We start from the raw sequence: 53820 nt of genomic DNA, 5'->3' as shown, positions 1-53820 counted from the left end.
GGCGCTCAAAGGTGTTTCCGGCGGCGACCATGATCGCGCCGGTACTGAGCAGCGCGGTCTCTTGCTGCGAGGTCTGGGTGGCCATCGGTTGCAGTGGATGACGCTCGACGCCGCGTTGGGCCTTGGCCGGCATCAGCACAGCGGGGAACTCGGCGAACTTCTGACGGCACCGCTCGGCACGGGCCATGGTCGCCGGGGCCAGCGGTTTGGTCCGCTCGCCGATCCGGGTGCCCAGGTGGGTGAGGTCCAGGGCCGTCAACGAGGGTGTGGTGGTGGGGGAGACCTCGCCGAAGCAGCGCGGGCAGCGGTAGTTGTACTGCTTGCCGTAGCGCACCGATCCGCTGGCGGGCACGCCGGTCTTCCACGCCCACATCGCCTCGACGGCCTCATCGCAGAGGCCGCACCACGCCTGGGGGCGATGGTCGAGGTCGGGGGCGGGCAGTGTGCGGTCCCAGAACACGATGTAGAGCCGGTCCCGGCTCTGGGGGACGCCGAAGAACATCGAGTTGAGGTACAGCACCTTGTGCTCGTAGCCGAGCTTGGTGATCTCGCGCAGCCACCACCGATACGTCGACCCGTCGCCGACCTTGCGTCGGCCGGGGACCGCTGGACCCCAGGACTGCAACTCGGTGGTGCATTCGACCAGGATCAGCAGCGGGTGGTGCTGATCGGCGTAGTGCAGCACGCAGTTGGCCGTTGCCCGGTCCCGCTCGGACCGGGTGGCGCGTTCCTCGAACTCGGGGTCGTCGAGGTCGAACAACGTCAGACCCTGCTCGTAGGCACGCTGGGTGTTGGCCTGGGAGTGGTTGGTGCAGGTCACCCCCGCGACCAGCAGATCAGCCGCCGGGAGTTCGCGCACCGAGTGATAGGTGTCGGAGTCGGTGTTGATCAGATCAGCGATCCAGTGCTCGACGTGCGGGTGGTTGGCCTCGTGTACCTCAACCTTGTAGCGGTTGTGGTTGGCCCCGACGATGGTGTCGAAGCCCGCAGCCTCGATGCCCTGGGTGAATCCGCCGAAGCCCGAGAACAAGTCCAGCGCGGTCGGGTTGTCGTGGCGAAACCGTCTGCGACGCAACGCTGGTCGATGTTCCGCCGTCTTCGAGATGATGTGACCCATGGTCTTGACCCTTCCCTCAACGCTCCCCAATTGGTTGCCTATAAGCTACCACTAGCGGTAGCCTATAGGCAACCATTGGTCAGGGTTTCGAGAAGGAGAGAGTCATGGTCGTCACAATCGAAAGCGCCTCTGCCGCAACGGCGATGAGCGCGCACTCACGCGCGATCACGGCCTGTATCGAGCGGTGGCGTCGCGCCGCCGATAGTGCAGCGGGCGGCGATGCTGAACACGAGGCGGCTACTGCGCTGGTCGCGCTCGTGGAGCTGGCGATGCCTGAGCTGGCGCGCACCGAAGTGGTGGAACGGTCGTATCTGGTGCGCAGGGTGCAGCGCTACGTCGGGCCGCTCCCGCAGGGGTGGGACACGATGGACGAGGCCGACCGTGACCAGTTCGTCTGTGATCACTGGCTTGCAGTTGAGGAGTCCCACGAGCTCGTCGACGGAGACGACTTGACCCTGACCATCCTGGGCGGTCGCCAGTGACCGCGAGTCCAGCGACGCCGCCCGCTCCAGGGGACGGGATACCGGCGAGGCCGCCGGTAGGCTCAGCAGCACCAGGCGTGCCCACCGAGCGGGCGGACGACAGGAGAGGACCCCTCATGGCCGTCGACATCGACGAACCCGCATTGCTGCGCGCACTCGGAGAGGCGATCACGGCCCGGCGTGAGGAACTCGGACTCAGTCAGCGCGCCCTGGGCCTGGAAGCCGGTGTCGAGCGGAACATGCTGCGCGGGGTGGAAGACGGGTCGCGCCGCGCGACAATCATCACTCTGGCACGTATCGCCGAAGCGCTGAAAGTGTCGGTCTCCCAGCTACTGCACCAGATCGGGCACTGACTTTCCGCTGAGATCGATGCAGGAGCGTCGCGCCGTCATAACACCAGATCATCCGTGTGAAGCGGTGTGGTGATCGGCGCTATGGGGTGGACAGAGCTTGCGCTTGGTCAGCAATCGCGGCCAAGGTACGTGAATGGGCTTTCCCCCATGCGGTTTTCAGTCGGGATGACTCGCCAGGTGCGAGTGGCCCGGCCGATCAGGCCGGCGATAATCGTTGCGATGCCACGATGTCGTCGAGGTCAACGACGTGACGTTCGGGATCGTCGGTGACTCCAGGGGTTGCGACAGGGTCGTCGGTCGCGCCCACCAGGTCGTCGTCAGCGAGTAGCTGGGCCGCTGTGAGGCCGAGGTGGTCGCCCAACGCACAGTGTTTCGAGCGTGATGTTCTGGCCGCGTTCGCATGGTGCTGCAATGCGGAATCCCTTCCTCAACGCGGCGGCGCGAGCTAAGGGGTCCGGACCGGCTCATAGGTCATCGTGGCCCGTCATCGATCAAGCCCAGCAGCAACGGAGAGACATGAGTATGCTGAGTATTTATGCACTTGGGTTGCCTTGTGCCGCAGTCCAGAGCGTGAACTATTGATTACCGACATACGTGGGAGCCACACCGACTGGCAACACCCATTCAGAAAGTGATCGGAGACGGATGGGCAGGCTACTGGTCACCGGTGCTGCCGGCTTTATCGGGAGCGCGGTCGCCCGCCGTCTTCTTGCCGATGGCCACGATGTCGCAACGATCGACAATCTGAGCTCGGGTCACGGCGACAACATCCCTCCCGGCTGCACGGCAGTTATCGCTGATCTGCGGGAGCGAGCCACTCTGGCCGCGCTCGGCGGCCAACGGTTCGATGCCATCTACCACCTTGCAGGGCAGAGCGGCGGCGTCCCGAGCTTTGAAGATCCAGTCTACGACTTGCAGGCGAACGTGCAGTCGACGCTCCTGTTGCTCGACTATGCAAAGCGCACCGGCTGCCCGACCGTTGTGTATGCGAGTTCGATGGCCGTGTACGGAGACCCAAGCAGACTCCCAGCGGTAGAGGACGACCCGCTAGATCCCAAGACTTTCTACGCCGTTGGGAAGGTCGCGAGTGAGTCGTACCTTCGCCTCTACTCGGAACAAGGTCTCGCGTGCACGGCTCTGCGGCTAAACAACACCTACGGACCGGGCCAAGACCTGTCCAACTTGAACCAGGGTATGGCGAGCATCTTCTTAGGTCAGGCGCTTGGGTCAAGGCACATCGTCGTCAAAGGAAGCCTGAGACGGATCAGAGACCTCGTATTCGTCGGCGACGTCGTGGACGCCTTCGTTGCGGCGGCCGATGCCGCCCGTCCTGGGGACTTTCAGATCTACAACGTTTCAACCTGTGTGGGCACGAGCGTCGACGATTTGCTCACCATGATTACCTCGGCGCTTCCGTTCGATGTTCAGGTCGAAGTCGAGGGAAGCACTCCGGGCGATCAGCAGGGCATTTACTGCTCGTTCGAGCGCATCGCCCGAGACCTCAACTGGGCCCCACGTGTTGAGGTCTCTACTGGCATTCGCCAGATGGTCAGGTGGGCCCTCGGATCATTCGCCGGCGCAGGCGACGGGAGTATCTAAGGTGAAGGTTGCGGCACTGGTGGCAGCCCGGGGCGGGTCAGAACGTGTGATTGGGAAGAACACGAGGGCGTTCGCTGGCAGCACTCTCGTGGACATCAAGCTCGCGCAGTTGCTCCGACTGGGCAGTATTGATGAAGTCGTAGTGAGTTCGGACGACGACAGGATAATGGAGATCGCCTACGGCTACGGGTGCGCCGTTCGGCGTCGACCAGATCATCTAGCTTCGAGCACCGCACCAATGAGCGATGTCTATCGTTACATGGCAGATGAGATAGACGCCGACGTCATTGTGTACGCGAATTGCACGAGTCCCTTGGTGCGCGATGAAACTGTCGAGGCTCTCATCGGGTCGTTTCTCAACCTCGACCCTGATCACGACTCGATCAATACTGCATCTGTCGTTCGCGAGTTTCTGCTGCTAGATGGAGCGCCAATCAACTACGACCCACAAGACCAGCCTAGGTCGCAGGACCTTCCGAACATCGCAGCCTTGAACTTCGCAGTGAATGTGATCCGCCGAGAAACCATGATTGCTCGAAGCAACGTGCTCGGAAACGCGCCGTGCATACACGTCCTGGACCAGGTAGAAGGCATGGACATTGACACTCAGATCGATTTCGACGTGGCTGAGTTCCTCTATGATTCCAGGGGCGGTGAGGACTATCTCCGCCAATCTTGACCAGACCGGCGCTAACGAGGAGGGACTGCATGCACTCATCGTCTGGCCGGCAACATTCGCCGGATACAGGGCGGCGGCGGCGGACGAACTGATCACGGGCGCCCTAGACGTGAGAGCGCGCCTGCCGCTGCCGTCAATGCACTACTTCACCCTCAGGCAACTGGTAGTCAGGGTCTACGCCGGAGAAGCGTTTGTAGGATCGCAGGACGACGGATTCCGATTCTCGAGGGACAAGACAAACTGGGTGTGGCGCGAGTCCGACGTGACTCAGGTGATCGTTGTCGAGTCACCGCTGGAACGCCTTCTCGAACTGAAGGAGGACGTCAGAGCCCTCTGCGGCATTGGTCGACATGCGATCCACACCACCGACACTGATGAAGAGCTTTATTGCGTTTGGGACGCAGCCCGACTCCTGCATCGCACAGGCTTCCAACAGGCCGAGGTGTGGTTACGATGAGGAACCACTCGACTGTACTACAGCCGGTGCGGTCAGTTGCCTGGCGTGGACGCTGTGCCCGCTACCTATGGCAGAACCCAGCGGAGCGAGCGGCGATTGAGTCTAACGAAGACCTCAGCGACCTGCACAAAGGAAAGCGTTGCTTCATTCTTGGGAATGGCCCCTCGCTACGGGACGATGACTTGTCTTCGTTGGTCGGCCAGGTCGTGTTCACGGTGAACAATCTCCTAGCTTCAGAGATTGGGTCACCTGCGCCGTCCTACCATGTCATTTCCGACCGGCGCTTCTTCTCGATGGAATCTGAATCGCCGTCGGATCGCTGGATGATCGATCGGCTGACTGACATCGTTAGTGTCGATGGGACTGGCGACCCGCGTCCACCGACAACCTTTGTGCCCAGTTCCGAGATGGGGCGCCTCGAAGGTTTCGTATTGGGTCGTGGCCATGACATTCGTTACTTCTGCAATCCGTACTATTTCTCGGACTACTACCACCTCGCCACCGACCTCACTCGCGTGATTCCGAGATTCAGTTCGGTGATCCAGCATGCGGTCGTGATTGCCGTGTTTCTGGGGTTCGATGAGATCTATTTACTCGGCTGCGACACGACCAACATTGTTGCCAATGTTCAGACGGCTTTGGATGAGAGCGTCGACTCAAGCTACGCCTACGAGGTCTCTCCAGAGGTCGACAGGTGGCTTCGTGCTCAGTATCTCAAGCGCGATATGGAACGTTACGCCGAGTCATTCCTCGAGGTCCTTGTCGCGTTCCGTTTCATCGCCGACTTCTGCCATCGGCAAGGGGTCAGGTTGGTCAACTGTTCATCAAAGACCGTTGTCGACTCCATTGCCCGCGCCCGCCTGCGAGACGTGCTGTGATCCTTTCAGTCGTGATGCCGGCGTTCAATGCCAGCTCGCACATGGAGGACACACTCCGCAGCGTCGCGCCACTGCTTGGCACAGCCGCTGAGTTGATCTTCGTGGACGACGGATCTACGGACGATTCAGTTGTGCGGTTCAAACATCTCCAGGCAGAGGTACCTCTGGCGAACTCGCGCCTGATCCAGCAGGCTCACGCTGGCGTGAGCGTTGCGCGTAACACCGGACTATCGGTTGCGACGGGAGACTACGTCCTGTTCTTGGACAGCGATGACTGGGTTTCAGAGGAGTTACTGGACGCGATTGATGCTGCGGTGGGCAGTCGTACCCCCGACGTTTGCTGCTGGGGTTGGGACATCGTGACGGCGACGGGCGAGGTTCAACGGCACTACTTCGACGTACACCCTGTCGCTCCCTCGGAGATGACCGGCGTCGAGGCGCTGCGTCGCCGAACGGTAGACAGGTCGCTGCGACTATGGACGTCGAGTGCCGCGTACCGCCGGAGTTTCGTTGAGGAAGCTGCCCTCCGGTTCTCACCAGGCTGTGCTGTCGGTGAAGACCTCGAATTCGGCTACCGCGCGCTTCTCCACGCGCGCAGCGTCTCCTTTATTCCGCGGGTACTTGCGGTCTATCGCAAGCGGTCCACCTCCATGACGAGTTCGCCGTCGGTGGAGCGCTTCGGCAGTGTTTTGGCACTGCGAAGAGTCTTGCGGGAGTTGGAGGCAGACGGCCGTCCAGAACTTGAAGGAATCACCGAACACTTTCGGCGCAATAAGGAACTCGTCAACTACTTCTACACGCTCAAAGCTTGTCTGCACGCCAGGAAGGCACGAAGTCCAACGGTGTTCCTCCGCGAGATCGACGGGAGATTCCCGAGTCTGAACGCTGAGGTACGCAGCGCAGTGCGCGGGAGTCCCGGTGCAACCCTCTTCGAGTGGCGTCTCTTCGCGACCTCTCCCATGTGTTGGTGGACGTGGATTCGGATCCATCGCCGGATCGACCGTCTGCTTCCGCCGAGACTTAGGTCAAGCGGACCTACTGCAGAGAAGCGCCGCGCCTCGCTACTCGCAGGCTGATGACCCTGGGTTGAGCCTTGCGGTGATCAGTCGGAGTCTTCGAGTCTCTATTGGGGTCAGAGGGCCGAGTACCTGCGACTTGAACTCAAGCCACGCGAGCTCGAATCGCACGCCGGCCTCGATCGCCCGCGGGAGGTTCGAAACGTCCTCCATCGAGAGCACAACCTTCCGAGTCTCGACGCTGTCGATGAGGCCTGTGAGGGCAGTAATGAATCGGACTGAGTTCGACGTGACAGTTCCACCAAGCGTTGTTGCCAGGCCGGCCTCCTGCGCTAGGCCGAACGCGCGCCGCGCAATTGCCTCGACAGTAGCGCCGTCGACCTCCACGGGGCCCAGGTTGAGTGAATCGGTAAGGTCTGTGCGACCCAGCACCATTCGGTCAATCCGCTTCATCGCAGGCGCCTGCAGGATCTGCGGCAGTGCCGACATTCCGGCGACAGACTCGATGTTGATGGCGAGGTGCGGCAGTTGAAGACCGGAAGCGTTCACCTCGTCGGTGACCGCCCGCTCGAACTTGGTTGCGGCAAACGGGGACTCGATCATTGGCGCGACGATGCTCCGTGCCCGTAGATGCAGAGATTCCCTGATGTCGCGCACGGCCTCGCATCCACCGACTTTGACGGCCAGCCAGAGATCAGCGTCATTTGCGATGGCGGCGAGCGCCTCTGCATCGACGCTTGAGGCGCCTTCTGCCTCAAACTCGACCTTGAGGTGCGATGCACCTTGTTCCCGGACTGCATCTAGCGCGACATGTAGCTGATGTTCGAACAAGCCCGTCGATCTCCCTCGTTTCGATCCCACAGTGTATCGGCGGCCCAGCGCTCGATGTCTGAGGATCGCGCCTCGCGAGTCGGCACAACAGATGCAATGGGGGCGACGTGGATCGACGAAGAGCTGGCGTCGTCGCATCGGCCGCCCGGACTGCCGACTAGCCGTAGACGAGGGAGCCAAAAAGTGCCGCCTGAACGATGGCGTCTGCATCTCTCGCGTCGATGGTGTCGGCATCGTGGGTGCGGACAGCGGCGGCGATCCTACGACGCTGCACATCCGGGATCATCGCTGCGCCACTGACGATGGAGTTCACGCCCCGGGCGATCGTGTCCAGAGTGATCACGTGTGGATTGCCGGAGATTTCCTCGACAGTCGCTCGCGGATCACTGCTCCAGCGATAGTCGGTACAGGTTGACCAGTAGCCGATGCCGCCTTCAAGTGCGCAGGTGTAAACGTCGGCCAAGAACTCGGTGCGCACCGTGATCCGCGTTGCCATGATAGACCTCCTTGAACTTCCAGTTTGGGCTACATTACGTCACTGGTGACGAAATATACAGCAGCGCAACAGGTTTCGCCGATAATTTACCTTATGACGTTCTTTCGGGTTGAGCCATCGTGCTCGTCAGAAACCGCACGTAGGGCACGCCGTAAGCTGACTTGCCAGTTGGCGTCGTGAAGGTAGCGAGTGGGATCTTTCGACGGGCCCGCGCAACCGAACCCGTCCATTCGTGGTGCCGCCAATCCCGGGATCGTCCCGGGCGACCTCTTGGCCGGCGTGCGCGTCGTCTTCGGCCCGCATGCCGTCGGCCGATTTCAGCATCATCCCGACTCAGCGCTGTTGCTCGACAGCTGAGGTACGTGAGTCCGCGGCTCAGCCCTTTTCAAGGCCCGGCGGGTGTGGCGCTTCGCTCCCGAGCCATTGTCCGGTGGATATCCAATGTTCGTAGAAGTAGAGCCACTCACTGGCCCAGGGAACGATGGTGGTCGCGATGAAGTGCTTAGATCCGTCAAACTCGTTGCCGTAATACAGGCAGAGCTCATTGCCCGGGTATACGTGGGGTAGCGGTTCGTGGGGTCGTGTCTCGAGAGTCGGGGTCAACACGGTCACGTTGGGCCGCCGCCGGTGCACGTAGCGAATGCCCACCTTGTAGTGGACGCTCATCGGTGTTGGTTGCAGAGTGACAGACCAGATCAGTATGCCCGCCTTGACCAACGGCCTTCGCTCTTCGGGGAATCGTTGTTGGAGGCCGATGGCTTGCTGGATGACGGTTAGCTGCTTACCGCGTGGTCTGGCCACCGTAGAACCTGTGAGCAGCGACTGTGGTGGCGGTCGTAGAGGTCGTGAGGCGCCCGCCAGGTGTGAGGTGAACTCGTCCGCCCACCCGGGCGCGGTTGGTGGTTGCGCCGATCTGTTGCAGGGCTTTCTCGACCGGATCACTGCCGAAGGCATTCGCGACTCGCCGATGCAGTGCGGTTGTGCCGGAAGTTTCCAGGACGAAACTGGTGAGATCGTGCTCGACCGCTGCGCGCCACTGCTCGAACTTCAGTCGGCGGATCTCGTAGTCGTTCCACTTGTCCGCGAAGTTCTCGCCCTTGCACGCCGGATTTTCTACCCAGTAATTTCCACCGCGGTTTTCGATGTGATCGTGCATGCGCTGCACGGCGCTGACGGTCGCGTCGATGAGATCGGTCTCACCCTGGTACGCCAGGCCGGCGAGTGTCGTGATGAGGCTCGACGGCGGCCGGTCGTCGAGGTCGTTGGCGAAGAAGATGTCTCGGTGTCGCTTGAGGATCTGGACCACGCGATGAAGCGGCGTGCGAACTCGGTGCTTGGGCACGGCGTCGACTGAGCCGTAAGACTTGGCGAGCGCTGCCCGCTCCGAGTCGAACTGTGTGGCGCACTGGCTGCGGAACCATTCGACGTAGGCCAGTGGGTCGGACTTCTGCCAGTTCCGCAGGTTGAGGTCGGTGAGTTCAATTGCGGTCGCCGATGATGACTCGGCGTCGGGAATGGCCGGCAGCACGTCCATGTGAAAGTGCTCGTAGTGCAGACACCAGGAACGCCGGCCCTCGGACACGTGGTCGGGGCTTTCGCAGGCGGTGCTGTTGTGATTGCGGTCGTAGTCCGCGAGCAGTCGTCCAACTCGTTTCTTGAGCTCTTCCTGGGTGATGGACGTTTTCGCGATGTCAAGGAGGGACACCAGGTCGAGGTCGTATTCGCCGGCGCGATGATAAGGGCGTACGACTGTGCCGAGCATGAAGCTGCCTTGGACGTACACCTGCGCGCCAGCCTCTGAGAGGTGGTAACCAAGATCTTGGTAGCAAGATTCGGCGGCCCGGAAAGCCGCCTCGTTGATGTCGAGCTGGGCGATGGTGGCTCCGAGGAGCTGGGAGATCTGTTCTTCTTTGGTGTCGGCGAGAATTGTCATGCTTGGTTGCTTCCGGTGGTGGTGATAGTGGACGTGAGGGGGTCGTCAGCTTGTTACCAGCGCGAGGACGTAGGTGTTGTCTATGCGGTCGAACACGCGGAGCTGAGCGTGAGCTGCGGCCATGTGCGCGCGACCGATCTCGACCGCGGCGGCAGCGGGCACTGCGAGTACGAGACTGATCGGTTGATTGCGGTGGTCGGCCTCGATTTTCGCGAGGACCTCGCGCCAGGTGTCGATGAGCGCCTGTAGATCCTCGGGGCTTTGCAGGATCGTGGGACTCAACGGAACACCCTCTGCGCGAATGTTGTAGCGCGGTGCTCCGCGCAGGGCGTCGGGAAGCGCTTCGAGGTCGACCGGCCCGCTGACGCTGACCGTCACAACCGGATCTCCGGAACCCGCCACGGCGGTCACACGGAACTGCAAGTTGTCGCTACGGGAGTGGGAGTACCAGCCCCAGCCCTCGCTGGTGCCGCGTCGACGGTTGTGGACGGTCACGTTGGTGACGTCGTCGAGCAACACGCCGAGCTGCACAAGAATCGGAATCCGCGCGAGCGCGAAAACCGAGATGTGGTCGATCTGCTTGGTCTTGAGGTGGTTGCTCAGGGGCCGAAGACGTCGCTCGAGGGCGAGGGAAGTTGCCTTCCAGTAGGTGGGGTCGCTGTCGTCTTCCCCTTCGTAGGATCGAAGATCAACCTCGCAGTTTCGGCTGTCGTCATGCAGACTGAAGTCGGGGAATCGCTGTTCCTCCAGCAGAGCCCGGATCACGGCCTGCTTACTGAAATCGACTGCGCGCCCGCGTACATCGCCCGCCACGCGGATGACGGTGCTCTTGGGTTTGCGCAGCAGCCCGGTCAGCTCGCGGATGTCCCGCTCGTGCTGCTCTTTGAACGCACGTAGCTCATCCTCGCTGTAGGTGTGCCAGTGCTCGAATGTGTCGATGACCTTGTGCTCACCTGGACAGAGCAACATCAGGTTCTGCGGCAGGGCTCGCTGCGGCAGCGGCATCGCGCTCTCGCCCCGCGGCGATCCCTTCTCGGTGGTGGCGCCGACGATATGAGCCAGCTGTCCCGTGAAAACCGCCTGACCGGTAGTTTCATCCTCGGCCAAGAACTCCTTACAGAACGTGCACCGCCCACCAGCGGCGACCCACACCCTCCTGGCGTCGAGGTCATTGACGTTCACACGCTTACCCCGGCGGTCAAAAGCACCAATCAGTTCGGGTCGATCCACAGGGTCGGTCGAGCCTGGCTTGTGCGTCGCGCTCGTGGGCATCGAAAGGGTCCTAGAAGGCGTATGCGCGTACTGGGTGGGTTTGTGCGCCACGGGGTGGGCCGGACCTGGGGCCGACGGCCATGTGTCTTACACAGCTGTCATTATCATACCTGCGACCCCCGACAGGCCACGGGGCTCGACACCGAGGAGAACGACACGAACCGTCTTCTTCGTAGGTCTCGGCCGCCGACTAGGCACGGAGGACTTACTCGATGTAGCCCGTATCCGGGTCAACGTCTTCTAAGAACTCCCTGATCGAATGCAGATGCTCTTCGGTCGTTTTCGGTGTCGGTGAAGCACGTTCGGCGGCATCAGCGGCGGCGACTGCTTCTCTGTCATCGCCGGCGACGAACCGCCGGCTTACGCTGAACCCGTAGCCAGGGTTCGGCCCGGTGGTCCAGTCGTAGGCGTATCCACCGTCTGGTCTTGGTCGCACCACGAAAGTCTCGCCGGCGACGACGAGCGTCTCAGGCTTTCGTCCCCACGGATCGTCCGCGTCGTCAGTAACCACACCCCTACTGTCGCACCCCAGCACAACAGGATTGTCCTGCTCGTGCGGAAAACGACGTTCACCTCGGCGGGCCAAGGCACCGCGGCCCCGACTTGGTCCACCTCACATGGAGTATGCCGGGTTCAGAACGCAGTTTCGATGTCTTGTAGAACCCCGACGATCTGGTAGGTGCCCTCCGTGAACGTCTCGATCGAAGGGTTGGACGGTGTCACCGAGGACGCGGCGGTGTCGGTCTCGCGATGAGCGGGGCCACTAGACTCAAGGCGTGACCGGAGCCGACGACTCGACACGTGACCGCGACCGCGACGGTCTCCCGGATCCCGGTCCGACCGACGACGATGCGACATCCGCCGCGGACGACCCGGACGAAACCTCCGCAGCGAACGATAGGACCGGTGGGTCGACCCGTCGTCGGGGCGACCGGCTTCCCGTCCGACGCGACGATCCCGACCGTCCCGGACCCGGGCGCCGGATGGCCGACCTGCTGGCCCGCACCGACTCCAGCGCCGGGGTCGTAAAGGCGGCTCGCGCCGCACGAGATCTGATCCCGCACAACGAGAACCCGATCACCGGACCGCGTGCATCCGACCGCGTGGCACGCCTCATCGGCGAATCCCGGCCCGAGAAACCCAGTGCCATACGAGAGCTCGGCCTCGCATCGATCCAGGTGTGGCAGGCGTTGGTGACCACACGACGTCGTCGATCCGATCGCACCCCAGTCCCCGCCACCATCTTGTTCACCGATCTCGTCGGATTCTCGACGTGGGCCCTGCATGCCGGAGACGACCAGGTCCTCCAACTCCTGCGCGACGTCAACGACGTCACCGAGAACATCGTGCGCAGCCGCGGCGGACGCATCGTCAAACATCTCGGCGACGGGACGATGGCCGTGTTCATCGACGGTGTCGAGGCGATCGAGGCCGGTCACGAGGTGATCGTCGCCGTGAGTGCCCTGACGGTCGGGGACTACCGGCCACAGCTGCGAGCCGGTCTCCACACCGGCGAACCGCGGGCGGTCGGTGACGATTTCCTCGGTGTCGATGTGAACGTCGCCGCTCGGGTCGCGGCAGCCGCGGGAGCCGGTGAGCTGTTGGCCAGCGGAGCGACCGTCGAGGCCGCCGGCGCCGATCGGTACGCCACTCGTCGCCGGCGATTCCGCGCCAAGGGGGTACCGCGCGACATCGAGGTATTCGCCGTCGTGCCCCGCTACTCCGACTGATCGATCCCCGACCGCATGAAGGTCCGACAATCGAATCCTTGGATCGCGACCAACAAACCTTACGTCAGACAGCGCCGAGAACCGTTCTCCCCCAGCCTCATTGAGGTGCCGATAACTTATATTATGACATTTTCGCAGGTAGGGGCCGTGTGATAACCCGCCTCTGGCGGTTGTATGTTGTCGGATGACGACGCGGTTGAGACTTTGACACCCTAGATGAGACTCGGTGGCAACTACGTGAGACTCCGAATTAGCTGGGCTGCGCGAAATCCGGGCAGAACTCTTACTTCGACTGTCACTGGGATCTTTTGACGACGCACCAATCGCGAAGTCTCACGTTCGATAACAGCATCCGCTACGCGCCGACGCCCTCCGCTTATCGGCTGGGCTGCCATACGAGTTGGGCAGTCAGGAATTCTCGGATTGAGGACTCCGTCGGCCGGGTCGGCCACTCGGCCGGCCCTCTGCTCTTGTGAACTCCGTTCGTGAAGCTCCAGCGTCCGTCCTTGTATATGACAAGGAAGACGTGCTGCCCGCCACTCTCAAGGGCGCGTGTCCGCCACCCACGCTTGAAGTAGCCATTGGTCGTGTATGCAAGTCCAAGTTTTCGGGCTGCCGCCGCAAACTCGGGCGCGAGCAGGTTCAACAGCCGCACTAGCTCTTCCACATTGCTGCGGCTGCTGAGAGACATCGCGGCGGCCGTCTCTGCGGCCTTCCTACGAATCGCTGAGGCGTCGTCGGCCATGTTCATGCGGAGATAGTACTGGCGGCTCACACTGCGTACACCGTTCTGAGATCATCCACTACCGCGCTGACGTTGTCGCCAGCTAGAAGACTGTCCATTCCGCAGTCCGCGACGTCGCTCCTTTCGCGACCGGACGCCCGCACTAGATAGGCGCCCACGCGATCGCAGTCTCATCTGGTTGTCACTAGTCCCATTCGACCTGTCATCCGACATATGTCGGGTGACTGTCGGGTGACAACGTAGTCCGGTGGACGACATCGAGCCTCACCGCATTGCGTCGTTGACAGTTTCAGCGTCACACGTGCTCTATTTCTTGACAGTGATCGTTACTGTGGAGATCTGGCTGATCGCTCGATCACCCGCTAGTGGCCCCTCGGGTTGAGCGACACCTTTGGCCACCCACGCGCCGATGTGAAAGCCGTCAATCGTCGCTTCGCGGGGCGGCGAGCTCGTGCCGTGTGCGGCGACGTACCGGTGCAGATGAGCGATACCCTCATCGAATCGACTGGTCACGGTCCGAGCTACTCCTGCCTGAACATCACAGCTAGAGCGAGTCGACTATCTCGTTGACCTTCTGGCCGTCGCTGGAGGAAAGTCCCTCGTTGATCTGTACGAAGATGAGGGCGGACTCGGACGATCAGCGAGCTCCGCGTCCTCGACGTCCTGGCCTGGATGCAGGGCAAAGGGTAGCCGCGCCCCGCCAAACCAACGGCGCGTCGTCAAGTCTCAGATACCTGTCACTAGTGTCGCCACCAGAGGGGTTCGTCGATCACGTCGTCCGGCGTTCCTCTTGTCGTCTGATTTCTTCGCGCACTCGGGCGGTTACTGTCGTGAGCGCGTCGGTCGCGAGGCCGTTGTCGTTCAACTTGAAGGCGTGATGTGCCAGGTTGTGGCGCGGGCCGGTGCCATCCTCGTTTCGGTCGGGATCGGACTGAACCTCGATCAACCCGTACTTGTTCAACATCGAGTTCGTCTCGTATACACCGAGAGCGAGGTCGTAGACGGTGAGGCGCTGGTGGGCGTCAATCGTGAGGGGAAACTCGTCTATCGGTGTCGACGACTCCAGAAGGTCCATCTCGGATCGGAGCATCAACCACATGGCGATCTCGCGCTTATTGAGGGTGTGAAGCCATCCGTTGAGGAAGAACCCGACGGGGATGTCGACGGTCTTATCGTTCGTGCCCGGTTGCCTGTACTTCGCGGAATCTCCTACCCAGGTGCCGACCTCGTTCCGCAGACGCACATCGTTGAATCGGCCCGGACTGCCAGGCGCATTCGGAAGTTCGATCATTCCGATGCCCTTGGCAGTGAGGAGCTGCAACGCGGTCGCGATCTGCTCACGCCGATTGCTCTCGCGGGAGGACGCCTGTGGGGCGCCTTTGACTGGGGGCGAGTGCGTGGCCGGGATGGCGATGAGGTCCTTCAGCCCGTACGGCTCCTCCCTGAACGGCCCCACTCCCCGCTCGACTGGGATCTGCACACGGCCATCGGCTCCAAGGACGGGCTTCGAGCCTGTCTGGATGAGGAACAGCAGCGTGAGCGCCACACGTAGCCCCTCGCCACGCGGCCTCGCCACGAGGAGAGCCAACGGCGGCGGGGCGGGGAGCTTTGTTTTCGGCCGGTCGCGAAGGTCGATCTTTCTCAGCTGGGTCTTGGTGAGCGCCGGGACGCGCCTTAGAAACCCTGGACGAACACGTATGACCGCCGGTTGGGGACCTTCGGAGTACCAGTTGCTCAGGTTTTCACGTACTCGTTCGTCGACGGATCGATCGTCCCGCTCGATTTCTGCCAGACGCTCAAGTACGCCCAGGCGCTCCTCCCACGGCTTACGTGGACGCTTCTTCGGGGTTGATCCTGCCGCTTTGCTCGGCGCGTTTTGATCGGTCCTCTTAACCTTCACCGTCTTCCTTGTCTTTCTCTTTCCGTTCGTCTCCGAAAGGGTATTTTTCGTAGGACATTTCAAAACGCTCCGCCACCAGGGTACACGCGCCTCGACAGGTGAGGGGGTTTCGCTTTCTATGGACGTCACGGCCCCACCGGCGACGCTCGCCGAGTCAGGGGGTGGGAAGGAGGAAGCGATGACCACGCGACGAAAGAACCGGCGGAATGAGCCGCTCAAGCTGTTCACGATAATCGTGATGCTCGTGCGGTTGATCATCGACTTGATGTCGATGAACGACCTCTGACGAGGTGGTCACCCGTCCGCCGACCGGCGGGCGGATGACCACTACGACTTGGAATTCTCGAACAACCGAGGCGTCGTTGCAGCGACGACCTCCTTACCGGACGTTACCTGCGGGAGTCGGGCGTGTCTGCCCGGCTCCCGCAGGTCGTTCCACTCAAGTTGTCAGTTCAGGTCCCCGCAGGGAGTCCATCGACCTGCTTCCACCCGGTCTAGACTCCGGGGTCGTGTTACAGCCGAAGCCAGGACTCTCCCCTGCGAGGCGGAAGATCCGACCGCCGGGCGGTGACCTCTACCGATCCGAGCTACCTCGGACGTCAGAAGTCCTCCCACTCGGCCCTCGGTTCGCCGAGGACGTTGTGGTGGGTTTGAAAGGGGCACTGATCTGCGGCGTTTCTGGTGGTGCAATCGTGCGAGTCCACCCCTCCACCAGCGAGCTGGAAACCATCGCGGACACCGGTGGTCGGCCGCTGGGTCTGGAGGTGTGCGCCGACGGGCGGCTGATCGTGTGCGATGCGCACAAGGGGCTGCTGCGGGTGGATCAGTTCACGGGCGCGGTCGAAACGTTGGTCGACGAGGTCGATGGCGTTCGGCTGCGGTTCTGCTCGAACGCCACCGCCGGCCCGGACGGCACGGTGTGGTTCACCGAGTCGACTAATCGGTTCGACTTCGAGCACTACATGGGTGCGCTCCTGGAGCACCGGCCGTCGGGGCGGCTCTTCCGCCGCGACCCGGACGGGACCGTGACGACGGTCCTCGATGGCCTCTACTTCCCCAACGGGGTTGCCCTCGCACCAGACCGGCGTTCGTTGCTGTTCACCGAGACGGGTAACTACAGCCTGTCCCGGTTGTGGTTGGCCGGGCCCCGTCAGGGCGAGGTCGAGGTGCTGCTGTCGAACATGCACGGGTTCCCCGACAATATGTCGCGGTTCGCCGACGGCCGATCGTGGATCGCGATGACCAACCCCCGCAACGCTGTGCTCGACCGGTCAGCGACCTGGCCCGGTTTCATACGGTCGGCGATCTGGCAGCTGCCGGACATCATGCGCCCAAATCCGGAAACCATCGTGTGGGCGGTGTGCGTCGACCCCGACGGCCGGGTGGTTGATGAGGTCCGCGGTGTGCATCCGTCGTTCGACACCGCGACTGGCGCAGTCGAACACGACGGCAGGCTGTACCTGGCGAGCGTGTGGCAGGACTCGCTGTTGTCGATCGACCTCCGCGACAGAGACTCGTATGATCTGGCGAATTGCGCCGATCGTGCAAACGCTCTGTGGCGCAACGAAGCCGATATTCGGTGACGCAGATTCGGAGCGCTGATCGAGCAAGCTGGTGAGCTTCGATGAGTAGTTACGAGGAGCGGTTCGAGGCCGGGATCGCCCACCTGCACCGCTACGTCGCCGCACACGGTTCGAGCTCTCCCCCTCGCGGCGCGAGGATCGACGGGTTCCCGATCGACGTGTGGGTGGCCAGCAGGCGCACCGACTACCGCCGGGGTCGGTTGTCGGCCGAGCGGATCCGCCGCATCGAGAGCGAGTTCCCGGACTGGCAGTGGAGTGTGCGCGACGCACAGTTCGACGTCGGGTTGGCGCATCTTCGCCGCTACGTCGCCTCCCATGGGACGAGCCGCGTGGGCTTCGACGAGGTGGTCGACGGATTCCCGTTGGGGCAGTGGGCGCGGGATCGTCGCGCCGACTACCGCACGGGCCGGCTGTCGGCCGAACGGATTGAGCTGTTCGAGCGCGAGTTTCCCGATTGGCAGTGGACCCCACAGGCGACAAAGTTCGCCGCGGCGTTCGAGATCGGGCTCGAGCACCTGCACCGGTATGTCGCCGCGCACGGCACCGCCAACGCCCGCCGGCGCGATGTGATCGACGGATTCCCGATCGGCACCTGGGTGCAGAGCCGCCGTACCGACTACCGCACAGGCCGGTTGTCGGCCGAACGGATCCGCTGCATCGAGGCCGAGTTCCCGGACTGGCAGTGGACCATCCGAACCAGCTCGACTCAGGACACGATCGGTGAGCTGTGATGGGGGCTGTTGAGGACCGACGGTTCGAGGTCGGGATCGCCCACCTGCACCGCTACGTCGCCGCACACGGTTCGAGCTCTCCCCCTCGCGGCGCGAGGATCGACGGGTTCCCGATCGACGTGTGGGTGGCCAGCAGGCGCACCGACTACCGCAAGGGCCAGCTGTCGGCCGAGCGGATCGAACGGCTCGAGACCGAGTTCCCGGACTGGCGGTGGAGTGTGCGCGACGCGCAGTTCGACGTCGGGTTGGCGCATCTGCGCCGCTACGTCGCCACCCATGGGACGAGCCTCGTGGGTCAGCACGAGGTGGTCGACGGATTCGCTCTCGGGCAGTGGGTGACGAACCGTCGCGCCGACTACCGCAAAGGCCGGCTACGTGCGGACCGGATCGCGTTGTTCGAGCGCGAGTTTCCCGATTGGCAGTGGTCGCCGCAGGCCGCGTCGTCCGCGGCCGCGTTCGAGGCCGGCATCGCGCATCTGCACCGGTATGCCGCCGCGCACGGCACCAGCAACGCCCGCCACCGGGCGGTGATCGACGGGTTCGCGATCGGACAGTGGGTCGCCAACCGGCGCGCCGACTACCGTAAAGGTCAGCTCGCCACCGAGCGGATCCGCCGCATCGAGACAGAGTTTCCCGACTGGCAGTGGACAGTCCGAGACCCCACCTGATCGACGGCGTCGGAGGCAACGGATTCAAAACCCGTCCAGTGTCAGTTCGAGTCTGACCGAGGGCACCACGACCGAAACGGGACAGAAACGACAGAGAGCGGTAACGCTGTCCGAGTGGGTTGCTATAGGTAGCTGACGCTCACTGACGGTTCGGCGCTGCACTGCCCGGACATGTCGCCTCTCCGTGAAAGGCCCTACCGCCCGATGGCTCTGCCCCGCCCCCCTCATTCCCTCTCCCCTGCGCAGTCCGCTTCCCGCCGCACGATGTCGACGCGACTGCTGCTGGGTGGCAGCGCCTCGGCGTTGGCCCTGGCGTTGGGAGCGTGTGGGACCACCGACACCTCCGAGAAGATCGCTGCCACCTCTACCCTGCCGACGACCACCTCGACATCGCAGGTTGAGGTGACGCTGCCGACCGCAACACCGGTGGTCACGGTGTCCTCCGGGCCCGAAGCCACCGAGGCTCTGACGACCTTGAACACCCTCGCGGTGAAGGGCCGAGCCCCCAAGACCGGCTATGACCGGGCCCTGTTCGGTCAAGCCTGGACCGATGACGTGAATGTCGACAGCGGCCGCAACGGGTGCGACACCCGCAACGACATCCTGCGCCGCGACCTCACCAACATCGCCCTCAAACCCGGCTCGAACGGCTGCGCCGTGCAGTCCGGGACACTGGCCGACCCCTACACCGGCACCACCATTCCGTTCGTGCGTGGCCAGCAGACTTCCTCGGCGGTGCAGATCGACCACGTCGTCGCTCTCTCCGATGCGTGGCAGAAGGGCGCACAGCAGCTCTCCCCCGCTCAGCGGGCCGACTTCGCCAACGATCCGCGCAACCTGCAAGCCACCGACGGCCCCACCAACCAGCAGAAGGGCGACGGCGACGCCGCGACCTGGCTGCCACCGAACCGCTCCTACCGCTGCACCTACGTGGCCCGTCAGGTCGAGGTGAAAGCGGCGTACCAGCTGTGGGTGACCCAGGCCGAGAAAGACGCCATCACCCGCGTCCTCGGTGGCTGCGGTGCCGCGGTGCCGACATCGTCGACGCGGCAGGTCCCCAACACCCGGACCTCCACCGCGACACCGATCCCGGAACCGACCTACACCCCGCCGACGACGACCTACACCCCGCCACCGGCGGCCGAGGTGCCCTCGTCGGTCTACTACTCCAACTGTTCCGAAGTCCGCGCCGCGGGCGCAGATCCGATCTACGCCGGCCAGCCCGGTTACAGCAGCAAACTCGACCGCGACGGCGACGGCGTCGCCTGCGAATAGCGCTGACTGGCAGCGGCACCCGCCACATCCAAGAGGAGAATTCGTAAGTGAGCAATGCCCCGAAAAACAAGTCCCGCTACGTCTGGTGGGGTGCCCTGGTGGGTTTCGTGCTCGGCGGCACTCTGGCCGTCGTCTCGCTGCTGGCGGATGCGGGTCAGGTCTACGACGAGGCGGGAGATACCACGGTCGAGCAGAGCAGCTTCACCGTTGGCCTGGCCATCGGCTCGTTCCTGATTGCCCTCGTGGTCGCTGCGATCGGAGCCCTGATTGGCCTGCTCATCGGCCTCCTCAAGCGCCGCCGTTACGAGGCACAGGCAATGGTGGTCTCCCAGGACAACCACCGGCCCTCGCTGCGCAAGGAACCCTGATCTCATCGACCCCCGGGCGCGACACCATCGCGGCGGTGGTCTCTTGCAACGATCCTCAACGACGGTGGTGTCAACCCTTTCGGATCGTCGTGACGGCGGTCTAGGCTGCGGTCGCGGCACCCTCCCTGGGTGTCGCGACACCTGTCGTCGAGAGCTCTCAAGGAGTGGTCATGGCTGGAATCGCAGACAAGTTCGACAAGGCATACGAAGACAAGTCGCTGGCCGAGCTGGCCGATGCGCCTGTCGCGGCGCTGCAAGGCGTCAGCGACGGCGACGCCGAAAAGCTCCAGGCGGCGTTCAACATCAAGACCGTGCGGGACCTGGGCACCAACAAGTTCTTCCTCTGGGCTCAGGCGGTCGCCAAGCTCGCCGAGTAGACCCCTTGGCCGCGGAATACTGCGGCCGCGGCCGCAGTTGAACGGTGCGACGGTGACGGGCTCACTGCCCCGGGCCTCACCCCATTCGCCGCTGCGAGCGGCCACTCGCCGAGAGGCGCACTGACCGGCACCGTCCAGCTACACACTGAAGCCGTCAACCCCATCCACGGGTTGGCGGCTTCAGTCGTTCACCCACGGCGCTAGAGGAAGGTGCAGCCACCGTGCCTGGTATGTCACCGATGCTCGCGACGCCCGGTCCCCCTCCATCAGGTTCGGGCTGGTCGTGGGAGATGAAGTGGGATGGCCAGCGATGCCTCGCCCGGGTCGCTGACGACGCGGTCCAGCTGCTCAGCCGCAACCGCAGCCCGATCACCTCGACCTATCCCGAAATCGCGGCGGCATTGCCGATCGCGGCCGGCGGTCGTGACCTCGTGGTCGATGGCGAGATCGTGGCTCTCGACGCCGCGGGCAGGCCGTCGTTCTCGCGTCTGCAACGACGCATGCACACCCCGCGGCCGGGACGGCGACTACTCACCGAGGTCCCGGCAGCGTTCTACCTGTTCGACGTCCTGGAGCTCGACGGCGCCGATGTCGCACCACTGCCCTACCTCGAGCGTCGCGGACTGCTCGACAGCGCGCTCACCAACACCGGGGCGGTGCAGGTCACCCCGTACTGGCCTGACAGTTCGGCAGAACCGATGCTGGAGCTCGCAACGACGTTCGGCTTGGAGGGGGTGGTCGCCAAGCGAGCGACGTCGAGGTATCTGCGCGGGCAGCGATCCCCGTCGTGGGTGAAGGTTCCGTTGCGTCTGAGCGCGGAAGTGATCGTATGCGGGTGGACAGGCGGCCCGACGATGGTGCGATCGCTGCTACTGGGCGGCTATCGTCCCTCGGGCGAGCTGATCTACCTCGGCGAGGTAGGGACCGGATTCACCCAGCAGGACCGGGGCGAGATCGCCGACCAACTCGCCGCGGTGGCCCACCCGAACCATCCATTCACCGCGGCACACTCCCCCACAAGGATCAGGAACGTGCGGTGGGTGCGGCCGGTCCTGGTCGGCACCATCGAGTACCGAGAAATCACCCGCCGTCTGCGACATCCCTCGTGGAAGGGCTTTCGCTCCGACAAAACCCCGGATGAAGTGATCTGGCCCGAACTCGACGATCAATCCTGACTGCCCCCACCTCGCCCCTCCCCGGCGGGACGCGCAACCACGACGATTCCGTGGCAACCGACCCGTTGCGGGAGTGCGGCAGCCGCCGTAGCGGAGTCAGCTCGCCCGTTGGGCTACGAAAGTTGGTCGACATGTCCGCCGACCTCGGCGGCGTACGCCTGAGCTTCGGTGGCTTCGTCGTCGGTGTAGACCCGAACATCGGCGGGCCGCCCGGGCGGACGCACGATCAACGTCAGCTCCGCCATGACGACGCGGCCCCGTTTGGGCGCGACGCGATTCGTAGGGCCGACCCCGTCGTTGCTCTCGGTCATTGTTCTGCTGGGTCCTCTCGCGGTTGCAAGGCCTCTGGCGGCACCCACATTGTGATCGTGGCTGACGAGACGTGGTTGGCGCTCTCGACCGGCATCTGACAAATCCCGCGCCACAACCCATTCGAGGTTTGGAGCCACGCTAAAAGCAGCGCGGGCATGGTCGGCTCGATCCGGGCTCCCGGTGCGCGGACTCGCAGTGACACTCCCCCGCCGGCCGCATAGGAGCGGCCGCACGAGGGGTCCGCGATCGCCATGTCGACCACAACAGGCCTCGGCGTTCACTCAGGGTTCGTCGCGACAAGTAGCCCGGCCCAGGAGCCCGCGGCACCCCTGATATGGGTCTCGGTCGCGAAGACGTAGCGCCAGGTGCCGAACTGTCCGTCGTCGCGGACCGAGCGGGCCCACTGCTCAGCGGCCTCGCGCTTCCGTAATCGGTTCGCTTCTTCAGCCACCTCTCCTGCACCTAAAGCTAGGCGGGCTCGGAAGTGTTCGAGTGACGCTATACTCATGCCGCGATTCGTTCACGCACGGCTACTAATCGGGGGTAGGTATGGAACTATTCACCACGGGAACAGGTAGAGCACGGAGACTATTGGTGGGGTTGGCGCTGAGTATTCCCCTGCTGTTAGGTGGCGCTACTTTTGTTCCCTCGCCCGCCTCGGCGAGCACCCCCATGGATTGCAAACCTGTCGGTGTCACTAAAAAGGTCGACGGGTCGGTGTGGGCGGTGGAGAACTGCGGCGGTGGGATCATCTCGTACAGAATCGGGTGACCGGCTCATGGTTGAACGCGTTCGAATCGCCGCTGAAGTATCGGCTATCGACTACGCAGCCCGGTTTGGGTACGCCGGCCGCACGCTGGGGAATTACCTCGCCGAGTTTGGCGGGCACGATGGGTACGTTGAGGACCCATACGGCACCCGGCAGTGGGTGTCCCTGCGGGCGTTCGACGGTGCGGATCCTGACCTGTTCCTCAAGATCATGTTCATCGTTCCGGAAATCCCTGGCGACGACTTCCCAGCTCTCTATAGCGATGCGGTGATCTTGAAAGAGTATGTGCTGCCCGAGGGCACCGTCGTCCCACGGTAGTTCGTGCACAACGCCTAGTCGGGGTTCATTCTCGAGAGGCTCATCGATCCGCCCTACTAAACCCGGATGGCCGTTCCCGCGCCAAGCCGATGGAGACCGGATGTTCCTCACCACCAGCCCGCCGATGCGGCGGGCGGAAGGAACTGTGGTGCCACTTCTGCGATCCCGTTCAACGCGTCTTGGACTCGCTGATGCAGGGCGACGCCCTCGGCCCGCCAGTGCGCGGGGTCGACGCTCTCGCCTGCCCAGGCATCGTTCCATGTGCGAAGATCATCAGCCAATGCCTGTTCCAGGCCGAGATTCTCCGGCTCCGCGGGATAGTTGTCGGTGAAAGTTTCCCACAGGGGGCCGCCCACCCACTCGGGGAACATGCGAATCACGCGCAGTCCGTCGGGCAGAACGACCGGTTGCGAGTGCTGAGATCGGGCCGCCAGGTAGCGCAGCTGCATGTCGGTGCGTGCACGCCACTGCGTATAGGAGCTCGCAGCGATGCGGTAGTCATAACCGTGCAACCACGTCAGAGTCGCGCCCGCTGAGGCTGTGTCAACGGTGGCTAGCGACCACAGAGCGCCCTGATCGGTGAAGTAGTAGTCGGCATCGTCGATGATATCGGTGACATCGCAACCCCAGTAGTCGGTGATCTCCAGACGGTACTGCGATCCTTCAAAGACGAAGCCGAACAGCCGAAACCGCGCTTCGGCACCGTCCCAGTGCGCGCGGTACTCGTTAACCTCATCGTTCTTCATACGCGAACACGCTACTGAGTGCGCCCGCAGCGCCCGTCGACCGACCGAGCACCGGATCGGCGAATGTTCCACTGCCAGTCGGGGAACTCGGACTCGAGTTGCGCGATCCGCTCTGCGGGCAAGACACCGCGGCGGTAGTCGGAGCGGCGCGTGTTGACCCACCGCCCTTTCGGAAATCCGTCGATGACGTCTTGCTGGCGTGGATTGCTCGTGCCGTGCACGGCGACGTACCGATGTAGATGGGCGATACCCTCATCGAATCGGTTGGTCACGGTCACCTAGTGTGCCTGTCGCCGCGGACCGTCGGTCGACCATCCACCCGGCAATCTCACCCTCGACCATCGAGGGGGTCGCGGCGGCATTGCCTCCGGTAGCTAGCTGTCATCCAGAATGGGATCTATACTGGGATCGAGAGGTGATGACCATGACAGCAGCACATCCTCGGCCGGATTTGGCCGCCTACGCCGAAGCGGCACGTATGTCACAGCCCGAACTCGTGGCTGCGTTGCGCGATCTGCTCGGCGCGAAGCTCGTGGCCTACCTGGGTCGGGTGAGCGAGACCCGTGCGGTGCGGCAGTGGGCGGAGGGCACCCGCACCATCGCCAACCCCGACGACGTTGAACGGCTCCGGATTGCCTACCGCGCCGCCCGCCTGATCACCGAACGCGACACCCCCGCCGTCGCCCAAGCGTGGTTCCAGGGCCTCAACCCGGTCCTCGACGACCGGGCGCCGGCGTTGCTGCTGCGCGACGGCGAGCTCGCTGACGTCGGCCCCCAGGTACTCAACGCTGCCCGCCAGTTCGCCGCGGTGGGATGAACCAACCCCGCACGTCGACGATCGACACCCCGCACGGCCCGATCACCACCAGCATCCGGACCGCCACCCCCATCTATCGGGTCGGGTACGCGCCGAGTCCGTGGGAGTGGACGCCGTGGGAGTACGCCACCGACGGCCGCTTCGCCGGCCGCTGGGACGACCCCGACGGGGTGTGGCGCACCCTGTACTGCGCCGACACTCCCCTGGCCTGCTACCTCGAAGTCCTCGCGTTCGCCCGACCCAGCCCGCAACTGATCGCCGAGCTCGACGACATCGTCGTCAACGACGAAGACGAGCAGGACTATCCCACGCTGCCGCCCGGGCACGTCCCGCGATCGTGGTGCGAGGCACGGATGCTCGGCCACGCCACCCTGACTGGACGGTTCGCTGTGCCCGCCGACCCGGACAGCCTGGCCACCCTGCGGACGGTGTTTCGGCCGCTCGCGATCCGCTATGGGCTCGATGACCTCGACACCGCGGCGTTGCGGGACGGTCGGCCCCGGGGGCTCACCCAGGCCATCTCCCGCTGGATCTACGCCCTCACCGACCACGAACATGCAGCAGTCGACGGGATCGAGTTCGACTCCCGCCACGGCGACCGGTTGCGCATGTGGGCGCTCTACGAGCGCGCCGCCGACCCCGACATCAGCCCCCTCATCAACGTTGTAGACCACTGCCCCATTGACGCCGCGGATCCACAACTGGCCCGCGCCCTGACACTTCTCGGACTCGAGTGGACCCCCGCCTAGACCGGTCTGAAACAGACTGTGCCGCAATGTCAAGCGAGCATGAGTCTCGCTCGACCAGCCGTGATGGTGCCTACGATCGTCTCTTCGAGTCCGGGATAGCCCACCTGCACCGGTACGTCGCCGTGCATGGTTCCAGCTCGCCGCCCCGCGGCGCGACGATTGGCGGGTTTCTCATCGGGAGCTGGGTCGACAGTCGGCGCACCGAGTACCGGCGGGGCGTTATGCCGGCGGACCGGATCGCGCGCATCGAGACCGAGTTCCCCGACTGGGTGTGGAATGTGCGTGACGCGATGTTCGATGGTGGCGTGGCCCACCTGCACCGCTTCGTCGCCGTCCACGGCACCAGCAACGCCGGAGAGGGCGATGTGGTCGACGGGTTCGAGATCGGCACCTGGGTGGCGTCCCGTCGCGCTGACTACCGCCGCGGACGATTGGCGGCAGAGCGGATCGCGCGTCTCGAGTCCGAATTTCCAGACTGGCAGTGGCTGCCTCAGGACGCGGCCTTCGCGTCCGCGTTCGAGACCGGACTGTCCCATCTCCACCGCTACGTCGCCGCCCATGGCACCAGCAACGCCCGTCGGCGAGATGTGATCGACGGGTTCCCGCTCGGCACGTGGGTCCAAAGCCGTCGCGCCGACTACCGCAGAGGCCGGTTGTCGGCGGAGCGGATCCGCCGCATCGAAACCGAGTTCCCCGACTGGCGGTGGACGGTACGACCCGCCGCCACGAACAGGCGGCGGTGACACCGTGCCCAGCGAGCACAGCTCCACCGCTGGCCGCCGACGTGCGGACAATCGGCGGTTCGACGCCGGCATCGCACACCTGCACCGCTACGTCGCCGCGCATGGATCGAGTTCGCCGCCCCGCCACGCAACGATCGACGACTTCCCGATCGGCGCCTGGGTCGACAGCCGACGCACCGACTACCGGCTGGACCGGCTATCGCCCGAGCGGATCCGCCGCATCGAAACCGACTTCCCCGACTGGCAGTGGAACGTGCTCGACGCCGCCTTCGCGGACGGGATCGCACACCTGCACCGCTACGCCGCCACCCACGGCACCAGCAACCCACGCCAGCACGACGTCATCGACGGCTTCCCGATCGGCCAGTGGGCGGCGAACCGACGCGCCGACTACCGTCGGGGCCGACTACCCGCTGACCGAATCGCGCTCTTCGACAACGAATTCCCCGACTGGCAATGGAACCCCCAGGACACCGCATCCACCGCCGCCTTCGAGGCCGGCGTCACGCATTTGCACGCCTATCGTGCCGTCCACGGCACCAGCAAACCACGTCAACGCGATGTGATCGACGGCTTCGCCATCGGCCAGTGGGCCGCCAAACCGCCGCGCCGACTACCGTCGGGGCCGACTGTCGGCCGAGCGGATCCGCCGCATCGAAGCCGAGTTCCCCGACTGGCGGTGGACCGTGCGCACCGCACCCGACCACAGGAAGAACACAGGCGCCTGAGGCAACGGATTCAAAACCCGTGCAGTGTCAGTCCGAGTGCGGACCGAAGGCACCAATGCGAACGCGAGACAGGATTGTCCGATTTCGTAACGATGTCCGAGTGCGCTGCTATAGGTAGTTGACATTCGATCGGCCCAGCTGCGGGCCGGTCGCTCTTCTGTGAAAGGCTCTCCCGGTCAATGCCTACGCCCCCCGTCCCCCCTGCCGTGTCCTCGAAAGAGCCGACGGCCGCCACACCACCTCGCAGGACTCGATCCCGGGTTCTGATCAGCAGCTGCGCAGCTGCGCTGGCTCTGACGTTGGGGGCGTGCGGGACAACCGGGACGACTACCGAACGTGTCGCTGACACCTCGACCCTGCCGGAAGCAACGACGACGTCGGCCGCGGCGACATCGGAGGTGTCGCTGCCCACGGCGACACCGGTGGTCACGGTGTCGGCGGCACCGGCCGCAAACCGCGCCCTGGCAACGCTGGACACCCTCGCGGTGAAAGGTCGTGCACCCAAGACCGGGTATGACCGGGATCTGTTCGGGCAAGCCTGGACCGATGACGTGACCGTCGAGGGCGGCCGCAACGGCTGCGACACCCGCAACGACATCCTGCGCCGCGACCTCATCAACATCGCCCTCAAACCCGGCTCGAACGGTTGCGCTGTGCAGTCCGGAACGTTGGCCGACCCCTACGCCGGCACCACCATTCCGTTCGTGCGTGGACAGCAGACTTCCTCGGCGGTGCAGATCGACCACGTCGTCGCGTTGTCGGATGCGTGGCAGAAGGGCGCACAGCAGCTCTCCCCCGCTCAGCGGGCCGACTTCGCCAACGATCCGCGCAACCTGCAAGCCACCGACGGTCCCACCAACCAGCAGAAGGGCGACGGCGACGCCGCGACCTGGCTACCGCCGAACCGCTCCTACCGCTGCACCTACGTCGCCCGTCAGGTAGAGGTCAAAGCCGCCTACCAGCTGTGGGTGACCCAGGCCGAGAAGGACGCCATCACCCGCGTCCTGACCAGTTGCGGCGCCGCCGTGCCGACACCGACAACCCGCCAGATCCCCAACACCCGGACCTCGACCGCGACACCGATCCCGGAACCGACCTACACCCCGCCGACGGCCGAAGCACCGTCATCGGTCTACTACGCCAACTGCTCCGCAGTCCGCGCCGCGGGCGCAGACCCGATCTACGCCGGCCAACCCGGCTCCAGCAGCAAACTCGACCGCGACGGCGACGGCGTCGCCTGCGAATAGCGCAGCGATCTCTTGTACCGTCACCGAAGACCTGGCAGTCGCTGTCTCGTATTGCCAACGAACTGAGGAAATGACCGTGGACGATCATCACCGATCAGCACCGGGTACCGGAAATCCGCCGTACCGATCTGACGACACGTACGCATCGAACTCCGGGCGCTCACCAGCTCGGCACAACGCCATCGTCCTCAGTGCCGTCGGTGCCGTCACCGCAGCCCTCCTGCTGACCGTAATCCTTGCGATAGCAAACGACGGCAACACTTCGAGCACCACAAGTGCGAGCGAATCCGCGACTCTCGACCCACGTGACCAGTCGATCTACGACGACGGTTATCGAGTCGGATTGTTGGATGGGAAAGAGTACGCTGCCCTCCCCAGTGATTTGAAGGAGCAGTGGCCAGATCCGACCGAGTCATGCAACGGCATGACCCAGGCAACGCCCGGGATGAGGCCGTCGGCGGTCCAAGTCGACCTGTACGACTACGATGACCTGCAATTATGGATCACGGGCTGCGTCGACGGCTACGAGGCGGCACAGTGAGTACAACGCTGCAGATTGCGGGCATCTAGCCGCTGGCAACCCACCCGTTCAGGGAGGGCGGCAGCGCCGCGTAGCGCAGTTCGGGTTTCTGTCGTCGTTGGGCTACGAGAGGTGATCTACTCGTCCGCCAACCTCGTGGGCGTATGCCTGGGCTTCGGCCGCTTCGCCGTCGGTGTAAACCCGAAAGTCGGCGGGTCGGCCGGGCGGTCGCACGATCAACGTCAGCTCCGACATCGTGACGCGCCCCCGTTTGGGCGCGACGCGATTCGTGGGGACCACCCCGGCATCGTTGTTCTCGGTCACTGCTCTGCGTCCTCTCGCGGTTGCAGTGCCTCGGGCGGCACCCACAGGGTGATGACGGCCGACGAGACGTGGTTGGCGCTTTCGACCGGCATCTGACAAATACCGCGCCACAGACCATTTGAAGTTTGCAGCCAGGCCATAAGAAGCGCGGGCATAGTCGGCTCGATGCGTGCGCCGGACGCGCGGACTCGCAGTGACACTCCCCCGCCGGCGGCATACGAGCCTCCGCAGGACGGGTCGGCGATCGCCATGTCGATCAGCACGGGCCGAGGCGGGTCGAACACGCGGAGTGTTCGAGTGTCGGGCCAGTGGTCGAACATGCCCGTAGTCTAACCCGGACTCGAATGGATGTTCGACGGCGGTGTAGTCTGCTCGAGTGGCGGGGGTGTGACCGGATTGGGAAGTCCGGGACCGTACGCGCCCCCGCACACTCCTATCGCTCGCCTGGGCGTGGGCATCAACGATCCGACCGGCTGGTGCGTTCCGGTGACGCAATTCGAGTCGACGCCCGGCGGGGACGGATCAGCTCTCATAGAGACGTCACCTCACTGTCCGATCCTATGAAACTCACTATCTCGCAGAGTGTTTGAGATTGCGATCTGCTATAGGGTGAGTGGGTTCGCAACAGCGCGAACGCTGATCGGGGAGATTCGTTTATGAAGGTTGCAAATCGTCGTATCGGAGCAGTGCTCGGGACATTGGCCGGGGCGGTGTTGGTGTCAGGACTGGTGACAACGGAGGCGTCAGCGGCGTACCCGAAGGGTTGGAGCGATTCGACGCCGTGCTCGGCGAATGTTGCTGTGGGGTCGGTCGTTCCGATCACCGACCCCGGAAACCACACGACGTCGCCGTCGCCGTGGGTCAAGGCCAGCGCCCACCAGCTGGGGTATGCCACCGGGTACCAGTCGTTCGTCGTGTCGTTCACCACGGCGAAGGTCACGAAGGTGAGCCCGTGCCAGGGCGGTTACCAGACCGTCAGCAAGATCTACGACAGTGGCACCATGACCACCACGAACCGTGTCGACTGGTCACATAGCGGCGGAGTGTCGCCGAATGTCCTGAACAGCCGGACCGACCCAGTCACGTTCTCGCAGTTGACCTGCTACAACAACTGGTGCGCACCCACCGGCATGGTGCAGTAACCAACACATGACAACACTGCGCCCCGCTCACCGAACACGGTGGGCGGGGCGCAGTCTCTTTGTCGAGTAGTCAGCGGACGTAGTTCAGACTGAATTGCCAGCCGCCGGATGCCTTGGTGCATGCGGAAACCGACAGGTTGGCGCTGGGGTAGGGCGCGAGCTTGCCCTGGGCGCGCAGCGCGTCGGCCTGTCGCCTCTCGGCGGCCTTGCGGGACGCGTCCTGGTTGATCTTGGCTTGGCGCAGCTGTTCGCAGCTCGACTGGCTCGGCGTGCTGTAGATGTCGGCGTGTGCCGGGGCTGCGGCGATGCCGCCGGCCAGCGCGGATGCGCCGATCCCGAGAGCGATAGCTCCTGCCACTCCTGCTGCGCGGACTGTGGTCGTGATCGTCACGAGGATGCTCCTTTGATCGAAGTGCGTTGGTCAGCGTGCCGACAATTCCAGCGGCTCAGAGATGTGTCAGGGCAGGCTGAACGATCCGGCCTCGGGAACCTGGGGTACCGGTTCGCCGAGAACGAATGCGCCGCCGGGTAGCGGCGCCTGGTCGTCGCTGTCGCCGCCATCGGGCGACCCGGCCGGCGGACCGGCGGGCACCATCTCGGTGATGGTGGTGTTGTAGGTCGTGCTTCCCCCACCGTCGGCGGGCGGATCGGTCGGGTCAGTGGGATCGGTGGGGTCGGTCGGGTCGGTGGGCACCGTGGTGGTGGTGTCGACGGTGTTGCGGTCGACGACCACACTCGGTTGCGGTCCCGCGGGGGCGCCCATGCTGGCACCACCGGCGACGATCGCTGCGGCGATCACACCGGCACCCAGCACTGCGGGCACGCCGAAACGCAGCCAGGTCCGCACCGCTGAACTCGCCGCGGTGTCGTCCGGGAGTCGGTGACGCCCAGGCATTGTCGAGCTCTCAGTCATCGCCGCCTACACCTTCCAGGCGGGACCGTAGGTGACGATCTCGGACTGACCGGCGCTGGTACGGACGGTCATCTTGGTGTACTGGCGGATGGTGACCGGGCCGACGGCGGCTTTGACGATCATCTGAACACCGGCGAAGTCGGCGTAGGCCAGCGGCTGGTTCATCGCACCCTTGACCAGCGGCACGGTCTTGATGCCACCGTGTTCGACGGTGAACGCGAAAGTCTGGGCGGGGATGACCTGCACGGTGGTGTTGACGTTGCCGTCCAGCGGCACCGGGTCATCGACCTTGGGGGCGCGGATGTTGATCTGACCGCCGACCGACAGGCTCGGGGTGGTCATGGTGATGCTGACCCCGGAGGCGGCGAAGCTCACCGGGTAGCCCACCTGGTAGCCCGACTCGAAAGTGGCGCCCTGAATGAGCGTGCCACGCGGACCCTTGATGGTGGCCTTGGTCTTGCCGCCGAGGAACACATCTCGGCTCATCGGCGAGGAATCCAGCGGCTGATAGGTGCGCATATGCAATTGACGCTGCTCCGCGGCAAGGTAGATACCGTCCTGGGTCTTGTGGTAGCGCGAGCTACCGACCGCATTCGCGGTGCCCTGGGCACCTACCGAGAGTGCGAGGATGAGAGCTAATGCCCCCATCAGAATACGAATGGTCCGTCGCCGGATCATGAAAGGTCTCCCCTGGTCTTTTCGATGCTCACGCATGTTCGGGAGTCCGAAGAGACGGCTAAGAAAGACGGGCGCGTTAGACGCTGCCCGATTCCCCGCGCTGGTGACAGTGGATTCCCCGAAATACGCTGCACCGTGCTGATTTTGTGATGAAAGGTAGCACAGCTAGACGACACCGCAGGCGTCGCGTTACGAGTGAGGTGTAGGTCACGCTCTGGTGCATCGGAAGCGAGCCCCGGCGCATGTCGTCTGATCGGACGACATACGCCGGGGCCGTTGGTGATCGGTCAGAAGTACCAGTCGACGATCGTGCCGAGCACGCTGCCCTGGAACTTGATTTGCGGCGACGCCAGAGCGTTGCCCCAGGCCAGCGGCAGACTCGTTCCGCGTTTGCCAGCACCGAACTCCGACCAGCGCTGCGGACCGGGGTCCACACCCGAGGGGTTGGTGAAGTGCAGCGCCGAGGCGTGCACAGGCGTGGCGTCAGATCGTGCCTGGTAAGAGTAGGTCACGGTGTAGTTGTTCGGGTTACCTGCGCGCGAGCAGGAGCCCGTACTGACCGGTCCCCAGCTCCCGCCGGGTGGGGCATAACCGCTGCCGCCGCAGCCGGCGACCTGGTGCTTGTAGCCGTCGAACACAGGCAGGACCGGCGCCGCCGACGCCATGGCCACCCCTGGAACCGTAAGGGCGACACCGGCAACTGTAAGGGTCGTGATGCCGCGGGTGAGGTTTGTGCTGAGTTTGTCGAACACTGACATGCTTCCTCTCACAGAACAGCTGAAGGATGATGCACTGTTCAGGGGCGCACCGTGATCCCCCGATCGGTGCTGAAATACCCGCGCTCATCGGGTGCGGGTGGTGACCTCCTTTCATCCGTCGAGCCGGCACACTCGCGGATGGTCCTGGTAGAGCTTGACCAGCCCGGTTTGTGTTCCAGCTTCTGTCTTTCCGGCAGCCGTGACGGTGCCGGTGGCTTGTACGCGTACCTCGGTGCGGGTGCGCTCGGACAGGTCCACTGCGGTGATGGCGACCGGATTGGCGCGCATCACTGTGAGCGTCGCGGCTCGCTCGCCGGGTGGGCTCTGTTGCAGTCGTAGTGTCGCGGAGTAGATGTCGTCGCAGGACAATGCGAGCATTGCGTCGATGTCACCGGCGTTGCGGGCCTGGTAGTAGGAGCGCACCGTGTCGCGTACAGCGTCGTCATCAACGATCGACGGCGTAGTGGCACACGCCGTGGTGGTGCTGACGACGACGGCGGCTGCAAGCACGAGCGTGGCCGCCGAGCGTCGGAGCAATCGAGCCGAGGGTTGCTGGTGGGTGTGCTGCACTGTGAAAGGTCCTCTCGCACCGCACTACTTGGGTGTTACGCGGAGGATTCGGCTCACCTCGGGCCATCGGTCCGGCACTTCATGCCCGCGCCGGACAATGGGTGTCCCTCGGGTTGGAAGAGGCCCCCGCACCTTCCTGCGGGACTCAGTACCGCGGTCCCGCCGCAAAGCTACTAAATCCATTCACGCTGACGCACCTGCTGTCGACCGATCGGTGGAAGGGCACAGAGTCATCTCATCGTGTCGTAGTGGTGCCGGTGAAGTGCCGGATCGGACAGGGGTCCCACACTTTGTGCCATGGTGCGGATGTGGCTGTCTGGCTCGTCTTTTCGGTGACGGTCCGGTGTTAGAGTCGGCGGGCTCTGGTCGTTTGCGGTATCGGTCATCGCGTGTCGATGGCCGTCGACCGGCCACAGATGCCTGCCAAGCTTGTTAACTTGGCGGTGTCACTACTCGGGGATACTGACACGGAGGATCACAAGTGAAGAAGACAACAGCACGAGTTCTGTTGTGCGCGGCCGCGACCGGCGTTCTGTTCGCCACCGCGCCGGTGGCGGAGGCAGCCACCTACCCAGACCAGAAGCAGTGCCTGGACGCGGCCAAGCGTGAAGGGCAAGCCCGCCACAATGCGGGCGACATGCTCGTGCCGACCTACGGCTGCAAGGCATGGCCGGACGGCAGCGGCTGGTACACCACCCCAGTCAAACCGGCTCTCTGATCACCTGGCCGCCCCCGGACGGTCACAAGCATCGTCATCGTCCTGGCGTCCACTCTCTCTGCTACCGGATCGAGTCCTAGTGGTCGACTCACAGGATTCAGATGATGCATTTTGTTCAGTTTGTTTCCTCAGCCGCGTGCACTTGCTTCACCATGAGGTGACAAGGGTTCGGGCGGTTCTGACACGAAGGATCTGTTTCATGACGCGTGTGAAGGTTGCAATGATCGGAGTTCTCGCCGGCCTCGGTATGACGGTGGGACTGCCTGTGCTGGCTGTCGGTGCACCCACCTCGGCGAGCCCGACGACCATCAACTGCCAACCGATCTCGAGTGGCAGCTACAACCCGAAGCCGGGTGTCTACACTCACCGCTGCACGGTGATCTCTCAGCGCGGCATGCTCGTCGAGACGTTCTACGGCTAAGGAGCACCCAGTGGATGAGCGGCCGCGGTTGCATGTGACGCAACGCGCGATTATCACCGAAGACGCCGACGGCGTGTGGACAGGCCGGTACGGCGGTGAGGACTGGTGTGTCACTGCCGAGTCCCAGGAAGGTGCGCTCGAGCGCCTACGGGAGAAGCTAGAGACCCTGCTCGACGACGAAGGTCGCCATGCCCGCATCATCTCTCTTGGAGAGCAGACGGCCGCAGGTGATCACACGGAAGAGGGCTTCGACGCCCGATTCATCGGCGAGCAAGCGTATGACGATCGGATGATCGAGACGATGCAGACCCACTTCGACGACTGACGAATACCGTGCCTGCTTCTGACCTACCCCGTCTCAACCCGCAGTTGACATTGCGATGGATCGACACCGCAGACCTTCGCACCGCGCAGTGGGGTTTGATCACCAGCGGCCAGGGCGCTCGATTCGAGATGACGGCGACTGATCTGAAGAGACTGCGGCAGAACAGGTATCTGGTCCCGGTGGCGCATGCCGTGATGTGTGAACCCGACCGTGTGGGCGATGGTGTCCTCGAGTCAGCCCGGCTGGCGTGGGTCGCTGCGGGCAAGGAGCTGTTTCCCGGTGAACGGTTGGCGGCCGCGTGGCCCGACTACGTCGTCACCGGAACGACCGCATTGGCTCTCCACGAGCTCGCTGACCCGATCGGCCCGCAGCCCCAGCTCGCCGTGATCAGGACCAATTCCGCCCGCCGCTACAGCTCGAGCACCGCAGAGCTGCTGGCGGTCGATGTTCCACCCTCGTGGGACGAGGTGACTCTGCTCGACGGACTGCCCGTCGCTACCCCCGCGGCCGCGATCGCGGCTCTCGCCGCCACGGAACCGACCCTGGTTGACGATCTCACCGAGTACCTCAGCGACGTCGCCGCTGCGTCTGCGGATCGCCCGGACCACGACCTGATCGTTCGCGCGATCGCGCGGGCGACCAGTTGAACAACCGCGGCCGCAGAGTCCAGTCCGGTCTGGTGCTGTCGCTCATCCGCTGGTTTCCCGCCGGGTTCGCTGCGCACCCGGCGCTCAGATTGCGCGGCTGTTGGCGGCGAACACCGCGACGTAGAGGACTGCTACGGTCCGCGAGGCTTGGTGGCGGACAGCGCGGTCGGGATCGTAGAGATAGTGCTCGACGGTGCTGATGAGCTCGGTTGGGGTCGGCCGGAAGTGTCGAAGGCACGCGATCGCTGTCGCGCGCACACTGGGGTCGTCGATCTGGGCGGCGATAAGGTGCAGGTTCTCTGTCTGGCCGTGCTCGGCCAGCCATACGAGGATTCCTGAGCGGCAGGCGCCCAGTGAGCGGTCTGCCGCGAGCTCTGACAGTTCATCGTGGTGGTAGCGGGTTGCTAAGTGCCGCAGCGCTTGTGCCGCTTTGGTCAGGACAGCGTTGCTGGCCGGTGGTTGGAGGTGAAACTGGTCGATCAACACCTCGACAGCGGCAGTGTCGTGCGTGCCGGTGGTGGCCAGTGATCGGCAGAGGTCAAGTCGGAGTTGGTCGACCTCGCGATCGTTGGTGAATCCTGACCGGTCTTGGACGTGGCGCAACCAGTCCACCAGAACGCCCGTGAGTGAGGACATACGCCGCGTGTCAGAGACGTCGGGGTGCCCCTGATCGCGGGCGAGGGTGAGGTCGGCGGCGAGGCGTTGATAGACGCGCTCGCGCCTCGACGAGGCTGTCACGACCAGCCCGCCTGTCGTCGGTCGACAGTTGCCGCTGTGAGTAGCTTGTCGTAACCCGGCATAGCGATCCCCTCCCATTCCGAGCCACCGTCAATCGGCGGGCTGTTCGGAGGGTCTGATGCACCCGGACCGCAGGGATGTTCCGCCCACGACCGGGCGAGGCCGGGCAGTTAGTCCGGTGTCACTAAAACGCGTTCTGGCGGGTTGCGGAGATCCGGGCTAGCCGGACAGGATGATCATTCGACCGGGATAGCGGCGGATCGTTGGGAGCGGTACTTCCATTCCGCCGAGGACGCGCGCGCACGCTGCTACTGCGACCGCCCGCAGCGCTCGTCGGCAATTCGAGCACCGGTTGCGCGGATGTTCCACTGCCAGTCGGGAAACTCGGTCTCGAGCTGAGTAATTCGTTCGGGCGAGAGGCGCCGTCGCCGGTACTCGGTGCGGCGTTTGGCCACCCACTGGCCTATCGGGAATCCGTCGATCGTCGCGTCGCGGGGTGGCGAGCTGGAGCCGTGTGCGGCGACGTACCGGTGCACGTGGTCCAGGCCGACGTGGAACGGTGCTCGTGCCCGGAGAGTCCACTGCCAGTCGGGGAACTCTGACTCGATCTGTTGGACGTGGTCGGGGCGCATATGTCCGGCCCGGTACTCGGCTCTGCGGCTGGCGACCCAGGTGCCGATGGGGAATCCGTCAATCACGTCGTGCTGGCGGGCGTTGCTGGTGCCGTGGGCGGCGACGTAGCTGCGCAGATGGGCAAGGCCGGCGCTGAAGGACGTCCGGGCGTTCATCTTCCATCGCCAGTCCGGGAACTCTGTCTCGATGCGGCGGATACGTTCTGCCGGCAGGGCGCCACGGCGGTAGTCGGTGCGGCGTGCGCTCACCCACTGACCGATCTTGAACCCGTCGATCATGTCGCGTTGGCGTGGGTTGCTGGTGCCGTGCACGGCACGATACCGATGCAGGTGAGCGATACCCTCATCGAATCGGCTGGTCACGGTCATCTAGTGTGCCCGCCGGGGTGCACGGCCGACCACTCCCCCGGCGGGCCCTGAGGCGGCGCCCCGGAGTCGATCGCTGCTGGCGACCGCGGGGATTAACACAACCGTCCTGTGTCAGTTGCAGGTCGCTGAGACCTCGAATTGCTTGGTGAGTGGTTGTGCGAGGTCGTAGCTTTCCGCGGTCCCGCGAACCGTGATCCGTGAACCGTCTTGGTCAACGTCTTCGATTGAGCCTTTGCCGAACTTGGCGGTGTAGAGGACACCATCGAGTCCGAACGAGACGTGCTCAACTTTCGGTGGATAGCCGGGTTGAAGTTCTACAGCGAGTCCAGGCTGACCGTCAGTGGGGTCTTGTCCGTGGATGCTGATCGAATCGCTCAGTCGGTAGCACTGAAACTCAGCCAGGTCGACCTCCGGGAGCCGTTGACCCTCCACGGTGGCACTGAGTTCGGCATCCGGGATCTCGATCTTGGACAACTCCGGGCGAGTCTGCGCAGCTTCAGAGGTATCGGACTCCGAACATCCCGCTGCCACGAGGCCCACACACGATGCCGCCATGAGCGACACAACGAAACGCTGACGGCTAGCCATAACTCTCTCCCCCTGGGCCGGTCGTGACGCTCACGATCTGCTTTGTTTCCCGCGGACTGTACCGGTCGCGGACGCGAGGGAAACGCACTGGACCGCTGCTGCGCTGTCTGCGCAACACGGGTCCGGGCCCAGTCCCAGCGAGCCGCCGAACCCGCGATACGGAACCAGGTGGGGTAGTTGCTGCAACACATCTTCATGCAGCCATTGATCTGCGCTTCGCCTGGCAGTGAGTTCCCTGCTGCCGCATGCCCCAGAGCGGTCCACTCTGCGCACACCCACGTGGCCGTGGCAGCGCCCAGCGGAACGGTCCGAGTGCGAGACCCGCTGGGGTACAGGGGCAATACGCCACAGGCGATGTCGTCAGCGGCGAGGGAGGCACACCGTTTTTCGATTGCCGTCATGCAGCTGGTTGTCGAGGTGATCGGACGCCACCGAGGAACGTCTCGTCTTGGCGAGGCGGTAAATCCGGCGATCGCGGACCAGATTGCGGTGCTGGTCCGTCACGACGCTTTTCGCATCGCGAAGACGGTTGCCGCGTCGGCCAATAGGACCCATGGGACCTCGACCGGGCCAGCTGTGCAACGACTTCATGTCCAGCTGTGTGACCCGTGTAACGCCGAGGTCTTTGGTTCCTTCACCACTGGCGGCCGCGTGCGCCCGTTCGCCGCCCGTGTAGAGCGCAAGCCACGTCGGATACGTCCTGGCGCCTTCTCGGGCGGTCGACCCGCCCTCGGCCGTGTCGAGTATCGGTGGCAGCTGGTTACCCTCGAGTTCTGCTGAGCCACGGGTGGCGGTGCGCTGTCACCTGTTCATCGGCCCGGAATGACCTAACCTTCTCCGACTGCGGCGGTGTCGCGCAGAAGGTCGGCGAGTTGGGTGCGGGCTCGGTTGAGTCGGGATTTGACGGTCTGAACACCGACGCCCTGGTGGGCGGCGATGTCGGCGTAGGTGAGATCGCCGAATTCGCGCAGCACCACGGCTTCTCGGAAGTCCTCGGGCAGCTGGGCCAATGCGTCGCGTACCGCGTCGCGCAGCGCGATCTGGTCGTCGAACGCGGACTGGCGGGCGTCGTCGACAAGTTGGACTGACTGGTCGGGGTCGGTGAAGTCGGTGATGGTGGTGTTGGCTTTGCGCCGCCGCACGACCATCAGGGCGTTGTTGGCGGCCACCCGGTGTAGCCAGGTGCTGAACTTCGACTCGCCCCGGAACTTGTGCAGGTTCTGCCATGCCGCGACGAGGGTGTTCTGCAGCGCGTCCTCGGCGTCGTGGGGGTTGGAGCAGATGTTGAGGCACACCGCCCACACGTGCGTGCGGTGAGCGCCGACGAGTTCGGCGAAGGCGTGCTGGTCGCCGTTACGTGCTTGCAGCAGCAGACGTGCTTCGTCCATCTCCCCCAACCCTGCCTTCAGATGTCGTCGTGCGTGTCGTGGGCACCGAAGTGCGGGTCCTCGACACCACCGTCGGCGAGGTCGACACTCGCACTGCCGTCCTCGGCGGGCGGGAGCTGTCCCTCCTCAGAGGCGTCTTGGGCGGCGCCGGCGATCGCCGGGTCAGCCGGGGCCTCACCCGGGTCGTGGGCGTCGTCACCCAGGTCGATGTCCTCGTCGGGGTCGGCCGGTGGGGTGTCGTCCATATCGGGGACGGTGTCGGGGTCGGCGACGGCGTCGGGGTTGAAGGCGGCCTGCAGCGCGGTGTCCCACACTCCCGGGGGCAGGTCGGCGGCGAGGGTGGCGGGGTCGATGCCGAGTGACGCGAGAACCGGCGACGGTTCGTCCTCCTGCATGTGTTGACCTCCGTTTCTGGGTGAGGTGGTCGCCGCCATGGTCTGCGGCGGCCCGGTCACCAGGTGAGATGTTACGGCCCACCCTTGGTGTTCCCGGACGGGTCCCGGTGGCTGTGATGTAATCCTCCTCGCCAGATAGGCGCGGATTCGGGGTCGCGGCGATCGTGGGCGGGAACATTCCTCATTCCTGGTGGCATCAGATTCCCGACACGCTCACAGAACCGAGTTCGAAAGGCCTCACCATGTCCGGTACCCCTAGCAGCGACGCCCCGATCATCAGCCCTGATGAGCCCTACAACCCGGACGCCACCCCTGCCGATGCGCCCGCACCCGACTCGGAGGCCGCTGGCCCGGCGGGCGAGGTGGTGCACACCACCGACAGCAATGGCAATGCCGTCGACGTGCACTACGACGAGGCCGGCGAGGTGGTGCTGGTGGAGGCAGATACCGATGGTGACGGCCTGGTCGACACTGCGGCGGCACCGACCGCCGAGGGCGGCGCCGTGATCGCCAGCGACTTCGACAGCGACGGTGTGGTCGATGAGGTCGCCCACCTCAACGCTGCCGGGGACCTCACCCAGGTCGATTCCTACGAAGACGGGCAGCTGGTGACCCAGACCGCCGACACCGACGGCGACGGCGCACCGGACACCGTGCTGACCGACACCGACCGCGACGGTGCCCCCGACACGCTGCTCGTCGACACCAACGCCGACGGAGCGATCGACGCGGTCGCCGTCGACACTGACGGCGACGGGCAGTTTGACGCCGTGGCGCTCGACACCGACTTCGACGGCCACGCCGACGTCTACGGCCAAGACACCGACGGTGACGGCGAGCTCGACGTGTACAGCGACGACACCGGCACCGACAGCGACACCCCGGACGCACCCGAAGACACCACCCGCGGCTACGACAGCGACACCCTCGTCTGACCCTCGTCTGGTCTCACGTCACCACCGTCGATGCCCGACCCCTTGCGCGGGGTCGGGCATCGTTGTGTCTTGGGTTCGCGATCTCCGGTCGGCGTCAGAATCCGCGGAAGATGCCGTCGGTGTCGGCGGCGCCGACGAAGTCGGCGAAGTCCATGTTGGCCAGGGAGAGGTTGTTCTCGATCGACCACATCGCAGCGGGCACAACCCGCACGCTCCGATGTGTGGTGTCCTCGGCGTGGAGATCGATGGCCAGGATTGGGTGGTCGGGGTGGGACAGGGTCTGGGTGTCGCATAGGAACACGTAGAACGGTGGCGGTTCCCCGATCGCGTGTGCGAGCTCGTCGGCGGTGATGTTGTCGTAGGTGGGGTCATCGACGAGGGTGAGATCGGCGGTGAACCCGTCGACGGGATCGGGGGCCAGCGCAGCGTTCGCCACCGTCGTCCACGCCTCAGGGTCGCTGAAATCGCCGCGGATCAGCAGTGACAGGTTTGCAAGATGGTCGGCGTCGAGCGGCCCAGACACCGACGGTGCATCCTCGATCGTCACGGCGGATTCGATGCGCTCGCGCACCTCGGCGTCCTCGGACGGGCCGCGAGACCCGGGCGGCGTGTAGCGGATGACTTCGAGGCCGGCCGACTCGGGGATCGGCCAGATGTCGACACGCACCTGCAGGACGGGATCTTCGGGTCTCCGGTCCCGGCAGGACATGCGGACCATGTTCCACCCGTGGGGTATTGAGGCCAACACATCGCCAACGATGCTGTCATGTTCGTCCCCCCACACCAGCGGCTGCATCGTCACAGGTAGGTAGCCGAATTCGGCGCCGCCTTGCTCGACGTTGGCCCAGCCCTCGGCGGCAGGCATGAGCGGCGGCTCTGCGTCGTGGGTTTCGAGATCGACGACCATCGGGGCCGGCCCATCAGGGATCAGGAACGTCAACTCGGGAAGTCTCGGTGGACCGAATCCCGGCGTACCGGGTTCGTAGCTGAGCGTGTAGTCCTTGGTGTCCTGAATGCCGATACCCAACCGATGTGGGCCAGCATTCCAGGTCTGATACTGCTCGGGCTCGAAAGATGCGAATCCGCCCGTGATGGCGATGAATCCAGTTCCTTGGTGTTCGTACTGTGCGTGCGCCACAAACCGCTCCTCGTTGCTGTTGACCCCCACGCAGCACACTCTTCTAGCGGCTGCCCCAGCCGCCACCCTAGGGCCGAACGGGACGCGACCGCGCCGACGACACACCCGCCAAGCTGGCCGACGTCAACATGCATCGTGCAGCCGGGAACATTCTCGGTGCCACAGGGCAACCAATCCTCAGTTGCTCACGCAGAGCACATTTCTCGCCCCGATGAACGGGGCGGGACTGCCAGCACAAGGGCGCGGCGACTCGCTGCGACAGGACCAGAGGACACTCCGATGAACAAGACCGTCATGACCATTGCCGTTGCCGCCGTGTCGATGGGCGCCCTGGCCAGCGGTTTCGCCGCCGGCACCGCTGAGGCCCAGCCGGGGCATCAGCGCAGCTGGGTCACCGACGACGGCTGGAAGGCCTCGATCGCCTCCACCCACGAGAAGGTGCAGAAGGTCGCGCCGCTGTCCTCGGTGCCGACGTCGCGGGAAGCGTTCATGTCGATGCGGGCGGTGTCGAACTTGACGCCGCCGTCCGGGCAGGCCGGCGTATCGATCACAGGCGAACTCGAGGCCGGTTACATGATCGGGTGCGCGGTACAGCTGGAATCGGTGACCGGCAGTGTCGGGGCAAGCCTGGGCATCGGTGGGAGCGGAGGCGGCGGGATCAGCGCCACCGGGCCCAGCGGCAACCTCTCGATCAGCCCGCAGGCCCTCCTGCAGCCGAGTCTGTCGGTGACGATGTCACCCGGCAAGATCACCACCGTCACCTTCGACAAGAAGGCCGTTGGCGCCGGACGTGCGTCGACCACGACCCGCGAAGGCCACATCAGCATCGACGGATGCGCTGGCCCGGTCGCGGTCCGCTCCTACGCCATCCTCAAAACCAGCACCCCGAAAGCCAACGACGGCAACGCCGTCTACGGCCGCGTCGTCTACCTGTAAGCGACGAACGATCCGTAAATGTCCTTCCATGCCGGAACTTCCACCACCCGGACGGCAACCCATCTGTGGACGCACCACCTGTGCGCCGCGCACAGTCCGTGACCGCAGACGTGCGGAAACATCGAAGTCCAGTCGAGTGGCTGGGCATGACGAAAGGAACATTCAGATGCGCGTAACCAAGACGATCGGATCCGCAGTGGCGGCCGTCGCGGTGGCCGGTGCGCTGTCGCTACTGGGCGGCGGGTTGGCCTCGGCCGCCCCGATCGAGCTGCAGCACGGCGACGACGGGCTGACGACCTACGACTTCGGAATCGACGGCCAAGACGTCATCGTCGGCGGCACAGGCAACTTCACCTGGCCCTGACCGCGGAGCTCGGATTGAGCTGAACCGGATGACCTGCGGATGGGCGCGCCCAGCACCCATCCGCAGGTTCATCCGATGGTCATGGTTGACCACTGCCGTAGGTAGCGACTCGTAGTTGGTTCCTCTACGTTGGGTCTTGTTGGAGTTGTTCGCAAATGGAAGGTCGGGGACCTGATGATGAATCGCGTGTTTGCTCGTAGGCTCGCCAGTGGACTGATGATCGCCGGATTGATCGCTGTGGGCGGCAGTGTAACTGCGGGCACAGCCGCAGCCGGCGCCGCCGACGATGGCGCCGCACTGGCCGTGCCCAACAAGCTCGAACAGCAATTGTCAAAGAAGTTGCCGCCTCACTACGGGCAGGCCAACCCGGGCTCTAGCGGAGACGTTGCCGACGGGGCACAGGCACCCAGTCACGGCGGCTGAGAAGTTCGTCTGCCCGGGCTCTCTGCTGGTCAGCAGAGGGCCCGGGCTTTTGGCATGTTGACCGCGCGAGGACCCGTGTCGCCTCATTCAGATAGGTGACCCAGATACATTCAGCCCCTTGGCCGTTGGCCGCACGGGCAACTTCGCCAGCCTCCCAATGAGGCTCAACTAACTGAACTGATGACTGCGGGTGGACGCCGCGTGGTCCACCCGCGAGACTCGTTCAGTCGGTCGTTTCCGATCTGCGGACCGAAAAGCGCAGTTCGGGTTGCAAACTGAGCTGTACGGTGCCTGCATGCGCACCTATCCTCCCGCCTGGCACAAAGACCCGAATGAGCCCGGGCTCCTTCGGTGGTGGGACGGCCAGAAGTGGACCGCGCATACCCACCCGTACGACGAGCAACTCTGGAGTTCTCGTACTTTTGGCTCAACTCCTGGAGCAACCAATTCGAAAGCTGAGCGGCGAGCCATGGTCGTCCTCGGGATGCTGGGCGTCGCTGCACTGATAGCGGTGGCCGCGGTAGTCATTGTGGGATCACAACGACTCGAGACGCTGGACACTACCCAAGCGACGGCAACGCCGACAGCACCCTCGTTGTCCCCCAAAACTAATGCGTCAGCGTCGCAATCTACTTCACCCTCTCCATCGAACTCACCGTCGCCTCCCCCTCCACCGCCGCTGCCACCGAATGAACCTCCCTCACCAGATGACGAGGAGTTCATCTCGGAGACCGCCTTCGTCATGACAGCTACGGCGGGCGGGGTTCGCATGGACCGAGACACGTTGATCGCCCTCGGACGTGACATCTGCACGTACCTACGCGACGGGCACTCCGCCGAGGAAACCATCTGGTACATCCTGACCAATGGGCCCAGCTGGAGACCCGACCAAGCGGCCGTAGTGGTGGGAGCCGCGACAGGAACCCTCTGTGAAGACCAGCGATACAAAACACCCGGCTGATCGCTGATCATCACGACTGCCCTGATTGCTCGACCGAAGCTGGGTGAGCGGAAACAGACCGCCTGGGACAACCGACGAGGCCCCCGGCCAGAGCTAGCTGACTACGACTTCGGTGTCGACGGCCAAGACGTCGTCGTCGGAGGCACGGGCAACTTCAACCCTGACAACCGGCTCGGCTGAGCCGAACCCATGACTGCGGGTGGGCGTTCTGCGTCCACCCGCAGGTCGCTCTCGCCCCTGCCGCCGACTGCCGACTGGGCGTGCCCACGTGAGTGTGCTTGGAGACTCGACCTGCCACGACCCCACTAGTCCGACCACTCGGCGATTGAGAGGCCCGGGCGGTCGTAGCGTCGCAACATGATCTCTGGACTTTGCGGCGACAGCTATAGTCCATGGCCTATGGGCAGCAGAATGAGTCGAACAGATCAGTTCGACGGTCCTTATGACGTTGTCTATCGAGCACTGCTTACTGGTCTAACTGCGGCGGGTTTCACCTACGAGGGCCGCGATAACCCCATCACCGCGCATTCGCCACGTGCCATTCTCAAGAATCGGTGGGCCGCCACGTTGACAGCAGGAGTCCGCCCTGCGACCGACACCATCACCCTGGTCGACTGGAGTATCGACACCCAGGGCCGTCAGCATCACCTCGTCCTAGACGAGGTTGTGGCTGGTATGCCGATTCAGCCCCCTGTTGGTCCCGAAGAACCGAACCCAGCGGAGGCGTCGTCGCCCAAGCCCGCCGTCTCGCCTTCGACTCGAGCGCTCAGAGCAGACGTTGAAGCCGCCGTCACTCTCGCGAACGTCCGCGAGAGTGACCCCGTCCTGGGGCGGGCAGTTCACCGCCTCAACGTGCTCCTCACACCCGATGAACGGGTGCGCATCGTTCTCCACGGGAGTTACGAGCTGAAGTTGGGATTGCTGTGCCTTACCACCGAGCGTCTGCTGTACGTGGGTGAGTACCTCGGACCACGTGTCGAGGTGTTCCCTTTCGACGCGATTGAATCATTGGGCTTCCGAAGAGGTCTCATCACCTCGGATATCGCCATCAACATGGCATCACACGTCGCGCTCTTCAGCGAGCCTCGCCCGACGCAGCTCGTCGAGGAACTAGTCGTCGAGACCACAGCCGCCCGAGAGGGCGCACGCAGACAGAACACCCAAATTGGCCGGACCGGCACTGGTCCACGTGTCGACATTGCTTCTACACTCCGTCATCTCGCCGATCTCCACGCAGAGGGCTTGATCTCCGACGAGGAATACGGTCGCAAGAAGGCCGAGCTGCTCGACCGAATGTAAGGCTGTCGCGTCTTCTGCGGGCTTCGCGGTTCCTCGTCATGCAGGGCAGCGGGCAGGTACTCAGCTGATAAGTCCTGAGCGGGTGAGGAATGTGCGGGCGTTCTCTGCCGACGACAGTTCGGAGACCGAAAGGACCACTCCGGTACCGGTGTTGGCGTAGCTGATGTCGTACTCGTTGTCGCTGAGGCTCGGCGCGATCTCGGCGGCTGCTTGGCGGTTGGTGTCTTCGACGACGGTGCCCTTTCCGCCGCTGTAGACCCCGTTTCGCAGGTTACGAACCTCGCGGGCTGCTTCGTTGTCGTCGACGTTGATGTGGATCCGCAACGAGGGCGAGAGGCCGCCCGCAACCTTGAGGCCACTGAGGGTCCCGTTCTCGTTGAGGGTGCAGTCCAGCTTGAGCGCGCCGTTGTCGGTGAAGCTGCCGTTGGTGCAGTCGGTGATCTGTGATTGCAGGGCGCCGGGGAGTTGCTGGCGGATCTGGTCGGGGTCGGTGAGGATCGGTCCGCCGTCTTCGCCGGTGGGCCCGGCGGCGGTGGTGTCGGTGCCCAGGGTTTGGGTGGCTTGGGGTGTTTCGGTGGGGTTGTCGTCGCTGCCGCTGGCGGTGGTGACGATGGTGGTCACGATCGCGGCGGCTGCGATGACGCCGACCGCTGCGGCGCCGATGCGGAGCCAGCGTCGGCGCGTGGAGGTGGGCTGGTCGGGGTGTGCTGGGGAGCGCAGCGTGCGGGGTTGGGTGTTCCAGGTCGGCATGAGGTCGGCGGCTTCGGGGATGCCGCGCGGCTGGGTGGGCGCCGAGTCTGCCAACACGGTGAGCAGCGCTCCTTGGGCGACAACGGTTTTGGGGTCGTCGAGGGTGGCGACGGGGCCGAGTTCACCGAGGCGTTGCTGGATGAGGGGGATGCGGGAGGAGCCGCCGGTGAGGTAGAGGGCGGTGAGTTGGTCGGGGTGGGTGAGTCCGGCGGCGGCGAGGGTGGTTCGGGTGAGCTGGACGGCGGCGTCGACGGCGGGGGTGATGAGTTCGTCGAACTCGTCGCGGGTGATCTGCAGGGTGGTGCGTTCGCCGGGGCCGGGCACGGTGATGGTGGCCGACGGCGTTTCGGACAGCAGCTCTTTGGCCTGCTGGATGGAGTCCTGCAGGGACTGGATGGCGTCGATGGGGGCGGTGCGGCGCAGCCAGGCGGCGTGGTCGGGGTCGCGGTCGGCGAGGCGGTCCTCGACCCAGCGTTGCAGCAGGGCGTCGAAGTTCTTGCCGCCCAGGCCGTTGTCGCCGCGGGCGGCGATGACCTGGAAGGTGTTGGTGGGGGTGACCTCGAGGACGGCGATGTCGAGGGTGCCGCCGCCGAAGTCGAACACCGCGATCCTGGTGCCGTGTTGCAGGGCATGCGAACGGGAGTAGTGCCCGGCCGCGGCGCGGGGTTCGGAGATCGTGGTGATCCGCTCGGCCGGGATGCCGGCGGCCATCGCGGCGTCGGTGAGGACCTGGATCTGTTGAGGTGCCCACGCTTCGGGGTGGGTGAGCACGACCCGGTCGGGCATGGTGCCGGCGTGTGCGGCGACGCCGCGGCCGATGATGGTGCGCATCACGGCGGCGACGAGGGCGTAGACCGGCAGGGTGTGCCGGTTGGCTGAGACGGCTGGTTGCGCGCCGATGAGGCGTTTGGGTGAGGCGATGAACCCGGCCGGGTTCTGCGCGGCGGAGTTGAGGGCGGCGCCCCCGACGAGGACGGTGCCTGCGGTGTCGACGAACACCGCCGAGGGCATCAGGTTGCTGGTGTGGGTCAGCGAGAGCGCTTCGATGCTGCGGCTGGTGGCGCCCGAATGCGCGGCCGCGGAGTTGCTGGTGCCGAAGTCGATGGCCAGAGACCAGGCGTGGGTGGCAGATGTCATGGTGTCGGATGTCCTGTGCGCGAGTGGGTGTCAGTGGCCGGCGGCCAGAGCGGTGTAGGTGCGGATGAGGGTGACCAGGGCGGCGTCCTCGGCGGCGGACCGGGTGGCGAGGGTGCGTTGCTGGGCGGCGGCCAGGCGTCGGTGGGCTTCGTCGGCGACGACGGCCGGTGGTGGGTGGCCGTCGAGGCCGACGCGGCCGGCGGGGGTGGTGGCGGTGAGGATGGTGCGCAGTTCGTCGGTGACCGCGGCGTCGGGGTCGATGTCGAGCATGCGCTGGTAGTCCTCGAGCACGGTCACCGCGGCCAGGGCCGGGTCGGTGCGCAGACCGGCGGTCAGGGTGCGGATGTGGTCGCGGGCGGGGTGGGTGAAGGCCAGTTGATCGAGGCGGGCCAGGATGCGGTGGGCGCGGTGCAGCACGGCGAACCGTCCGGTGGCTGCGGTCAGGGCGTGGCGCAGGGCGGCGATCCCGGATCGTTCGGCCAGCCAGGCGTTGAGGGCTGCGGCGCCGTCGGCGGCGACCCGGCGGCCATTGAGGACGCCGTACTCGCCGAGCAGGGCGAGCAGTTCACGCCGGTCGGCCGGCGGCACTCCCCCGCTGGTGGGGTCCTCGGAGTCGAAGATCCGCAGCACCTCCAGCGGCGGGACGTCGCGGAGCTGGGCGAGCAGCGCGGCGTGGCGTTCGGTCAGCATGCCGGTGTGGCTGGTCTGGGCCATCAGCCCCGACACCGGGACCACGGTGTGGACGATCCCGGCCAGCGGGCCGGCCATGGCGGTGGCGTGGGTGCGGGCGTGCTCGAGCGGGTCGCAGCGGCCGAAGGCGCCCTCGCCGAAGGAGTCGGCGCGCGAGAGCACCCCGAGCATGGTCAACGGGGTGAACGGCAACCGGTGCAGGAACTCGATCTCATCAACTCGGGGTGCGGCATCGAAGAGGAACACCGCGGCATCGGCATCGACGGAGGCGGTGCGGGTCTGTTCGAAGCCGTCGATCATCACCCGGCGGGTGGCGGCGTCGTTGCCTGCGGTCAGCGTCGACAGGCCGGGGGTGTCGATGAGGGTGAGTTCGCGCAGCGCCGCTGAGGGTAGCCATCGGTCGACGTAGGCGACCTCGGCCGACGGGATCGGCAACTCGATCCCGGCACCTGGGCGGAGCGCGGCGCGGTGGCGGGTGCCGTCGAGGGCGAGGACTTCGGCCCGGGACGGGGACCCGTCGCGGTAGACGGTGACGACGTTGGTGGCCTCCAGGGCGGCGGTCTCGGCGACCGGGGCACCGATCAGAGCGTTGACCAGCGTGGATTTGCCCGCTTTGAGTCGGCCGACGACCACCACGCGCGGCGGTGACCACAAGATGGCGCCGATCGCGTTGGCGTGGTCGATGCAGTCCCCGCCGAGCGCGGCCAGCTGGTGCAGGCCGCGGTCGAGCGTGGTGTGCACCGAATCCGTTGCGGCGCTACTCATATCGAGTCTCCGTCGAGGAGCGCGTGGGCGGCGAGGATGCGTTTGTCGACGATGGCCAGATTCGAGGTCAGGCGTTGAGTGGACTTCTCCCGGGTGGCGGCGTCGGCGGCCGCAGTCTCCTGGACGTGGGTGATGGTGGTTTGCAACTGTTCGATGCTGGCCCGCAGGTGATCTCGGTAGCGGATGACGATGTCGGGGCGGGCTTGGGCGACGGCGCTGTCGAGGAGTCGGCCGGTAGCGGTCTTGGTGGCGGCCAGGGTTTCCCGGAGCCAGGCCAGTAGGTTGGTCTTGCCTGCGCGGATCGCCCGGAAGCTCAAGTTCACTCCGACCCACACCGCGCCGACGACGGCGCCGACACCCATCAGCGCCGAGAGGCCGACAAGCCCACCGAGGGTGGAGGACCCGACCACGCCCATGGTCAGCAGAGTGGGATCGAGCAGTCCTTGGCGTTTGCTGGTGACCTGGTGGGTTTCGATCTTCTTGTCCTGCATCGAGGCGACGATGCGGTCGCTGATCTGTTCCCACACGGCCGGGTCGTCGGCGAAGCGTGGGGTGATGATCGTGTCGTGCAGCTCGTGCAGGAACCCGGCGAGAGTTTCGGCCATCGCCATCTGCAGATCGACCTGCATGTCGGCGGTGAACTTCTGTTCGCTGCGCCGCAGCACCTGCATACCGTTGCTGTTGATGTAGGTGGTCCACTTCTCGCGCACCCCATCGAGGCGGCGTTCGAGGTCATCGACCGCCGATTGCCGCAGCAGGGTCAGGTCCCGGGCGAGGTACTGCTCCCACTGTCGGGACTGGGCCTGCAGGTCGGTGAGCCGGTCACGTTCGGCGGTCAGGTCCGGCAACGCTTTCGCCCCGGCGGTCAGCGCGGCGAGCTCGTCGGCGATGGTCGTGCGCACGGTGCGCAACCCCTCCAGACAGGTACGGACCGCATCCAGGTGCGGGGCCGCCGCGGCGGCGTCGAGACGGTCGGTGATCGCCGCGCGCAGGGCGGCGATACCGGAGTCGACCTCGAGGCGGTGACGCGCCTGTGGGTCGGTGGTGTCGGCCGCGAGGACGGCGAGCAGGCTCGACACCCCGATCACCGGCACCGTGCGCCCAAGGTGCTCGGTGATCAGGCGCTGGTTCTCGGCGACGATCGCCCGCCAGCGCCCCAGGTGTTTGTCGGTCTTGGTCACGGCCACGACGACGGCGTCGACTCCGGCGGTGGCCTCGCGGACGAAGGTCATCTCCGGGGCGGTGATCGGGGCGGAGGCATCGCAGACGAGGACCAGCACGCACGCCTGCTGGGTGGAGTGCGCAGCCAGTTTCGCCAAGCCGGTGTCCAGGCCGCCGACCCCGGGGGTGTCGATCAGGGTCATATCGGTGACAGCGGCCTCGCGCAGCGCGATCGCCGCCGCGGTGGGGAGCTCATCGACGCTGCGATCGCAGACCATGCGGCCGCCGGTGGTCACCCAGTCGGCCAGCTCTCCGATCTCGGCCGGGCGCGGGCCGGAGGGGAAGAACAGCTCGGCGGTGTGCGCGGCGGGTAGATCACCGGTGGTGGTGACCGACACGGCGACCGAGGAGGTGACATCGACGCCGACCGGGCACAGGTCGCGGTAGCCGATCAGGGCGTTGACCAGGGAACTTTTGCCGCGCTGCACCTCGCCGGCCACCACCACGGTGCGCTGCGGTGCGCGACGCAATTTCTGTTCAGCCAGGTCGGCGACGGCCTCGTGCTTGTAGGCACGCAGCACTTTTCCCGCCTCAGTCACGACCGCCACGGCGGCCGCGTCGACCCCCTCTTGGGGTGCTGCGGGCGTGTTCACGCCGACCATCGTCTCGTAGCGGTGCCGCCGTTCCCCCGACCGGTCATGGAAGCATGCTGGTCGAAGGGGCAGGGCAACGCAAAATGGCGGTGTCAGGCGCCGGCAGTGCAGGCCCAGAGGATCGTGCGTGACCCGGACCCGGAGTGATGGGCCGCGGTCACCTCAGCCGACCGTCGGGTCGGACCGTAAGCCCACCCCCACCGCAGTGTGCGGGGCTGCTGGGTGACCGCACCGCAGTTGCGGTCCATCTGCACCACCCACTGGCAATCAGACGCCCGGCATTTCGCTTCGGCGGCACGTTTGGCCGCCGTTGCGGTGGCGTAGTTGATCGCGGAGGCGGTGTTGCCGGTGCGCTGGGAGATCGCGATCGCCCCGTAGACATGCTCGGCCGCCTGGGCAGGTGTCGGCGCCACCAACAGGCCAGCACCGGCCGCCAGCACGCTCAGACCGGTCAACGCTGCGCGCACACCACGTGTCGAGGTAAACATCAAACGGGCTCCTCATCCGGGCTCGGGAACGTCTCGACCCTAGATCGAGCCCCGTGCAGACCTAGGGGTCGAGACGGGTGGTTTCGACCGTTCGAATGGCTCACCGCCCACGGGAGAGCAGACCCGACTGTGCAGGCACAAAAGTGGGCGCACTATTCTGCAGCCGAACAAGAGGATCGTGCAGATTCGGGTTTCGGGGGAACCGTTCGGGGTTCGCGCAGCAACTCACTGATCACCACAGTGTGCAGCGCTGGCCCGGGTGAGGTCGTTGGTCCTCCGCGGCAGGGGCTGCAGGAGAGAAACGAGACCTGATGAAGCGTTGGTACCCACTTGCGGCCGCAGCCGCGGTCACCGCGAGCATGCTGGCCGCATGCTCCACCGGCGGCGAACCCGCACCCGAATCCTCGGCGGCTTCCAGTGCCGGTAGCGCCGAGCCGACGGTCGATCTGGCCGCTCTCGATCCGGGCGCCTACCCCACCGAACCACGCGCACCGTTCGGTGTTGCCGACGATTCGCAACTGGTGCAGGTCGAAAGCCAGCGGATGGCGCAGTTCATCGTGGTGCCCTTCGAGGTCGACCCGGACCTGACCTTCCCGGACAAGACCAACGCACCGATCACCAGCCGCAGCAACCTGGTGCCACACATCAGCGCCGATGCCGCGACCATCCCGGCCAATGACGCACTGCTCGGCGGTTTCTCATCCTTGTTCACCACCGCACCAACCGAGCGCGACAACCCGCGTGGCCTGCACAACATGGTGCTGCGCTACGAAACCGCCGCTGACGCCCGCGCCGCCGCGCAGCAACTCGCCCAGGTCAGCGCCCGCCAGCAGAACAGCCCGGTCACCGGCCTGCCGGGGGTGGAGGGCACCTACGCCATCGAGACCACCCGCAACGACAAGAGCTACCTCACGACCTACACCCCGCACGGGGTGTACGTGATCTACGAGTTCGCCTCCTCCCTGGCGGCCCACTCCGACCAGCTCGAGCCAATGGCCCGCAAAGCAATCACGTTGCAGTCGGCGTTGATCGACCAATTCCCGCGCACCCCCACCGCTGCGGAGAACGCCGCCCGCGGCAACGGCGAAGGTTTTCAGCCGCCGAAGATGGACGAGAACAGCATCCTCATCTACGCCCTGCCCTACACCGACACCGAGATGGAAAACGGCATCACCGGCCGACCGCAGCAGAGCATGCGCGCGGTCTACGGGCCACGCGGCTTGTCGCACTTCTCCACCGACCCGGCCGGTACCTTCAACGACCTTCGTGCGGCCGGATCGACAGCGAACGCCATCGAGCGTTCCATCGTCTACCGCGCCGACACCGAGGAGCAGGCCGCCACGCTCGCCGCCACCAGCGACGCCGCCGATCAGAAGATCGACGCACCGCCCGGGCTGCCGGCCGCCAACTGCTCTGCCCAATCCAGCGCCGACGGCAAGTACACGATCTATCACTGCAAGGTGCAGGTCGGCCGCTACGTCGGAGAAGTGCAGTCGCCCAACAAAACTGACGCCTACCAGCAGGCCGCGGCGCAGTATCTGATCCTCACCAAGGCCGACCAGAACGCCAAGTAGACGATAGAGGGGTGACGATGACGCGCAGCTACCTCGGTCGCTCGATCGCAGCCGCCGCGGCGGTGACCGCAGTGCTGGCCGGCTGCTCTGTCGACGGCCAGCCCAGCTCGGCAACACTGACCGACCCTGCCGTGCAGGTCGATGCCCTCGACACCGGCAACTACCCCACCCGGGCGCGAGCCCCGTTCGGCCGCGCGGTCACCGACCCCGCACGGGTCGAGGCAACCCGAATGGCGCAGTTCGTGCTGGCGCCGTTCGAGGTCAACCCTGATCTCACACACGGGCAATGGCCGATCGGCGAGCTCGACGACGCCGCTGGAATCAGTCGTGCGGTCACCCCGGGCGCGGCCAACGTGCCAGCCAACACCGCATTCGTCACCGGGTATGTCACCACTGCTGACAACGGTGAAGCCAACGTCGGCGCTACTCGGCATCTGCTTCGACACGCGGTCCTCAAATATCGCAGCCCTGCCGACGCCGCGACGGCTGCCGAACAAATGAGTGCCGCGGTCGCCCAAGTCGACAACAAGCCCATCGTGCCGCTCGACGGGGCGCCGGGCACCCGAACTGTCATCCAGGATTTCGGTGCGTCCACAGCGATCCTGGCCGTCACCGCTCACGACTCGTATGTGTTCTTCGATCGCTACTACGGCCCCACGCCGCAGTTCCGCAGCGGGGAATCACTGGCGCGCATAGCCAACGCCATCACCCAGCAAGAAATCTACATCGACGAGTTCACGCCCACCCCCGACGGCGAAGCGCCGTTGATCGACCCCGACACCATTCTCATCTACGCGCTGCCGTTCACCGCGGACTATCTTCGCGCGAACCCCGGCTCCCCCGATCGCGGGGCGGTGTACGGCCCGCGCGGTATCGCTCACACCAGCACCGACCCCGCCACCGACTTCGAGATGCTGACCAAGGTCGGCGCCGATGCCACCGCGGTGGAGAACTCGGCGGTGTTCCGCGCCGACACCGCCGAGGACGCACGCACCTACGTCGACAGCGTCCTCGGGTCCAACCGTGCTCGAGGTTGGACCGATGCCAGTAGCCCACCCGGCTACCCCACCGCCACATGCCAAAAGCACCCGACGAGCCAAGCGCACAGCTGCGCATTGACTGTCGGGCGGTACGGCGCCCAGATCATCGGCAACACCAAAACCGATGCTCACCAACAAGCCTCGGCTCAGTATCTGATCCTGACGACCGCCGACCAACGAGCACGCTAACCGGTGACATCCTGCGACATCCTGCGACATCCTGCGACAACGGTAAACCCCGACCATTGACGCCCAGAGTCGGTGCCCGGACCCGCAGTAGCGGGTC

Annotated in this window: 67 protein-coding genes (1 of these 67 only partly in view); 37 read left to right on the top strand and 30 right to left on the bottom strand. The window is 64.9% G+C overall.

What is annotated here, in order from left to right:
* Positions 1 to 1117, bottom strand: partial view of a DNA cytosine methyltransferase gene (locus tag ACFW3F_RS17615; protein ID WP_388059592.1) — the 5' portion only. Its footprint begins 653 nt before the window's first position; the window shows 1117 of its 1770 coding nt (coding positions 1-1117); its start codon is at positions 1115 to 1117; its stop codon lies beyond the left edge, outside the window.
* Positions 1118 to 1221: 104 nt separating this feature from the next.
* Between ACFW3F_RS17615 and ACFW3F_RS17610 the strand changes: the two genes are divergently transcribed.
* The 7 genes from ACFW3F_RS17610 to ACFW3F_RS17580 all read left to right on the top strand — a co-directional run bounded on the left by ACFW3F_RS17610 (position 1222) and on the right by ACFW3F_RS17580 (position 6641).
* Positions 1222 to 1599, top strand: a complete 378-nt coding sequence (locus tag ACFW3F_RS17610; RefSeq protein ID WP_388059590.1) for a hypothetical protein — start codon at positions 1222 to 1224, stop codon at positions 1597 to 1599.
* 116 nt (positions 1600 to 1715) lie between these two features.
* A complete protein-coding gene (locus ACFW3F_RS17605; RefSeq protein ID WP_388059588.1) occupies positions 1716 to 1952 on the top strand; it encodes a helix-turn-helix domain-containing protein in 237 nt (78 codons plus the stop codon).
* Between the two features lie 645 nt (positions 1953 to 2597).
* On the top strand, positions 2598 to 3551 hold the full coding sequence (locus ACFW3F_RS17600; protein WP_388059586.1) for an NAD-dependent epimerase/dehydratase family protein: 954 nt from the start codon (positions 2598 to 2600) through the stop codon (positions 3549 to 3551).
* Between the two features lies 1 nt (position 3552).
* Complete coding sequence (locus ACFW3F_RS17595) at positions 3553 to 4230, top strand: cytidylyltransferase domain-containing protein (protein ID WP_388059584.1); 678 nt, start codon at positions 3553 to 3555, stop codon at positions 4228 to 4230.
* The gene (locus ACFW3F_RS17590) at positions 4205 to 4687 is read left to right on the top strand and encodes a hypothetical protein (protein WP_388059582.1); all 483 of its coding nucleotides are present in this window, start codon (positions 4205 to 4207) and stop codon (positions 4685 to 4687) included. Before ACFW3F_RS17595 ends, ACFW3F_RS17590 begins: the two co-directional genes overlap by 26 nt.
* 182 nt (positions 4688 to 4869) lie before the next feature.
* A complete protein-coding gene (locus ACFW3F_RS17585) occupies positions 4870 to 5565 on the top strand; it encodes a hypothetical protein (RefSeq protein WP_388059580.1) in 696 nt (231 codons plus the stop codon).
* A 14-nt stretch (positions 5566 to 5579) separates the two neighbouring features.
* Complete coding sequence (locus ACFW3F_RS17580; protein ID WP_388059625.1) at positions 5580 to 6641, top strand: glycosyltransferase family 2 protein; 1062 nt, start codon at positions 5580 to 5582, stop codon at positions 6639 to 6641.
* On the opposite strand, the gene ACFW3F_RS17575 is transcribed toward ACFW3F_RS17580, so the two are convergent.
* Complete coding sequence (locus tag ACFW3F_RS17575; protein ID WP_388059578.1) at positions 6627 to 7412, bottom strand: aldolase/citrate lyase family protein; 786 nt, start codon at positions 7410 to 7412, stop codon at positions 6627 to 6629. The genes ACFW3F_RS17580 and ACFW3F_RS17575 overlap by 15 nt on opposite strands.
* 157 nt (positions 7413 to 7569) lie before the next feature.
* Positions 7570 to 7908 (bottom strand): hypothetical protein, encoded by a 339-nt coding sequence (locus ACFW3F_RS17570; RefSeq protein ID WP_388059576.1) that lies wholly within the window; start codon positions 7906 to 7908, stop codon positions 7570 to 7572.
* Between the two features lie 189 nt (positions 7909 to 8097).
* On the opposite strand from ACFW3F_RS17570, the gene ACFW3F_RS17565 reads away from it, so the two are divergent.
* On the top strand, positions 8098 to 8265 hold the full coding sequence (locus ACFW3F_RS17565) for a hypothetical protein (protein ID WP_388059574.1): 168 nt from the start codon (positions 8098 to 8100) through the stop codon (positions 8263 to 8265).
* An 18-nt stretch (positions 8266 to 8283) separates the two neighbouring features.
* Here ACFW3F_RS17565 and ACFW3F_RS17560 read toward each other — a convergent pair whose 3' ends face one another.
* The 4 genes from ACFW3F_RS17560 to ACFW3F_RS17545 all read right to left on the bottom strand — a co-directional run bounded on the left by ACFW3F_RS17560 (position 8284) and on the right by ACFW3F_RS17545 (position 11624).
* On the bottom strand, positions 8284 to 8709 hold the full coding sequence (locus tag ACFW3F_RS17560; protein WP_388059572.1) for a hypothetical protein: 426 nt from the start codon (positions 8707 to 8709) through the stop codon (positions 8284 to 8286).
* Positions 8690 to 9841, bottom strand: coding sequence for a cyclic GMP-AMP synthase DncV-like nucleotidyltransferase (locus ACFW3F_RS17555; protein WP_388059570.1), 1152 nt, complete (start codon positions 9839 to 9841; stop codon positions 8690 to 8692). Before ACFW3F_RS17555 ends, ACFW3F_RS17560 begins: the two co-directional genes overlap by 20 nt.
* Before the next feature lie 45 nt (positions 9842 to 9886).
* Complete coding sequence (locus ACFW3F_RS17550; protein WP_388059568.1) at positions 9887 to 11113, bottom strand: SAVED domain-containing protein; 1227 nt, start codon at positions 11111 to 11113, stop codon at positions 9887 to 9889.
* A gap of 205 nt (positions 11114 to 11318) precedes the next feature.
* Positions 11319 to 11624: a hypothetical protein gene (locus ACFW3F_RS17545; RefSeq protein WP_388059566.1), complete on the bottom strand. Its 306-nt coding sequence runs from the start codon at positions 11622 to 11624 to the stop codon at positions 11319 to 11321.
* A 265-nt stretch (positions 11625 to 11889) separates the two neighbouring features.
* Here ACFW3F_RS17545 and ACFW3F_RS17540 point away from each other — a divergent pair, with 265 nt between their 5' ends.
* The gene (locus ACFW3F_RS17540; protein WP_388059565.1) at positions 11890 to 12843 is read left to right on the top strand and encodes an adenylate/guanylate cyclase domain-containing protein; all 954 of its coding nucleotides are present in this window, start codon (positions 11890 to 11892) and stop codon (positions 12841 to 12843) included.
* A 376-nt stretch (positions 12844 to 13219) separates the two neighbouring features.
* Here ACFW3F_RS17540 and ACFW3F_RS17535 read toward each other — a convergent pair whose 3' ends face one another.
* On the bottom strand, positions 13220 to 13594 hold the full coding sequence (locus ACFW3F_RS17535; RefSeq protein WP_388059563.1) for a hypothetical protein: 375 nt from the start codon (positions 13592 to 13594) through the stop codon (positions 13220 to 13222).
* A gap of 763 nt (positions 13595 to 14357) precedes the next feature.
* On the bottom strand, positions 14358 to 15617 hold the full coding sequence (locus ACFW3F_RS17530; protein ID WP_388059561.1) for a hypothetical protein: 1260 nt from the start codon (positions 15615 to 15617) through the stop codon (positions 14358 to 14360).
* Positions 15618 to 15808: 191 nt separating this feature from the next.
* On the opposite strand from ACFW3F_RS17530, the gene ACFW3F_RS17525 reads away from it, so the two are divergent.
* The 7 genes from ACFW3F_RS17525 to ligD all read left to right on the top strand — a co-directional run bounded on the left by ACFW3F_RS17525 (position 15809) and on the right by ligD (position 21665).
* A complete protein-coding gene (locus ACFW3F_RS17525; RefSeq protein WP_388059559.1) occupies positions 15809 to 17071 on the top strand; it encodes an SMP-30/gluconolactonase/LRE family protein in 1263 nt (420 codons plus the stop codon).
* A gap of 41 nt (positions 17072 to 17112) precedes the next feature.
* Positions 17113 to 17802, top strand: a complete 690-nt coding sequence (locus tag ACFW3F_RS17520; protein ID WP_388059557.1) for a helicase associated domain-containing protein — start codon at positions 17113 to 17115, stop codon at positions 17800 to 17802.
* Positions 17802 to 18470 carry a helicase associated domain-containing protein gene (locus ACFW3F_RS17515; protein WP_388059555.1) on the top strand — a complete coding sequence of 223 codons (669 nt, stop codon included), beginning with the start codon at positions 17802 to 17804 and terminating at the stop codon, positions 18468 to 18470. Before ACFW3F_RS17520 ends, ACFW3F_RS17515 begins: the two co-directional genes overlap by 1 nt.
* Positions 18471 to 18734: 264 nt before the next feature.
* Positions 18735 to 19745 (top strand): DUF1524 domain-containing protein, encoded by a 1011-nt coding sequence (locus ACFW3F_RS17510; RefSeq protein WP_388059553.1) that lies wholly within the window; start codon positions 18735 to 18737, stop codon positions 19743 to 19745.
* 47 nt (positions 19746 to 19792) lie between these two features.
* Positions 19793 to 20113 carry a hypothetical protein gene (locus ACFW3F_RS17505; protein WP_388059551.1) on the top strand — a complete coding sequence of 107 codons (321 nt, stop codon included), beginning with the start codon at positions 19793 to 19795 and terminating at the stop codon, positions 20111 to 20113.
* A 170-nt stretch (positions 20114 to 20283) separates the two neighbouring features.
* Positions 20284 to 20490, top strand: a complete 207-nt coding sequence (locus ACFW3F_RS17500; protein WP_044508856.1) for a hypothetical protein — start codon at positions 20284 to 20286, stop codon at positions 20488 to 20490.
* Positions 20491 to 20720: 230 nt separating this feature from the next.
* Complete coding sequence (gene ligD / locus ACFW3F_RS17495; RefSeq protein ID WP_388059548.1) at positions 20721 to 21665, top strand: non-homologous end-joining DNA ligase; 945 nt, start codon at positions 20721 to 20723, stop codon at positions 21663 to 21665.
* 113 nt (positions 21666 to 21778) lie between these two features.
* On the opposite strand, the gene ACFW3F_RS17490 is transcribed toward ligD, so the two are convergent.
* The gene (locus ACFW3F_RS17490) at positions 21779 to 21976 is read right to left on the bottom strand and encodes a hypothetical protein (protein ID WP_388059546.1); all 198 of its coding nucleotides are present in this window, start codon (positions 21974 to 21976) and stop codon (positions 21779 to 21781) included.
* 278 nt (positions 21977 to 22254) lie between these two features.
* A complete protein-coding gene (locus ACFW3F_RS17485; RefSeq protein WP_388059545.1) occupies positions 22255 to 22428 on the bottom strand; it encodes a hypothetical protein in 174 nt (57 codons plus the stop codon).
* A 327-nt stretch (positions 22429 to 22755) separates the two neighbouring features.
* Here ACFW3F_RS17485 and ACFW3F_RS17480 point away from each other — a divergent pair, with 327 nt between their 5' ends.
* Positions 22756 to 23064 carry a hypothetical protein gene (locus ACFW3F_RS17480; protein ID WP_388059543.1) on the top strand — a complete coding sequence of 103 codons (309 nt, stop codon included), beginning with the start codon at positions 22756 to 22758 and terminating at the stop codon, positions 23062 to 23064.
* A gap of 107 nt (positions 23065 to 23171) precedes the next feature.
* Here ACFW3F_RS17480 and ACFW3F_RS17475 read toward each other — a convergent pair whose 3' ends face one another.
* Positions 23172 to 23810 carry a hypothetical protein gene (locus ACFW3F_RS17475; protein ID WP_388059541.1) on the bottom strand — a complete coding sequence of 213 codons (639 nt, stop codon included), beginning with the start codon at positions 23808 to 23810 and terminating at the stop codon, positions 23172 to 23174.
* 11 nt (positions 23811 to 23821) lie between these two features.
* Positions 23822 to 24082 (bottom strand): helicase associated domain-containing protein, encoded by a 261-nt coding sequence (locus tag ACFW3F_RS17470; RefSeq protein WP_388059539.1) that lies wholly within the window; start codon positions 24080 to 24082, stop codon positions 23822 to 23824.
* Between the two features lie 152 nt (positions 24083 to 24234).
* On the opposite strand from ACFW3F_RS17470, the gene ACFW3F_RS17465 reads away from it, so the two are divergent.
* From ACFW3F_RS17465 to ACFW3F_RS17440, 6 genes are all read left to right on the top strand, one after another.
* On the top strand, positions 24235 to 24627 hold the full coding sequence (locus tag ACFW3F_RS17465; RefSeq protein WP_058253264.1) for a hypothetical protein: 393 nt from the start codon (positions 24235 to 24237) through the stop codon (positions 24625 to 24627).
* Positions 24624 to 25376 carry an RES domain-containing protein gene (locus tag ACFW3F_RS17460; protein ID WP_388059537.1) on the top strand — a complete coding sequence of 251 codons (753 nt, stop codon included), beginning with the start codon at positions 24624 to 24626 and terminating at the stop codon, positions 25374 to 25376. Before ACFW3F_RS17465 ends, ACFW3F_RS17460 begins: the two co-directional genes overlap by 4 nt.
* 26 nt (positions 25377 to 25402) lie before the next feature.
* Positions 25403 to 26119 (top strand): helicase associated domain-containing protein, encoded by a 717-nt coding sequence (locus tag ACFW3F_RS17455; protein WP_388059535.1) that lies wholly within the window; start codon positions 25403 to 25405, stop codon positions 26117 to 26119.
* Positions 26120 to 26123: 4 nt separating this feature from the next.
* The gene (locus ACFW3F_RS17450; protein ID WP_388059534.1) at positions 26124 to 26969 is read left to right on the top strand and encodes a helicase associated domain-containing protein; all 846 of its coding nucleotides are present in this window, start codon (positions 26124 to 26126) and stop codon (positions 26967 to 26969) included.
* A 57-nt stretch (positions 26970 to 27026) separates the two neighbouring features.
* Positions 27027 to 28094 carry a DUF1524 domain-containing protein gene (locus tag ACFW3F_RS17445; RefSeq protein WP_388059532.1) on the top strand — a complete coding sequence of 356 codons (1068 nt, stop codon included), beginning with the start codon at positions 27027 to 27029 and terminating at the stop codon, positions 28092 to 28094.
* Positions 28095 to 28164: 70 nt separating this feature from the next.
* Complete coding sequence (locus ACFW3F_RS17440; RefSeq protein WP_388059530.1) at positions 28165 to 28635, top strand: hypothetical protein; 471 nt, start codon at positions 28165 to 28167, stop codon at positions 28633 to 28635.
* A 102-nt stretch (positions 28636 to 28737) separates the two neighbouring features.
* Here ACFW3F_RS17440 and ACFW3F_RS17435 read toward each other — a convergent pair whose 3' ends face one another.
* Both ACFW3F_RS17435 and ACFW3F_RS17430 read right to left on the bottom strand, forming a co-directional pair.
* Entirely contained in the window at positions 28738 to 28938 is a 201-nt protein-coding gene (locus tag ACFW3F_RS17435) for a hypothetical protein (protein ID WP_388059528.1), read from the bottom strand.
* Positions 28935 to 29258, bottom strand: a complete 324-nt coding sequence (locus tag ACFW3F_RS17430; protein WP_388059526.1) for a hypothetical protein — start codon at positions 29256 to 29258, stop codon at positions 28935 to 28937. Before ACFW3F_RS17430 ends, ACFW3F_RS17435 begins: the two co-directional genes overlap by 4 nt.
* Positions 29259 to 29594: 336 nt before the next feature.
* Here ACFW3F_RS17430 and ACFW3F_RS17425 point away from each other — a divergent pair, with 336 nt between their 5' ends.
* A complete protein-coding gene (locus tag ACFW3F_RS17425) occupies positions 29595 to 30080 on the top strand; it encodes a hypothetical protein (protein WP_388059524.1) in 486 nt (161 codons plus the stop codon).
* A 70-nt stretch (positions 30081 to 30150) separates the two neighbouring features.
* Here ACFW3F_RS17425 and ACFW3F_RS17420 read toward each other — a convergent pair whose 3' ends face one another.
* From ACFW3F_RS17420 to ACFW3F_RS17400, 5 genes are all read right to left on the bottom strand, one after another.
* The gene (locus ACFW3F_RS17420; protein ID WP_388059522.1) at positions 30151 to 30471 is read right to left on the bottom strand and encodes a hypothetical protein; all 321 of its coding nucleotides are present in this window, start codon (positions 30469 to 30471) and stop codon (positions 30151 to 30153) included.
* 66 nt (positions 30472 to 30537) lie between these two features.
* Positions 30538 to 30993 carry a hypothetical protein gene (locus ACFW3F_RS17415; protein ID WP_388059520.1) on the bottom strand — a complete coding sequence of 152 codons (456 nt, stop codon included), beginning with the start codon at positions 30991 to 30993 and terminating at the stop codon, positions 30538 to 30540.
* A gap of 6 nt (positions 30994 to 30999) precedes the next feature.
* The gene (locus ACFW3F_RS17410; protein ID WP_388059518.1) at positions 31000 to 31641 is read right to left on the bottom strand and encodes an MspA family porin; all 642 of its coding nucleotides are present in this window, start codon (positions 31639 to 31641) and stop codon (positions 31000 to 31002) included.
* Between the two features lie 317 nt (positions 31642 to 31958).
* A complete protein-coding gene (locus ACFW3F_RS17405; RefSeq protein WP_388059516.1) occupies positions 31959 to 32429 on the bottom strand; it encodes a hypothetical protein in 471 nt (156 codons plus the stop codon).
* Positions 32430 to 32540: 111 nt separating this feature from the next.
* Positions 32541 to 32999, bottom strand: a complete 459-nt coding sequence (locus ACFW3F_RS17400; protein ID WP_388059514.1) for a hypothetical protein — start codon at positions 32997 to 32999, stop codon at positions 32541 to 32543.
* Between the two features lie 481 nt (positions 33000 to 33480).
* Here ACFW3F_RS17400 and ACFW3F_RS17395 point away from each other — a divergent pair, with 481 nt between their 5' ends.
* From ACFW3F_RS17395 to ACFW3F_RS17380, 4 genes are all read left to right on the top strand, one after another.
* A complete protein-coding gene (locus ACFW3F_RS17395) occupies positions 33481 to 33717 on the top strand; it encodes a hypothetical protein (RefSeq protein WP_388059512.1) in 237 nt (78 codons plus the stop codon).
* Between the two features lie 199 nt (positions 33718 to 33916).
* Positions 33917 to 34138, top strand: coding sequence for a hypothetical protein (locus tag ACFW3F_RS17390; protein ID WP_388059510.1), 222 nt, complete (start codon positions 33917 to 33919; stop codon positions 34136 to 34138).
* 10 nt (positions 34139 to 34148) lie between these two features.
* Positions 34149 to 34463: a hypothetical protein gene (locus tag ACFW3F_RS17385; protein WP_388059508.1), complete on the top strand. Its 315-nt coding sequence runs from the start codon at positions 34149 to 34151 to the stop codon at positions 34461 to 34463.
* 8 nt (positions 34464 to 34471) lie between these two features.
* A complete protein-coding gene (locus ACFW3F_RS17380; protein ID WP_388059506.1) occupies positions 34472 to 35110 on the top strand; it encodes a hypothetical protein in 639 nt (212 codons plus the stop codon).
* A gap of 84 nt (positions 35111 to 35194) precedes the next feature.
* Here ACFW3F_RS17380 and ACFW3F_RS17375 read toward each other — a convergent pair whose 3' ends face one another.
* From ACFW3F_RS17375 to ACFW3F_RS17365, 3 genes are all read right to left on the bottom strand, one after another.
* Positions 35195 to 35848: a hypothetical protein gene (locus ACFW3F_RS17375; protein ID WP_388059504.1), complete on the bottom strand. Its 654-nt coding sequence runs from the start codon at positions 35846 to 35848 to the stop codon at positions 35195 to 35197.
* Between the two features lie 308 nt (positions 35849 to 36156).
* Positions 36157 to 36843, bottom strand: coding sequence for a helicase associated domain-containing protein (locus tag ACFW3F_RS17370; protein ID WP_388059503.1), 687 nt, complete (start codon positions 36841 to 36843; stop codon positions 36157 to 36159).
* A 117-nt stretch (positions 36844 to 36960) separates the two neighbouring features.
* Positions 36961 to 37323: a lipoprotein LpqH gene (locus ACFW3F_RS17365; RefSeq protein ID WP_388059501.1), complete on the bottom strand. Its 363-nt coding sequence runs from the start codon at positions 37321 to 37323 to the stop codon at positions 36961 to 36963.
* A gap of 309 nt (positions 37324 to 37632) precedes the next feature.
* Here ACFW3F_RS17365 and ACFW3F_RS17360 point away from each other — a divergent pair, with 309 nt between their 5' ends.
* On the top strand, positions 37633 to 38217 hold the full coding sequence (locus ACFW3F_RS17360) for an Rv3235 family protein (protein WP_388059623.1): 585 nt from the start codon (positions 37633 to 37635) through the stop codon (positions 38215 to 38217).
* A 47-nt stretch (positions 38218 to 38264) separates the two neighbouring features.
* Here the strand turns inward: ACFW3F_RS17360 and ACFW3F_RS17355 are convergent, their stop codons facing one another.
* Together ACFW3F_RS17355 and ACFW3F_RS17350 are read right to left on the bottom strand one after the other, a co-directional pair.
* Complete coding sequence (locus ACFW3F_RS17355) at positions 38265 to 38825, bottom strand: RNA polymerase sigma factor (protein ID WP_388059499.1); 561 nt, start codon at positions 38823 to 38825, stop codon at positions 38265 to 38267.
* A gap of 17 nt (positions 38826 to 38842) precedes the next feature.
* On the bottom strand, positions 38843 to 39220 hold the full coding sequence (locus tag ACFW3F_RS17350) for a hypothetical protein (RefSeq protein ID WP_388059497.1): 378 nt from the start codon (positions 39218 to 39220) through the stop codon (positions 38843 to 38845).
* A 242-nt stretch (positions 39221 to 39462) separates the two neighbouring features.
* Here ACFW3F_RS17350 and ACFW3F_RS17345 point away from each other — a divergent pair, with 242 nt between their 5' ends.
* Positions 39463 to 40155, top strand: coding sequence for a hypothetical protein (locus ACFW3F_RS17345; protein ID WP_388059495.1), 693 nt, complete (start codon positions 39463 to 39465; stop codon positions 40153 to 40155).
* A 94-nt stretch (positions 40156 to 40249) separates the two neighbouring features.
* Here the strand turns inward: ACFW3F_RS17345 and ACFW3F_RS17340 are convergent, their stop codons facing one another.
* A complete protein-coding gene (locus ACFW3F_RS17340; RefSeq protein ID WP_388059493.1) occupies positions 40250 to 41293 on the bottom strand; it encodes a DUF6924 domain-containing protein in 1044 nt (347 codons plus the stop codon).
* Positions 41294 to 41572: 279 nt separating this feature from the next.
* Between ACFW3F_RS17340 and ACFW3F_RS17335 the strand changes: the two genes are divergently transcribed.
* The 5 genes from ACFW3F_RS17335 (at position 41573) to ACFW3F_RS17315 (ending at position 45276) form a co-directional block, all read left to right on the top strand.
* On the top strand, positions 41573 to 42229 hold the full coding sequence (locus ACFW3F_RS17335; RefSeq protein WP_388059491.1) for an MspA family porin: 657 nt from the start codon (positions 41573 to 41575) through the stop codon (positions 42227 to 42229).
* Positions 42230 to 42395: 166 nt separating this feature from the next.
* Positions 42396 to 42593: a hypothetical protein gene (locus ACFW3F_RS17330; RefSeq protein ID WP_388059489.1), complete on the top strand. Its 198-nt coding sequence runs from the start codon at positions 42396 to 42398 to the stop codon at positions 42591 to 42593.
* A 186-nt stretch (positions 42594 to 42779) separates the two neighbouring features.
* Positions 42780 to 43016: a hypothetical protein gene (locus tag ACFW3F_RS17325; protein WP_388059487.1), complete on the top strand. Its 237-nt coding sequence runs from the start codon at positions 42780 to 42782 to the stop codon at positions 43014 to 43016.
* Positions 43017 to 43311: 295 nt separating this feature from the next.
* A complete protein-coding gene (locus tag ACFW3F_RS17320) occupies positions 43312 to 43977 on the top strand; it encodes a DUF732 domain-containing protein (protein ID WP_388059485.1) in 666 nt (221 codons plus the stop codon).
* A gap of 411 nt (positions 43978 to 44388) precedes the next feature.
* Complete coding sequence (locus ACFW3F_RS17315) at positions 44389 to 45276, top strand: SHOCT domain-containing protein (RefSeq protein WP_388059483.1); 888 nt, start codon at positions 44389 to 44391, stop codon at positions 45274 to 45276.
* Between the two features lie 60 nt (positions 45277 to 45336).
* Here the strand turns inward: ACFW3F_RS17315 and ACFW3F_RS17310 are convergent, their stop codons facing one another.
* The 4 genes from ACFW3F_RS17310 to ACFW3F_RS17295 form a co-directional block, all read right to left on the bottom strand.
* Positions 45337 to 47163, bottom strand: coding sequence for an Hsp70 family protein (locus ACFW3F_RS17310; protein ID WP_388059481.1), 1827 nt, complete (start codon positions 47161 to 47163; stop codon positions 45337 to 45339).
* Positions 47164 to 47193: 30 nt separating this feature from the next.
* Positions 47194 to 48618, bottom strand: a complete 1425-nt coding sequence (locus tag ACFW3F_RS17305) for a GTPase (RefSeq protein ID WP_388059479.1) — start codon at positions 48616 to 48618, stop codon at positions 47194 to 47196.
* Positions 48615 to 50441: a dynamin family protein gene (locus ACFW3F_RS17300; protein ID WP_388059477.1), complete on the bottom strand. Its 1827-nt coding sequence runs from the start codon at positions 50439 to 50441 to the stop codon at positions 48615 to 48617. The genes ACFW3F_RS17305 and ACFW3F_RS17300 overlap by 4 nt, the downstream gene beginning before the upstream one ends.
* Positions 50442 to 50524: 83 nt before the next feature.
* On the bottom strand, positions 50525 to 50920 hold the full coding sequence (locus ACFW3F_RS17295; protein ID WP_388059475.1) for a DUF4189 domain-containing protein: 396 nt from the start codon (positions 50918 to 50920) through the stop codon (positions 50525 to 50527).
* A gap of 311 nt (positions 50921 to 51231) precedes the next feature.
* On the opposite strand from ACFW3F_RS17295, the gene ACFW3F_RS17290 reads away from it, so the two are divergent.
* On the top strand, positions 51232 to 52494 hold the full coding sequence (locus ACFW3F_RS17290; protein WP_388059473.1) for a hypothetical protein: 1263 nt from the start codon (positions 51232 to 51234) through the stop codon (positions 52492 to 52494).
* A 17-nt stretch (positions 52495 to 52511) separates the two neighbouring features.
* The gene (locus ACFW3F_RS17285) at positions 52512 to 53723 is read left to right on the top strand and encodes a hypothetical protein (protein ID WP_388059471.1); all 1212 of its coding nucleotides are present in this window, start codon (positions 52512 to 52514) and stop codon (positions 53721 to 53723) included.
* The last annotated feature ends 97 nt before the right edge of the window (positions 53724 to 53820 follow it).

Source organism: Gordonia sp. NPDC058843 (assembly GCF_042743165.1).
Taxonomy (GTDB): Bacteria; Actinomycetota; Actinomycetes; order Mycobacteriales; family Mycobacteriaceae; genus Gordonia.
The sequence above is the reverse complement of the archived record's forward strand: the minus strand, read 5'-3'. Positions and strand labels throughout refer to the sequence as shown.

Bases quoted from the DNA above. Each gene is read 5' to 3' on its own strand.
- ACFW3F_RS17360 (WP_388059623.1), top strand. From the start codon at position 37,633: ATGCAGCCATTGATCTGCGCTTCGCCTGGCAGTGAGTTCCCTGCTGCC.
- ACFW3F_RS17605 (WP_388059588.1), top strand. From the start codon at position 1,716: ATGGCCGTCGACATCGACGAACCCGCATTGCTGCGCGCACTCGGAGAG.
- ACFW3F_RS17555 (WP_388059570.1), bottom strand. From the start codon at position 9,841: ATGACAATTCTCGCCGACACCAAAGAAGAACAGATCTCCCAGCTCCTC.
- ACFW3F_RS17490 (WP_388059546.1), bottom strand. From the start codon at position 21,976: ATGACCGAGAGCAACGACGGGGTCGGCCCTACGAATCGCGTCGCGCCC.
- ACFW3F_RS17460 (WP_388059537.1), top strand. From the start codon at position 24,624: ATGAACCAACCCCGCACGTCGACGATCGACACCCCGCACGGCCCGATC.
- ACFW3F_RS17350 (WP_388059497.1), bottom strand. From the start codon at position 39,220: ATGCAGGAGGACGAACCGTCGCCGGTTCTCGCGTCACTCGGCATCGAC.
- ACFW3F_RS17465 (WP_058253264.1), top strand. From the start codon at position 24,235: ATGACAGCAGCACATCCTCGGCCGGATTTGGCCGCCTACGCCGAAGCG.
- ACFW3F_RS17295 (WP_388059475.1), bottom strand. From the start codon at position 50,920: ATGTTTACCTCGACACGTGGTGTGCGCGCAGCGTTGACCGGTCTGAGC.
- ACFW3F_RS17290 (WP_388059473.1), top strand. From the start codon at position 51,232: ATGAAGCGTTGGTACCCACTTGCGGCCGCAGCCGCGGTCACCGCGAGC.
- ACFW3F_RS17405 (WP_388059516.1), bottom strand. From the start codon at position 32,429: ATGTCAGTGTTCGACAAACTCAGCACAAACCTCACCCGCGGCATCACG.
- ACFW3F_RS17500 (WP_044508856.1), top strand. From the start codon at position 20,284: ATGGCTGGAATCGCAGACAAGTTCGACAAGGCATACGAAGACAAGTCG.
- ACFW3F_RS17410 (WP_388059518.1), bottom strand. From the start codon at position 31,641: ATGGGGGCATTAGCTCTCATCCTCGCACTCTCGGTAGGTGCCCAGGGC.
- ACFW3F_RS17480 (WP_388059543.1), top strand. From the start codon at position 22,756: ATGGTTGAACGCGTTCGAATCGCCGCTGAAGTATCGGCTATCGACTAC.
- ACFW3F_RS17355 (WP_388059499.1), bottom strand. From the start codon at position 38,825: ATGGACGAAGCACGTCTGCTGCTGCAAGCACGTAACGGCGACCAGCAC.
- ACFW3F_RS17310 (WP_388059481.1), bottom strand. From the start codon at position 47,163: ATGACATCTGCCACCCACGCCTGGTCTCTGGCCATCGACTTCGGCACC.
- ACFW3F_RS17390 (WP_388059510.1), top strand. From the start codon at position 33,917: ATGACGCGTGTGAAGGTTGCAATGATCGGAGTTCTCGCCGGCCTCGGT.
- ACFW3F_RS17515 (WP_388059555.1), top strand. From the start codon at position 17,802: ATGGGGGCTGTTGAGGACCGACGGTTCGAGGTCGGGATCGCCCACCTG.
- ACFW3F_RS17345 (WP_388059495.1), top strand. From the start codon at position 39,463: ATGTCCGGTACCCCTAGCAGCGACGCCCCGATCATCAGCCCTGATGAG.
- ACFW3F_RS17535 (WP_388059563.1), bottom strand. From the start codon at position 13,594: ATGAACATGGCCGACGACGCCTCAGCGATTCGTAGGAAGGCCGCAGAG.
- ACFW3F_RS17330 (WP_388059489.1), top strand. From the start codon at position 42,396: ATGCGCGTAACCAAGACGATCGGATCCGCAGTGGCGGCCGTCGCGGTG.
- ACFW3F_RS17430 (WP_388059526.1), bottom strand. From the start codon at position 29,258: ATGTTCGACCACTGGCCCGACACTCGAACACTCCGCGTGTTCGACCCG.
- ACFW3F_RS17520 (WP_388059557.1), top strand. From the start codon at position 17,113: ATGAGTAGTTACGAGGAGCGGTTCGAGGCCGGGATCGCCCACCTGCAC.
- ACFW3F_RS17475 (WP_388059541.1), bottom strand. From the start codon at position 23,810: ATGAAGAACGATGAGGTTAACGAGTACCGCGCGCACTGGGACGGTGCC.
- ACFW3F_RS17445 (WP_388059532.1), top strand. From the start codon at position 27,027: ATGCCTACGCCCCCCGTCCCCCCTGCCGTGTCCTCGAAAGAGCCGACG.
- ACFW3F_RS17315 (WP_388059483.1), top strand. From the start codon at position 44,389: ATGAGTCGAACAGATCAGTTCGACGGTCCTTATGACGTTGTCTATCGA.
- ACFW3F_RS17580 (WP_388059625.1), top strand. From the start codon at position 5,580: ATGCCGGCGTTCAATGCCAGCTCGCACATGGAGGACACACTCCGCAGC.
- ACFW3F_RS17550 (WP_388059568.1), bottom strand. From the start codon at position 11,113: ATGCCCACGAGCGCGACGCACAAGCCAGGCTCGACCGACCCTGTGGAT.
- ACFW3F_RS17525 (WP_388059559.1), top strand. From the start codon at position 15,809: ATGACCACTACGACTTGGAATTCTCGAACAACCGAGGCGTCGTTGCAG.
- ACFW3F_RS17570 (WP_388059576.1), bottom strand. From the start codon at position 7,908: ATGGCAACGCGGATCACGGTGCGCACCGAGTTCTTGGCCGACGTTTAC.
- ACFW3F_RS17335 (WP_388059491.1), top strand. From the start codon at position 41,573: ATGAACAAGACCGTCATGACCATTGCCGTTGCCGCCGTGTCGATGGGC.
- ACFW3F_RS17425 (WP_388059524.1), top strand. From the start codon at position 29,595: ATGAAGGTTGCAAATCGTCGTATCGGAGCAGTGCTCGGGACATTGGCC.
- ACFW3F_RS17455 (WP_388059535.1), top strand. From the start codon at position 25,403: ATGTCAAGCGAGCATGAGTCTCGCTCGACCAGCCGTGATGGTGCCTAC.
- ACFW3F_RS17510 (WP_388059553.1), top strand. From the start codon at position 18,735: ATGTCGACGCGACTGCTGCTGGGTGGCAGCGCCTCGGCGTTGGCCCTG.
- ACFW3F_RS17320 (WP_388059485.1), top strand. From the start codon at position 43,312: ATGCGCACCTATCCTCCCGCCTGGCACAAAGACCCGAATGAGCCCGGG.
- ACFW3F_RS17440 (WP_388059530.1), top strand. From the start codon at position 28,165: ATGACCGTGGACGATCATCACCGATCAGCACCGGGTACCGGAAATCCG.
- ACFW3F_RS17610 (WP_388059590.1), top strand. From the start codon at position 1,222: ATGGTCGTCACAATCGAAAGCGCCTCTGCCGCAACGGCGATGAGCGCG.
- ACFW3F_RS17300 (WP_388059477.1), bottom strand. From the start codon at position 50,441: ATGGTCGGCGTGAACACGCCCGCAGCACCCCAAGAGGGGGTCGACGCG.
- ACFW3F_RS17285 (WP_388059471.1), top strand. From the start codon at position 52,512: ATGACGCGCAGCTACCTCGGTCGCTCGATCGCAGCCGCCGCGGCGGTG.
- ACFW3F_RS17415 (WP_388059520.1), bottom strand. From the start codon at position 30,993: ATGACTGAGAGCTCGACAATGCCTGGGCGTCACCGACTCCCGGACGAC.
- ligD (WP_388059548.1), top strand. From the start codon at position 20,721: ATGTCACCGATGCTCGCGACGCCCGGTCCCCCTCCATCAGGTTCGGGC.
- ACFW3F_RS17305 (WP_388059479.1), bottom strand. From the start codon at position 48,618: ATGAGTAGCGCCGCAACGGATTCGGTGCACACCACGCTCGACCGCGGC.
- ACFW3F_RS17600 (WP_388059586.1), top strand. From the start codon at position 2,598: ATGGGCAGGCTACTGGTCACCGGTGCTGCCGGCTTTATCGGGAGCGCG.